Origin of the sequence: Halobacteriovorax sp. GB3 (assembly GCF_028649655.1) — a bacterium.
In the GTDB taxonomy this organism is placed as follows: domain Bacteria; phylum Bdellovibrionota; class Bacteriovoracia; order Bacteriovoracales; family Bacteriovoracaceae; genus BSW11-IV.
Window position 1 is genome coordinate 1 of record NZ_JAQSLN010000001.1, and the last position, 57,671, is coordinate 57,671.

Genomic DNA, 57,671 nt, shown 5'->3' on the forward strand with positions numbered 1-57,671 from the left:
TTTTTTAGTCGCTTTCTTTGCCGCTTTTTTAGCTACTTTCTTTTTTGCCACGATCTTAATCCTTGTTATGAATTATGTTTTTTTGATTATTTTTTTGAATCCATCCCAATCTACGGCAAGTATAGCGTTTAAGTTTAATAATTTTCAAGATTTTTTGTAGAACTTTTAGAAACTTAATTCACCAAACTCGCTCAATTGGCCAGGTTCTAGCATATTTTGCAGATTAGAAGAAGAATATTCAGGAATTGCTGGAAGGTTAGAGAAACCAGAACCCATCCCTTCAACGTACATATTCTGGTTTCTAAGAGAGAACTTAGAGCCATCGACCATTCCCGTACCTATGAATTTCGTGGAATAGAAGTTTCTTCTTGGTCCCACTGTAAGACTACCTCCGGTTAAGGCCGACTCCATCATTCCTGTGATTGGGGCATCGTTTCCTTGCCTTGGACCGGGATTATAACCTGTGGCAAGCTCTCCTGCACTTAGTCCAGAAGGTTTCTTGTAGCTTGAAACGAAGAAATTTGCCCAATCTGGATTGGCTGCTGCTTCGTCGTTAACCCACGTGGCAATGGAGTCTCTAAGAGCGATAATGTCACATTTTGAACCGACACCGAGAAAGAAATGCTTAAATTTTGCAGCGATACTAATTTTTGGATCTGTTGCAGCACAGCTATTCAGTTCATTGTCTAAATTGCCTGAGTGAATTGTTCCTGCTGCATCATCATAGCGATCAGGGCCTCCGGGACCGGCACTTGAGCCTTGGGACCTAATGCTATCTGCTACTTGTGAAAGTGAATCAAGAAAAGTCTCAATGGCCGTCGAATTATTGAGGATGTAATCATTGAGTGCTTGCGTAATATAGGAAACCTCTGGGTAGAGAGTATCCTGACCATAAAGAGGGCCGTAGAGTCGATAATTAAAGTTTCCAGCAGTGGTTGCTCCAACCGAGTCGACAGCTGGTAGGGAATCCATTGCTTCGGCATTGGATGGCATGTCATCTTGGTGAGGAACCATATAATTAGCAGCTTCATAACGAGTAGGTGCTCTTACATTTTCAAGGGCCTCATCAATCATTTCAGCTGTAAGAATGAGGCTTCCCGATGCCGTCGTTGGGAGATTAGCCAAGAGCGCCTTAAATTGATTACTATCGTAGAGACCTTGCCTTTCACTAGCGTTATTAGCCTGTAAAGAGTTTGCTGCTCTATTTAAGATTTCAATTGGATTAGTCATTGACGGTGCACCAGAGGCAGATGTCAGATCATAGAGTAGATTTGGAATGGCAAAGAGAGTATTTCCTGCTCCTGCCAGAGGTGAGCCCCCAATTGGATCTGTGTCATCGTCAACCCAAAATGGCGTAGCGGCCGTACTTCCAAGTGGAATCGGCATACCAGCGGCATAGCTAAGTCCTGTGGTTCTAAGGGCCGATAGATAGTTATTAGATCTTGCAAATGATGTTGGTTGTCTAGGGGTAACAGTTGTCCCTCCACTTCCTGGAGCAAAGAGCATTGGTCCAATTCTTCCACCAAATGGCTTTGCTGAAGCGTAGGCCTTGAGATTAATTCCATTTCGATCAGTAAATGGAAAGAACATTCCAATGAAATTAGCTTCTCCCTTTACAGAGTAATAAGTCATTACTTCAGGGTTTTTAACAAAACCGAAGAGGTAAGCAGGAACTGGAAGGGCCGTCTTTGTAACACCACAAGTCGCTTGAAAAGGTGCACTAATATCAGGGATCGTTTCGTTATCATTATCTGCCGCGATAAAAGCATGGAAGAAAGTAACGAGATTGATTGGAAAGGCCATAAGGTCTAGATAGTGTTTCGTAATGGCTCCAGAGGTCGGCATGAGAACACCACTTAGAGATGTTGGATTTATGTCGACAGGAGTAGGGCTTAGTTCAGTTAATTTAAATGAACTAGCAAACTCATCTTGTGAAGTAGGATCAATACTATCTGACTTAAAGGCTCCACCTGAAAGATTTCGATAGGCCGACATAAAGGCCTTTATAGGTCTTTCATTCATAGGAATATCGCTAGTGAATTCAGACTGTAGGTCTTGAACATTTGTACAGCTTCCAGCACTTCCTCCAAGACAAATTGGAGCGGGAACTGGTGGTCTGTTAACAATATTTTCAAGATTTCTAATTCGCATTCCTAGCTCAATAGACTGAGGCCATGCTCCAACTCGATGAGTTGCTAACATTGGTGCATCATTGAAAATTTGCCTTTTCGTTCCATAGGCCCAAGTCATTGCGGCGGCAAAATTCATATCTGATCGAGTTGAACAGGCGTTGGCCTTAAGTCTTACGAACGTGTTGAGGGCCGATTCAAAATACTCGCTGACTTGAGGAAGACCACTTGAAGCAAATCGTGGAAGACCTGGAATCTTATAGATACCGCAAATATTGTGAGAACTACCAAAGTGCAGACAAATGCTAGGGATATTAAAGGGATCATAACTAGAAGCTGAAGAACCGGTTAAAGTTCCTAGGCGGTAGTTCATATTTGAAGCTGAGATATTGCTGAGGTGAGTTTTAGTATTTCCTCTTTGGCCGATCACATAGTACTTAAACATCCACTCTTTATAAGTGTTTCTCATTTCCCAGTTCAGATAACCAATATTTGAAAGTTGGCGGGCTTGAGTGGCGGCTCCTGACCATGCAGCGGCATCAACAGCATTTTGCAAATTAATCTTGGCCTTTACAAAAAGTCCAACATTGATGACAAAGGCCATCATCGTAATCAGAACAACAAGAACAATTCCGAGAAAAATACTCAGTTGTCCGCGCTCACTATTTCGAGCTTTATTGTCTTTTTTGGTCGGGCTTTTGGCCATGTTTCATCCTTAAAACTTTAGTGTCTTAATGCTACTGGAGCCAATTTGGAGCGTCAACGAGAAGCTTTAAATCTTTGTAATGAAAGGGATGTGCTGTGCGTCTATTTGGTATGTTTCTTGAACAATAGGACATAGGCCATGGAAGGTTTATTCGGCGACCATGGAAAGTAGCACGTTGGCAGAGCCGGAGGTCCCCTCAAAGACTATCACATCTTTTTAATCGCACTCGCTCGAGTGCTCCCTCTCCGAGGGGTGAAATAGACCCTCGGAGCACTTTTTTACCTGCTTAAAGAGGGGCTAGCGGCCTGTTATAATAGAGTTTAAGGACTGATGGAGGTCGAGTAAAAATGAAGCACAATCCCCTAGAAAAGAGGACATTTAAGTATAAAAACCCGAGCATGGAGTTTTTTTGTCCCCTATGTGGAACACAAAGGGCCTTTACTTCAACTCCTAGGTTAAGCTTAAAAAACTACGCACAATGCGCACTGACAAGCATATTTCTAATGGTTTGTTTGTGGCCTTTAATGGGCGTGAAATCTTTTTTTGTTTTCTTTATTGTGTGGGGGATTTTTGAAGCGGCGCTAAGAGTTGTCTTTAAAAAAGAGATACCTTGTCCGCACTGTGGATTCGATGCAACTTGGTATAAAAAAGATGTTAAGGTTGCACGCGATAAGGTTAAAGTTTTTTGGGATTCGAAAAATGTTGCACCAGGTAACAATAATGAGAATGCCCCTCAAGAAGCTTAATTGAGCTTGTGAAATTTCTTAAATAATAATATCGGGTGCTTAAGAGCACCCTTTTTTATTATCTTCTTGCACCCTTTAAATTAGACTTTTAAATCGATGATCTTCATGTCATAAATTATCCAATTAACAACAGTCGTTATGGGATTCTCAAGTTTTGTTCCCGTAACCATTTTCAAGTGAGGACTCATATGAGTATCAACAAAGTAATCCTTATTGGTCGTCTAGGGCAAGATCCTGAACTTAAGTACACACCATCTGGAGCAGCAGTATGTAACTTTACTCTTGCTACAAGCGAGTCATGGGCAGACAAGTCAGGTCAAAAACAAGAAAGAACTGAATGGCACAGAGTTGTTGTTTGGGGAAAACTAGCTGAGCTATGTAACCAATACCTTGCAAAAGGTAGACAGTGTTTCGTTGAAGGGCAACTTCAAACTCGTTCATGGGACGATAAAGACGGAAACAAAAGATATACAACAGAAATTAACGCTAGAAATATTCAATTTCTAGGTGGAACAGCAAATGCTGGACAGTCTCAACAAGGTTCTTACCAAAGAGATAACTCTATGAACCAAGAGCAGCCAAGAGCAATGCAAGATACAGCAATGAATCAAGATTACGATATCTCAACTGATTCAAGCTTTACTGCTGACGATATTCCATTCTAGAATTTCATAAGCTCACGATTTAAAAGTCTACAAAAGGAGAGCTTTGGCCCTCCTTTTTTTTTGGAATTAGTTTATGAAAAAAACAACTTTCACTCTCTTGCTTATTACTTCTCTAACATTTTCAATTCTAGGTTACATGCTGGGAAATTTGAAAGATCCTCAGGAAGAGCAATTTCGTAATACTGTTGAAGATTTAGAGAGAAAGCTAACCCAAATAGAGAAGACTGACCTAAGGGAGCTTCAGGAGTTAAAGGATCAAAGAGAGAAATTTGAAAAGGCCAATGAGATTTATGGAAAGGTGATGCTTGTTCTTTTAGCGAATCTTTCATTAAAACTCGACTCAAATATTTGGGACAACCTTTCAAATGTTGAAGCTCCGCCTATGGAGAATAAGAGCAATACAGATGAGAATATTGCTTTAAAAAAGAAAGTTAGAGAATTAGAAGAGAAAGTAAAAAAGAGAGCTTCTTTAGAATTACAAAAAGAAGTACAGGAGAGTGATGAGGGCTTTGTCGATGATAGTTGGAGAGACGATGTTCCTGAAACATTAGATGCCAGTGAGAGAAGAAAGATTGCAAAGGAAAACATCATTGATCTTTACCGTGGGTCTTTTCGCTATGAAAAAAAGAGGCATCGAATTGAGTTCATCACAAAAATTGAACCACAGAAAAAAGATAAAACTTATGAAATTCAGTATCAAATAGGTAAAGAAGTCATCTCAAGTCTTGTTGGGGATGATCCCTTGAAAGCTGTCAAAGACAAATCGGAGCATTACATAAAAGTCTCAGACCATTCTTTTATTTCTTTAAAAAAGAAAAAGACAGGCAATCATTACACAGCAACTCTCTATGAAAGAGAGAGTTTAGAATATAAAAAAGTTCGTCGCTTTACTATGAAGAAGGTATTTCAAAGATAAAACCACTCGAATAGAGACCATCTTTTTCTTCTTTCCAAAGTTTCGCCTTATGGAGCTTTAAAATCTCTCGTACGATTTCAAGACCAAAGCCTATTGATTTATCAATTTGAGAATCATTGGCATCATTATCATCACATTTAACATTTCTAATGGTGAAGCGTAGACTCTGATCATCTTGTTTTTTAAGAGAAAGCTCTATCGTCGTATCTGGCATAGAATATTTGGTGGCATTAGAAATAAGATTAGAGAAAACTTGCTCCATTCTATAGTAATCAATTTCGACTTCTGGAATATCCTCAAAAATTTTTTTAATTTTAAGATTCTTCTTTTCTAGATGGCGATTAAATTGAGATAGGGAATGCTCTAGGACATTATCTAGACGATTGAGCTCTTTATTGAGTTCGATTTTTCCCGTTCCCATCGCTGCCATATCCAAAATTGTATAAATCATCTCAAGTGAATCATCAGCAGATTTTTTAATGAGTTCCAAAAACTCTTCACTGTCAGAATCTACTTCAATAAAATCAGCTAAACTCCTGATATTTCCAAGTGGAGTTCTTAGATCATGGGCAACGTAACCAACAAGCTTTTTCAATCGATCATTGGACTTAAGGATTTCTTGTTCTTTATCATTGAGAAAAAGAAAGTTACCTATTGAGTTGGCCATAAGTGAAATAAGGTCTCTCTCATTTTCAGAAAATCCAAAATCTCGAATATCTGTTGATGAGAAATTAAGAGTTCCATAGAGTTTGCCTCCAACGTATATTGGAGCAGATAAGTATGATTCTAATTTCATATTCTGATAAACGGGATGGTCTTTCATTGATTCTAAAGATCCAACGTGAGGTAAACCTATTACTTCTTGAGAATGATAAACTTCTCGACAGTAAGTTCCTTCAAGTGGAAAAATGTCGCCTTTACTCAAAGAGTTATCAGGAGAAATTGCATTACAAACGATATAGTCCTCATCTTCAATACGTGAGACGATTCCAATTCTCATTCCAAAGACTTCTAGTCCAACACTTAAATATTCGAAAATCAAATCATCGAAAGAAGAGTAGCTCTTAGTCGTAATAATATGAATACGTTTTAAGTTCTCTGAAAGAGCACTTAGTTGCTCTAGCTCTGAGATTTCATCGTGTAATTGAGAGTACTTTTTGTTGTCTAGAAATTTAGGATAATTCATAAAATAAATTTTAAATCAGGAGTAAGATATTTTCGAGAAGAACTGTAAAGAGGCAACTTAGGCCAGTGATAGGTATAAAAATTGGCATATTCAAATCTTTATTTAGACATGATTTCGATGGCTTATATAACTTAAAAAAATTTAGGAATCAACTCACAGTTTCCGATAAGATTGAGAGTAGGATAGTGAATAATAGGGATATGGGCCGTTTCATGAATGAACAGACTAAGACAGATAAACACAGCTTTTTTTCAGTATCATTTGATTTAATTCTATTAAATGACGATCTTCCTTACGATCTCTTTATTAATTCATCTGCTCTTGAAAATAGAGAAAGATTTGTCAAAGTACACTCATCTGGTAACCCTGTCTCAAATGATGATCTTACAAAGTTTAAAGGTAAATTTCATCAACTCTATGTCCTTGAGGAACAAAGAGACTTATATCTTAGAAGTCTAGCAAAACTACATAATGTACCTGATACCAAGAAGACTGAAGTCATTAAAGATTCGGCGATTGGCTATTTGAATAAATTATTTGATCCTTCTAAGGCCTTTACAACTGAAATTTTAAATGAAGTTGTTGAAGGTTGCAGAGACTCTGTTGAAGGGATGGTTGATGTTATTCAAGATTATGGTGTTGGAGAGGTTCGAAACCTCATTGCCGATCTTAGTTTTCACGACTTCTATACTTACGATCATTCAATCAACGTTTCGATGTATTGTATTTCTCTTTTAAAGGCACTTAAACCTAAAGTGACGAGAGAAGAAATGGTTTTAGCAGGTCTTGGTGGACTTTTACATGACCTTGGAAAGGTTCAAATCTCGACGACAATTCTTAACAGTGCAGATGGACTTACAGACGAAGAGTTTGCCATCATCAAAAGACACCCTGGATTTGGTAAAGACATGATTGAAAAGGGTGATGTAAATGTTGATGGAATAGACTTTAATGTTATTAGAAGAGTGGTGTTTGAGCATCACGAAAATTATAATGGTACAGGTTATCCAAATCGTTTAGAGGGTGAGCAGATTCATATTCTTGCTCGTATTTGTGCCATCGCAGATTTCTTTGATGCCATAACAACGAAGCGCTCTTACCATGAGGCGCTCTCTATGGAAGATGCTCTTGCTGTAATGGAAAGATCGAGTGGTAGAAAAATAGATCCAAATCTCTTTGAAGCTTTTAAAACGAAAGTGACAAATGTTGTCTATAAAGGAAAGTCTAATCATGAGCTTCCTGATAGTTTTGATCCATGCATGCCTCATAAAGTCTTGCCGCTTGAAAAAGTTCAGGCAAAGAAAATGAATCACGATTTATTTAAGAAAGATAAGAATGAATTTGGGGAAGTGAAAGTAGACAAGAAAGATGCTGCTTAAAATAAGATAAAAAAAATCCTCCTTTCGGAGGATTTTTTATTTGAATTATTTTGTCTCTGTTTTTGTTTCTGCTGGAGCCGCTTCTTTTGTCTCTGTTGCTTTCGCTTCAGGAGCTGCGTTGTTTGTATTCATCGCATCTGAGTTAAGTGGTCTCGCAACTGGAGCTTCATCATCAAGAAGAGACTTTTGCTCTTTACCAGTTTGTAGTTTCGTTAGTAGGATACAATTTCCAATGAAAATAATGACAAGAACAGTTGTGATCTTAGTCATGATATTTCCTTTCTGTGAACCACTGAAAACAGCATCACTTGCACCACCAGAAAGAAGACCTGCCTCTGCACCTTTACCAAATTGCATAAGAACAGTAACAATTAAAATAACTGAAATAAACGCGTGAAAAATCATCAACGAAGTAACCATTTATAACTTCCTAATCTAAGTTGAGTTATTAATTAATGCTCTAAGTTAGCAAAAAAATGTAGCCTTTGACAAGCGAGCACAAAGTTTTCTCTTTTGTTTTGTGCGCCGTGGTGTGATTCACATGAGCATTCAGGCGTATAATGCTGGAATGACAAAGATTTTAAACATAAAAACACGAGAAGAGCTAAAGTTTTCATCCCTAAAAAGAGGGGAGATACATAAGCTTCATATTCACATTTCTAATTCTGCACTGGGGACACCTTGGAAGGTTCCAATCATTGTGGCCAGAGGGGAGAAGCCTGGACCAACGCTCGGGATTACTGCAGCGGTTCACGGAAATGAGCTCAATGGTCTTTCAACCATTTTCAAGCTTTTTGAAGAAGTTAATCTAAAGAAATTAAGCGGTCAGATTGTTGCCGTTCCCGTTTCAAATATTCCTGGATACTTGAATAAGACGCGATATTTCTCTGATGGGCAAGACCTAAATAGGGTTATGCCTGGTAAAGAGAAGGGGAAACCGGCCGAGATTTACTCTCACTTTTTCACGTCTAAAATTGTAAAGCATTTTGATTACCATCTTGATCTACACACTGCTAGTTTTGGAAAGGTGAATAGTCTCTATATTCGTGCAGATCTAGACAATGAAAAAACACGCCAAATGGCAATGCTTCAAAATCCTCATATCATTGTCCAAAAATATGATGAAGAAGGTACCTTGAGGTCTTGGGCGAACTCGCAAGGCATTCCAAGTATTACAGTTGAGATTGGAAATCCAAATACATTTCAGCACAATTTAATTGATGACACTTTAGAGGGGATCTTCAACACAATGAGATCTTTAAAGATGTATCCTGGAAAAGTTCGTGACTTAACTGATGATGCAGTTATTTGTGATCGTTCATTTTGGATTTTTTCATATACAGGTGGTGTTGTAGATGTGCTTCCTAACTTAACCGATATGATTAAGAAGGGAGATCTTCTGGCCAAGGTTTATAATGTCTTTGGTGAGTTAAAAGAAGAGATTAGATCGACTCATGACGGTGTTGTTATTGGGAAAAATGTAAGTCCTTGCTGTGAGGCGGGCGATCGAATTGTTCACATTGGAATTGTTGGGGAACCTTGATTAGGTTCCCTCTGGGATTTTTTAAGATAGCTTAGAGGCTTCTTCGCATAAAGCGTTGAAGTCTTGCGCCTTGAGGCTTGCCCCTCCGACGAGAGCTCCATCAATATTTTCATTTGAAAGAAGGCCTTCGACATTTGATGGCTTAACTGATCCTCCATAGAGAATCGATGTTGTCGAAGCGTTAAATGCTGTATCACTGTCAAGAAATGAGCGAATCATAGCATGAGTTTCTTCTGCTTGCTCTGGAGTTGCTGTTACTCCTGTACCAATTGCCCATACCGGTTCATAAGCGATGACAACATTTTCTAAGTCTTTTGCTGTAAGTCCTTCAAGACCTTTTGTAATTTGCTCTTTTAAAACATCTTCAACTTTACCCGCTTCTCTTTGTTCAAGTGTTTCTCCAATACAGAAGACAACTTCAAGTCCAAGACTAAGAGCAAGTTTTGTTTTTTCATTGATCACTTCATGGGACTCTTTAAAGAAAGCTCTTCTTTCTGAGTGTCCAATAATAACGAAATCACAACCTAGTTCTTTGAGTGATACAGGAGAAATATCTCCAGTAAAGGCCCCAGACTCTTTATGAGAACAATTTTGAGCACCAACTTTAACATTCATATTTTGAGTAGAGTTAAGTACTTTTGAAAGGTGAAGAAATTGAGGCGCAATTCCAAAAACACATTTCCAGTCTTTTTGATTTTCACTTAGTTCTTCAAAGAAAGTTTCAATTTCTTTGAGACCTTGATTCATTTTCCAGTTTCCATATACATACTTAATTCTACTCATAATATTCTTCCTTAATAATTAGAGATCAATTCCAAATTTCAGGGCCTGAATCCCAGGGAGAGTTCCTTGCTCGATGTACTCGAGAGAAGCTCCACCACCAGTTGAAACGTGAGACATCTTCTCTGATAGTCCCGACTTTTTAACAGCACTTACTGAATCTCCACCACCAATAACAGTGAAGGCCTTGGATTCAGCTAAAATCTCAGCAATAGCGAATGTTCCCTTTGAGAAACTCTCGTTCTCAAATAGTCCCATTGGTCCATTCCAAAGAATTGTTTTTGCTCCGTGGAGAGTTTCTTTATAAAGTTGAATTGTCTTAGGTCCAATATCAAGTCCCATAAGATTTTCAGGAATATTTTCCTTTTCAACTTCAACAGCTTCACCATCAAGTGATTCTGCACAAAGGTGATCAATTGGAAGAATTAATTTTCTTCCGTTTGAGCTATTGAGAATTTTCTTTGCAAGAATGACATCTTCATCAGAACAAAGTGAAGTTCCAACATCATAGCCTTTCGCTTTTAAGAATGGATAGGCCATCGCTCCACCAATTAAAAGAGATTGAACACTTGTTAAAAGGCTGTCGATGATTTTGATTTTATCAGAAACTTTCGCTCCTCCAACAATGGCCACAAATGGTTGTGCTGGAGAGTTAACGACTTTTGAAAGAGCTTCGATTTCTTTCTTTAAAAGAAATCCACCGGCAGCTCTATTCTTAAAAAATGCATTGATTTGATAAGTTGAAGCATGCTTTCTATGGGCAGTTCCAAAAGCATCGTTTACATAAACATCACCGTAAGCAGCAAGTGCCTTAGCGAATTCATGATCGTTCTCAGTTTCTTCTTTGTGAAAGCGAACGTTTTGTAAAAGAATAATCTTTGTCTCGTTAAGACTCAAAAGAGTTTTAATTCCCGCATCTGTACAAGACTCAGTCAGGACAACATCTTCACCGAGCTTTTGAGCTAGGTAAGTCGCAACTGGCTCAAGTGTCATTTCTTCATTTGGTTTTCCTTTCGGGCGACCAAGGTGACTTATGAGGACAAGTTTCTTTGCTCCACTTTCAAGAATGTATTGAATTGTCTCAAGAGCGTTATCAATTCTCGTTGTATCAGTGATCTTTGATTTATCAGATTTATCGAGTGGCACGTTGAAGTCAAAACGCGCCACTACATTCTTATCTTGTAAATCAAGTTCATCTACAAATTTGAGGGCCATCTTAGAGAGCCTTTGCAATATGAATAGCTAGGTCAATAACTCTGTTAGAGAAACCTGCTTCATTGTCATACCATGCAACAACTTTAACGTTGTTTCCGTTCATAACATTTGTAAGGTCAGCATCAAGAGCCGATGACTCTCTCATTCCCATGAAGTCACAAGATACAAGTGGCTCATCAACATAAGCAAGAACACCTTCAAGTGAAGTTTCTGATGCTTCTTTAAGAGCAGCATTAACTTCTTCAATTGTTACTTGCTTCTTTACGATAACGTTAAGGTCAACAAGTGAAACGTTTGGTGTTGGAACTCTTACTGCGAAACCATCAAGTTTTCCTTGGAGTTCTGGAATAACAAGACCAACGGCCTTTGCTGCACCAGTTGTCGTAGGGATCATAGAAACAGCAGCTGCTCTCGCTCTTCTCATATCTTTGTGAGAAGAATCAAGGATTCTTTGATCACCAGTATAAGAGTGAACTGTTGTCATATAACCAGACTCAATTCCAAAAACGTCATTTAAAACTTTTGCTACTGGAGCAAGACAGTTTGTTGTACATGATGCATTTGAAACGATGTGGTGTTTTTCATTGCTGTACTCTTCGTGGTTGATTCCCATAACGAATGTACCGTCAAGGTCATTTCCTGGAGCACACATGATAACTTTTTTAACTGAATCTCTTAGGTGTTTTCCGAGACCCTTTTTGTCTTTAAAAATTCCTGTTGCATCGATAACGATATCAACTTTGTCATTTCCCCAAGGAATTTCTAGTGGGTCACGATATTTGTGGAAAGTAATTTTTCTGTCATTGATGTTTAGTATATGACCATCTTTGATTGTGATTTCACCATCAAATTTTCCGTGAACAGAATCATATTTTAGCAGGTGAACATATTGCTCAGGAAGTCCTGGGCTATTAACCGCAACAACTTCAATTTCTTCAACATTTCTGTTGATGATTTCTCTTAGAACCGTTCTACCGATTCTTCCCATACCATTGATTCCAACTCTAATTTTCGACATTGAACACTCCGAAATTAAGGATAATTTTATTAATAAGAACTTGCCCTGAATATTGCCACAGAATGCATGATAATGCCATTGATGAAAACGATGCCACTCGAGTGAATTCGAGTGTTTGATTAAGTGCAAAAGATTTACAAGGTTACTGCGAAAATATGGTTTGTTGAGGTAAATAGGTTGCAAAGGGAGATTCTATGAAATTATTTTTTCTTTCAGCTGCACTATTACTTACTTCAACTGTTTTTTCGTATGACGAGGGGCTTGATGCACCGAAAAAATGTCAACGTGAAGCATGTTTAGTTGTAGGTGATAATGAAATTGGTTTCTATAAAAGAGAGCACCAGGAGGGCGGCTATACTTTAGAGCTCAATCAATCGTCACTACTGACATCTCTGAGATCTGGAGAGGTTTGTTATAGAGGTCAATTCTTTGAATTAGCTTCTATTTTCAAGGCGCTTGCTGGCAATGTAAACTCTGACTATGCTCAAGGTGGACACCTTGAAATCAATGACTTACAGATTAAATTTTCTGGTTCTGATTACCGAGTGAAATATCTTCTAGACTCTGATTATCAAGATAAAGCGAACTGGGAAGAGCTTGTCGTCAATAAATGTAATTAAATGAAAAAGCGCGGATTGAAACCGCGCTTTTTTTATCTCGTTTTACAGCTTTCTGCTGCTTTTGCTGAACTTGGATACGGATATTCGCTTCTAGCTGTCTTTACGCATTTCATATCTACATACTGACATATTTTTGAAGCACTCTCTGTGTTTGGATAAGGGTACTCAGACCTAACTGCTTTTACGCACTCTTGGTTAATTCTTCCACGACAGCTGTTTGCTGCAGTCGCTGTATTTGGATAAGGATATTCACTTCTAACTGCTTTGACACAGATCATATCTACATTCTTACAGGACTTTGAGGCCACGGCTGTGTTTGGATAAGGGTACTCAGACCTAACTGCTTTTACGCACTCTTGGTTAATTCTTCCACGACAGCTGTTTGCTGCTGTTGCTGTATTAGGATAGGGGTAATCACTTCTTACGTCTTTAACACAATTCATGTCGACATTTCGGCAGGCCTTGGATGCTGTGACGGTGTTGGGATAAGGGTATTCAGATCTAACTGCTTTTACGCATTCTTGGTTAATTTTTGCCTGAAGCGAAGTTGAGCAAAGTAGAAGAATGAATACTTTTGTAAGTGTTTGTAATTTCATATTTCTCTCCTTGTGTTACTTCTTACCTATCGCAAAAATTACGAGTAAAAAACTCTTACTTTCTTACTTCGAGGACCTTTTTTCCGTTCGACTACTCGTGTTTACTGAATAAGGTATTCTAGAGAGATGAGAACCTCATCTGATGTCATTCATTATGCGACCAAACAAGACTACCTCAATAAAAGACTCGCCTCAAAGCAAGCGAGTAAAGTCGTGGCCAAGGAAGTCGCTGGGACAATGGCAGATAAAGTTGAAGTTTCAAAAAAAGCAAAGGGACTCTCTGAGAAAGCAGAGAGTGTAAAAGAAAATCTCAAACAAAATGGAAAAGAGATTACTCAAGCAGGGGAGCGACTTGTAAAAGACGCTGCAGGTGTTGCTGTAAAAGCACTTACAACCCCAGGCGTTGGATTAGTTTCAAATCTTGTTCCCAGTATTTCTCTTTCTTCTTCTAGTTCGAATCCAGTTGCAAGCACTGAAGAGACAGCTGAAGCTATCCAGAAACTCGATTCTATCGATAAGCCGGCCTTCTTTTTTATTACGGGGCTTCACCTAAATGGAATTAGTGATGATGGTGGACTCGATGAGCTTGCTGGTGCAGTTGAAGGTGGAACGCATTTCACTTGGAAAGAAGAAGATAAGATCGTTGAGGAAATTCTAAGAAGACCAGAACAAATGCCCGTCGTTCTTGTAGGGCATAGTCTAGGGGGCGATGCCGCCGTTTCTATTGCTAACCGGTTAAATACAATTAGCAATGGGTTTAGAAATGTCGACCTTCTTGTGACTTTAGATAGTGTTGGTTTTGATAACGACATCATTCCCTCTAATGTGAAAAAGAATCTTAACTTTATTGGAAATGAAGATGTTTTTTTTAATGACGGACCAAATATCGCAAGAAACTCTTTGAAGACGATTGTTCTCAATGAACTTCGCTCTGAATCGCATACTCAAATTGATCAATCAAAAGAAATCCACGAAAAGATCTTTAAAGAAATAAATGATATTCGAGATATTCATAAGAAAGATCTTCGACTTGATAAGCTTAATAAAATTCTCGCAACGATAACAAATATTTAAATACAGCTCTCATCGCTTTCTTTCACATCGTAAAGACGTCTAGAAAAATCGAGGTCAATACAGGCCATCTTATTTTCGCTTTGAATTGATTTGATTCGATGGTGGATATCTTCGCATTCTGCAATGTCCAGCATGAAAAGAGCGATCTGTTCGTTCTTATCATTTCTAAAGTCGAGGCCATTGATAAAGCTCTGACAATCCAGAGTGACTTTTTCAAAATTCTTATTTTGAATTTCGAACATATAGTCGAATTCTGTCGGTTGATATTTCTCTACATTAAAGCTCAATTCCTGCCCATATGATGAAATTGAAGCAAATAAGCAGAGTCCAAGAACAATGTTGGCAATGTTGATTCTTTTTCTCATGTATTGCTTGTCGGACTTATATAGTCAGGCTTTAGACAAAAGTTAATTTTTTTAGTCAGGAATTTTTCAAGTGTCGAATACCACTCTATTAACAAGGAATATTAATGGTTTAGACGAATTTTATTCGTTCTCACAGTGTTAAAATAAAGAAGATAGCAAGAGAAATCTCTAGGAGGATTTATGGAATCGAAGGATAAAAATAAATTGGCCTTGGTTGTTCAAACTCTATTTGGGGCCATTCTTGCGATAAAAGGTTTTGATGGTTTCATCAACTTTTTACCACAAGCTGAATCAACTACGGTTGGCGCTGGTTTTATTCAGGCCATGCAAGACACGGGATATTTGTACTTCTTAGTGAAGGGAACAGAAGTACTTTGTGGTTCACTTCTCGTTATGAATATTTTCGTCCCTCTCACGCTCATTGTACTTGCACCAGTTGTTATTAACATTGTTTTATTCGAAGTCTTTTTGAATTTTACATTCGCTAGTATGCTTCTCCCTATGTTGGTTGTGGCCTGTGAACTCTATCTCTTTTGGCACTATAAGAATTTATTCACTTGGCTTTTAAAATATCAAGTTCACATTGATTTGAATTCTTATGAAAGCCCTGATGTGATCATTTTAAACGAGGTAAGAGAGAAAAATCCTGAAACATATGAGAAGATAAAAAATATTAAAGGCATCAATGAAGTGATTACGCATTAAAAAGAAGCCCCTTTAATAGGGGCTTTTTTATAAATCAATATCAACTTCAACTTTTATCTTTTTTTGGTTTTCACTTTCAATGACGACAAAGAGATCAGTGACTTCTTTTACTTTACCATTAATTGTATAACTATCATTGCTACTTGTGATGAGTTTAAGAAGCAATGAATTCGTGTTCTCTTTCATGTATTCTTTAACTTTTTCGGCCTTGAGTATAACTTTGTCATCTTCAACGCTTTCAACCCATGACGCTTCAATCATTGTTTCGCCTTCATTGCCATTGATGAGAATGGCACCTCCAGCGACTTTAATGATTTGTGCTTCACCATCGATATCAACAAGATTTCCTAATTTGACTTTCTCATTCTTTCCATCAACAACAATCGTATCGCCAAAAATTTGAACCTTATCATTTTTGCCATCAACTTTAACCATTCCACCTAGAATAGATACTTTCTGACTTTCGGAATCGATATTGATTGCCGATTTGAAAAGGAAATAAAGTGAGACACCACAGATAATAAAAAAGGCCGCAATAATAGCTAGGATCTTCATTGAATAACTCCAAAGATATGTTTGAAGTAAATTATCTTCAAATTCTATTTAGGAAAAGCTCTTTGTAACCTTTTTACATCAAAGATCAGCTTTCTCTGTAGTCGAGAACCATTGAAATTTGTTTCATTCTGTATGTATAGAGATAACTTAGAACCAGAGAAGCAATTGTTAGCCCAATGGCCAGTCCTGCCCATAAACCTGCCGCTAGCATCCCTTGTTTATAAGCAAGATAGGCTCCAGTTGGAATGGCAATAAGCCAGTATCCAAAAAATGAAAAAATCATTGGAAGTTTACTCATTCCAAGCCCGCGAAGAACACCCCACATTGTAATTTGTAGTCCATCTGGAATTTGAAAGAGAGCAACATAGAAGAAGAGTCCTGCCCCATAGGCAATAACCTGAGGGTCTTGCGTGAAAAGAGCGACTAGATGTTCTGGTATTAAAAAATAGACACAGGCCATGAGGATCATATAGGCCTCAGTCATAAAAACACAACCAAGAGTATAGCTTCGAATAAGTTCTTTATCTCTTTTTCCAAAGGCGTAACTAACTTTAACTCCTGCCGTTCCATTGATTGCAAGAGGGACCATAAAAGTTAGACCAGCAATATTTAAAACGATATTGTGAGCAGCTGAAACAGTCACAGGCATCTTTCCAATGAGAACAGTTACCGTTGAGAACATGAGAACTTCAATCAAGGTTCCAAGACCAATGGGAACACCGAGTTTTAAAAGATCAAAGTAGCTCTCTTTCTTGAGATGGTGTTCAAGAGGGAGAACACGGTATGTGTAAATCATAAGAACAATGGCCATGATAAATCTTGTTATGATTGTAGCGATGGCGGCCCCTTTAATTCCTAGTTCTGGGAAAGGACCGATTCCAAACATCAGAACATAGTTCATGGCGAGGTTAACAATGTTCATGAAAATGATGAGTGCATTAGCAAAAATCGTTTTATCAAAGGCCTGTAGGTATTCCTTAGCAATTTGAAAAAAGTAAACTGGTATAAGTGAAACGTTCACAAAACGTAAATATGTTTGAACGTTTGCAACAATATTCTCATTGAGTCCAATCATTGGTACGAGTTCTGTGAAAATCGCAAGAAGTCCGCAAAGAACAACCATGAGAGTGAAACTTAAAAGAAGACTTGAACCCCATACTGGAGTTTCATGAGGGTTAACTCCTTCTCCACGAAGTCTCGCGGCCGTAGAAGAAACTGAAAAGATTGTCGAAACACCGACCATAACAAAAGGGGCAACCATAGCAGAGGCAACACCAATTGCACTGAGAGCTTCTGTTGAATAGCGTCCTGCAACGAAGGTATCTCCGATACTAAAGAGCATCTGACCAACCTGGCCGATAACAAGAGGTAAAGTAAATAAAATCAGTTCTTTAAGACGAGAGAAAGTAAGTTTAAACATGAGCACAGTTATACTCCAAGGAATCCGCTAGCAACAAGCACTCAATTGCCAATTGAATAAAAAAGTTACGTCAGGTTTTTTTATTGGGAAGTCTAAACCAATGAATTTACTAGTTTTAGACTGACAAAGAATAACGGCCGTCACAAATTTTGTGAACGATCCTGACATTGTCGGCCTTTTTCACATCTTTTGTGTACAACTTTGGCCATTTAATTTCGTGAAAACTACATTCCACACATCGAAAAAAACAACTGTTCGAAACAATATGAGGCTGAGATCCTCGGGAGGTATGAAATGAAAAAATTTATCGCACTTGCAGCAGCACTTCTTTCTGTTAGCTCTTTCGCTCTTTCTGAAGCGGATAGCTGGGACACAATTAAATCTGAAGTAAAGAACAACTGGAAACTTCAACTAAGCGGTTACGCAGTATTTGTTGGACAAGTTGTACACGCTTTTGATGTTTGTGTTGATGGAGATGAGTTCAAAACAACAAAGCAATACCCTGTATATGAAACAAAGTATGTTGGTAAGACAAGAGATAACGATGGTGACAATGACGGTTGGACATCAGTAGTTGTTGGTTACAGAACACTTTCTTTCCCAATTACTTATACAACTAAGCAAAGAGTTTGTAACAACAGAGACAAAAACTGTAAGTATGTTTCTAAAGTTGTAGAGCAAGAAACAGTTAAGAAAATGACTGTTAAGAAGTTTGTAAGATCTGTTGGAAGAAACAATGACAGAGACGTATACAAAACTCTTTTCACAAAAGAATACGAAATTCCAGCTTGTAACTAATCCATGCTGTAGCAGAGGTTAGATTAATCTCCTGTTGTGTAAAAAGAAAGCGGTCACTTGTATAAGTGGCCGTTTTTGTTTGAGTGTGTGTAGATCTTTCAGACGTTTGTGACCAACATTTGGTTCCTATGCTATAAGCCAATTTTATTGGGAGATTTATGGAGAAGGGCACTAATGCCAATACATCATTAAAAAATTGGGGTCTTAGGGTACAAGTTGCCATGGATCTCAAAAGAAAGCTCGAAGAGTATCGCGACCCAAAGGTTGGAGTGCGTCTTCTTGCCCAAAAGATGGAAATTAGTGAAAGAACTCTTCAAAGATTAATCAATCAAGAAAATAGACCTACCTATCAAACACTCTTTAAAATCTATCGGGTACTTTTTAATACAACCAATGATGCACTTCTTTTAGAAATCGTTCCTGAAGTTATTCAAGAAGAAATTAAAAAGCATAATCCGAACAAATTAAATAAGTCGGTTCAATACTTAACAGATATTGAAAGTGAAATTCTCTATGATCGCTGCTTTTGTGAGATCTACTTTATGGCCGCTTGTTCTCCTTTATCAAAAGAACTTGTTCAATACCGCTATGGACTTCATGGTGTTGAAACACTTGAAAAGATGATTGAATTACAGGCCTTAAAGCAAACAAAAGAAGGTCTTTATATTTTGGGTGCTAATCAAACAACTCTTAGTGCAAATACATTGAAAAGAGTTGGCCTGTCTTTAACGGAGAAGTTTTCTAAACCAACAAATACAGAAGTTGGAGGGGAGAACCTCATTGCATTTTTCGCAGAGGGCTTAAGTGAAGAAGCCTATGATGAATGGCTGCAAGTTGATGAGAGGGCCTTTCGTGAGAAAGTAAAGATAGCACAAAAAAGTAAGGCTAAAGGCGACATTAGGGCCTTCACTTATATGGTAACTGATACAATGAGCGACAAATGAGAAAAACAATGAAAATCATTTTATTATCAATCTTAACGTTAAGTTCAATTTCATCAAATGCTGGAATCGGTGGCATTTCTGGTGGAAGTAAGAATGGGAAGATTAGAGATACTATTATCGAAGCAACACAAAACTCTGACTGGAAAAAGTTAAGAGCGGTCATTGGGAAATCTTTCAAACATCAAATCAAAGGTGATTCGATTTTTGTAGGACAAAGAGTGTCGGCCTTTGACGTTTGTATTCAAGGTGACTCACTAAAGCACTTGAAGAAGACGCCAATTTATGAAAACCGCTATGTTGGAAAAAGTCTTGATAAGGACCATGAAAAAGATGGCTGGACTTTTGTAGAAGTTGGAAAGAGAAACTTAGTTTACCCGATTACTTATACTCGTTATCAAAGAGAGTGTAATAATCATGGGAAAAGATGTCGACGAGTTCTTGTAGAAGAGACTCAAGATCTGATGAAGAAAATCCAAGTTGAAGAGTACGTTAGAACAATTGGAGATCAATCAGAAAGAGATATCTATGAACCAATTGCTGAACAAGTTTTTGAAGTACCACATTGTAAATAAAGAAGGGCCCATTTTGTGGGCCTTTTTTTATGTCTCAGGAATTTGATTTCTAACCATTTTGATAAAAGGAATAAGAAAAACTAAGAAGCCTAGAATGAAAAAAGCTGCTAGGCTATTCATAGCAAAGCTCATTCCCTGTTTGTCTATGAGATAACCCGTCAGTGGACCAATTAGGCAAAATCCTAGTCTAAAGAATAAGCTAACAAGAGAGTTGGCGGTGGCCCTAAACTCTGATGGAGTTCTCCAGTTAAGAGCATCTTTTAAAATAACTTGAGTTATTCCTCTGCTCACTTGAAAGAGAAAACCTACGGCAACTCCAAACCACCCAGAAAGGGCACCTAGTCCAAAGTATCCACAAATTGGTAGAAGGCCCATTAGAACAAGTAAAAAGGGTGCCCCAAATCTTTTCTCAAAAAAGTGAACATTCTTACTCACAAGCCCATGTGTTAGATTATATGCGGCCCAAAGAATCCCGAAGTAGGCGAGGTCGATTGAGTGATCGCTCCAATGTTTTTGGTAAATCCAAACTGCCGTAAACGTTGAAAGTCCCCAAATTATTTGATTGAAAAAGACGAGGGTCAGAAGTTTGTCTGATTGAAAGATATGGCGAAGAACTTTTAATGTATTTTCTTTATGGCTCTTGTTATCCATCTTTTGATATGGCGGCTCTTTTAGTGTTAAGGCTATAAAAAAAGGAAAACAAGCAAAGAAAGCATGAGTAGTAATAACAGTAAAAAATGAGATCTTTACTAGTAATCCACCAACGACAGAGGCGATAGTTTCAGAAAGAGCTGAAGAAAATTGAAGATTAGATAAGGCGATAGAACTATTTTCTCTAGAGTGTTCATCTTGAATGAGGCTGTCGTAGAGAAGCGAGACATCTGATCCTGAAATCATACTAAGACCAATACCAATGATGATCTCATGAATTATTAAAAGCTCATATGTCGTGGCAAAAATAAGGTAGATAAATCCAATGGCCGTTAATGACGATCCTAGTAGCATCGTTTTCTTTCTTCCCCATAAATCACATAAATAACCTGAGGGGACCTCGAAGACTGCAACGGTAAAGCCCATAATCGCTTGCAGGATAAAGATTTGAGACATGCTGAGATTAAGTGAGAGATAGAAGGGAATAATCACCGGGATGATGATGAGGAACATAAAGAAAAAACGGAATGCGTAAATTTTTGGGATATTTCCCTTATAGTTGTGCATTCCGCTATTATTAACTAGGAATTAGAACTTGAAAACGTCAAAGGCATTTTTGTAAGTCTTTTTTAAGACTTCTTCGATAGTCTCATTTTTTACTTCTGCAATCTTTTCGATAACAAAAGGTAAATAGTAAGGTGCGTTTTCTCTTCCTCTATAGGGAACGGGAGTTAGAAAGGGGGCATCCGTTTCAACGAGTATTCTCTCAAGCGGTGTGATATCGAGAATATTGCGAACATTTTGAGCACTATTAAAAGTAATGATACCGTTAAAACCTAGATGAAAGCCTTCGTCTAAGCAAAATTTTGCTAAGTCCATTCCCGAAGTAAAACTATGAATAACGCCTTTTCTTTTTAGTGAAGACGAAAAGTTTTTTAAAATGGCGACAGTATCTTCATCGGCATCACGAGTGTGAATAACTACTGGATAGTCATGATCAACAGCTATCTGGAGTTGCTTTTCGAAGAACTCTCTCTGTTCTTGTCTAGGAGAGTTATCATAGTGATAGTCAAGGCCAATTTCTCCAACAGCTACGACTTTAGGAAGAGCTAAATTGGCGACAATCTTATCAAGAACAGTTTGGTCTATTTTCTTGGCCTCGTGGGGATGAATTCCTTGTGTGCAGTAGACATTGTCGAATTGATTGGAAATTGCAATGACGGCATCGAGATTGCCCGGCTCGACAGCGATTGTAACAACTTTTTCAATATTTGATTTTTTAGATTTTTCTAGGATCTCTTGCGTTGGAAGATCTTTTAGATAATCGAGATGGCAATGTGTTTCGATAATAGGGAGATCCCAAGTTGGAATCTCCCTTTTTTTATTTTTTCCCATAATTATTTACTATTTTTTACGATGTCATCCAAAATTCCGTAAAGTTGATTAAGTGGAAGAACACCTTCAATTTTAACACCATTTATAAGCATCGTCGGTGTAGAACGTACATTAAATGGGTTTGATTGTGCGATCAAGTCCATAACAGCTTTTTTTGTCTCTTCTTTTTTAAGACAATCGAGAACACCTTCTTTTTTCGCATAGTTATTGATCCAGTCGACGTCCATTGAAGCTTGATTGTGAAAAATGTCATCGTGTACTTTGACAAATTTTTCTGGTCCAGCACAAACCGTCAGGTAAGCAGCACGACAAGCAAGAGGGTGCATTGGGCGATTAATAGAAGGGTTACAGTCCATATCGAGTGGATAGAAAACATATTGGATGTTTATCTTTCCTTGGTATTTCTTTGCAATCTTTGGAGCTTGCTCACTTAGCATCTTGCAAGCAGGACATTGATAGTCTGAAAACATTGTTATTTGAATCGGAGCATCTTCAAACTTCTCTGAAGAACTTGCAATTCTAAACGGACTTTCTTCTTTAAGTGAACCAAGGTTTGGAAGTGCTTTAAATTGAGAAATAACACTTGCAACAACTTTATCGTTTCTTTCAAGCTTATTAGAAATATTGAACCAAAATCCACCAGCGACAACAAGAGTTACTACTGCAAATGAAGATGCTGGGATTGGACCAATAAGTCTTACGTTTGAATATTTAAAAAAGATAAAGAAAACTGCTGCTGAAAGAATATAGTACAGTGTACAAAATGGACAAAGACTTCCAAGAGCAATAAGAGAGTAGAGAAAAAGAACAACACAACCTACAAGGTTTAAAAGAAGAACTTGATAGATTGTTCCTTCCATTTCATCTGTTTTAAAAACAAACCCCATGAATGTGAAAATACCCATTAGCATTCCAAAAACAGAAATTGGAACACCTGCAATATTCGATAGTGGTGAATTTGTTGCTGTATCACAGTTAAAGAAGCTATTAATGTCACAAAGAGTAGCAGAGCCTGCTAAACCTGTTGGAAACTTAACTGCAAAATAGTGGTTAGTTAGATAAATCGAAACACCAATCATTGATGCCGCGAGAAGCATTAATAATGCATGGATTGATACAGAGCTCCCTCTGAAGAGCGACTTTGAAGTAATCATTACTTTTCTCCCATATTATTTTTTAAAAGAACATTCCAATTTCTTTTTGTTGTTTTGTTGAGTCTATAGCTATGAAATTTATCGTCTTTGAAAGTACATAAGGCACAATCAAAGATGAATGCATCTGGATAGCTCGTTAGTATTTGTTTGCTTATCTCTTTGAAGAGACTGAAGTATATTTTGCCATCTTTTTTTGAGAAACTGTCTGAGTTTTGAAAATTTTCTGTGAATTCTTCAGAAACTTCATATACGTCCTCTTGAATGTGAGGACCAATAATAAATAATTCTGGTTCAATATCTTTTATTCTTTGATTGAGGATGATTTTGGAGGCGACACCTCTCCATCCTGCATGAACCATCGAAACACCATTTTTGCCAAAGATTGCAATGGGGAGACAGTCAGCCGTTTTGATGGCAAGAGGCTTATTGAACTCTAGATTTGCTACGAGTCCGTCTGCGCTTTGAATGTCATCAGAAGCATCTACGACATCACATCCATGAACTTGATTAACTTCATGAACAGGAAAGTCTGGCCTGTCGTCAAAGACTGTAAAAGTATAGTTTTCAAATTGCTTTTCAAAAACTTTATTGGCCATTAGTCGTCCTTTAATTCACTCTTTGCATAGTTTAGAACTTTTTGAAAGAGCTCCGGTGGTTCAACTTCATAGCGAATTTTTTCTTTTGTAATTGGATGAACAAAGCCTAGAACCCTTGCATGCAAGAAGGGGTGAGGATAGTCTTTGATAATCGCTTTATAATCATTTCCAAGACGATTTAAGTGTTCTTTTGGATTCCCATAGAGAGGATCGCAAAGGATTGGCTTTTTCAAAAGTTCGCTTAAGTGGACTCTAATCTGATGAGTTCGCCCCGTCTCTAGAGTCATTTGCATATGAGAAAAAGAGTTGAAGTACTCGAGGACTTTATAATGAGTTAAGGCCCTTTTACCACCTTTAACATCACAAGCTTGCTTAAGCCTATTTTGTGGATGACGCCCAATTGTTGATTCAAGTGTTCCTTCACTTGGGATTTTTACACCCATGACTAAGCATTCATAACGTCTTTCAATATCGTGAGAAGAAAAAAGTCTTACGAGTCCTTCGTGAGTTTTTTGGTCCTTAGCTACGACCATGACACCACTTGTGCCTTTGTCTAATCGATGAACGATACCTGGTCTTTTTTGATCTCCAACCCCTTTAATGTCTTTGCAGTGGTGAAGGATGGCATTGACCAGTGTTCCTGTATAATTTCCTGGAGCTGGATGAACGACCATGCCTGCTGGCTTATTAATCAAGACGAGATGCTCGTCTTCGTAAACGATTTCAAGAGGAATGTCCTCTGGTTGCGCATCTGCAGGTCTTGGTGGAGGGATGATAATTTGAATTTTACATCCCTTTGGTGGGATCTTTTTTAATTCAAGTTTTTTAGTATGTGAAAAGCCTTCAACATAAGAGATAAGGCCCTTATCAAAAAGGGCCTTTATAAATGAACGACTTTGGTCTTTTAAATGTTTACTTAAAAATTGATCGAGTCTTTTGAATTCAAAAATATCTTCGTCTTTGATTTCTAAAATAATCTCTTGCGCATTTTCTCTTTCTTCACTTTGAAGAAAGTCATCTATTAAATCGGACATATTGTCTAAGATTCCCCTCTGGCTTGCTTTAAAAGATAGAGGTATGACGTTGCGACGAGTTCTGGATTAAGCTTTAAGCATTTTGCATATTGATAAACGAAACCACGAACATAAACAGTTGCAGGTAGATTATCAAATTGCTCTTCTTCAATATTTCTAAGATATGTTTTAGAAACTTTTGTCATTTCAGCAAGGCGATTCATATCAACATTCTTGTATTCACGAATCTCTTTTAAGAATTCACCAGGGAACTCATTCGCTTGCTCAATTCTTTCTTCAAAATCAGAATTCTTGTCGTATTCCAGAGAAAACTTTTTCGCTGCAACGATTTTAGTCATACTTGTTTCACGCTTTCTCTCGACAGCTTCGCGCATTTCATTTTCACGTCGCTCGAGTTCACGCTTTCTAATCTCTTCAATTCCAACAGTCTCTATACCACGAGCATCATTGTACTGTGAGCGTTTGGCAGGATCGCTGAGAATTGTATAAGCCTCTTCAATTAATCCAAGGATTTTCTCACATTCATCTTTCGACATGAGAGAATACAAGGCCAAGCTATCTTGCCCATAGGCTGATTTAGCCTGCATGTAACCTTGGTGAATTTCTTCTTGAGTTGCCGTCGTTGGAACCTCAAGAACTTCATAGTAGTTTTTGTTAGTACTTTCCATGTCTAACCCCAATTATATTTTTAGTTGTTTAACTTTAAAAGTTTATGAACAATTTGATCAAAGTTGTTCACTAGGGCAGAGTTTGGAAATTCCATAAGAAGAGGTCTTCTCTTTTTTACACTTTGCCAAACTGTTGCATCGTAGTTCAGATAACCTGCATAATCGAGATTGATTCCAAAGTACTTTTTGCAGATGATCTTCATAGAAAAACCAATATCAATATCAGCTTGAGTTCTAACTTGATTGATAATCAATCTCGGTTGTAGTTTTTGGATTTCCATTTGAAGTCTTCGACCCATATCTGGATTTTGCTCAATAACTCTTTGAATTAGGTCTGCAGGTGTCGCATTTTGCGATATTTTTGCATTCATGATTTGATCGATCATTGGACCAATTTCAAGGAGGTCCTCTGCCATGGCCAATTTTCTATGGAAGACAGACTTGATGAAACGATAAGTGTTCTCAATAGACGTTGGTTCAGGAAGGGCCACGAGAATTCCCTGATCAGCAGAGATAAAGAAATCAAGTGTGTTAAAAGTCGTTCCTGCTCCTAAATCGAGGAGAATATAATCAGCATCAAGTTCAGTTAGCTTAGAGAGGATCTTGTTTTTTTGCATCTGCTTGAGATTGGCAATTCCAACATCGTCTTGCGCTCCACTGATAATGGATAGGTTTTCAATTGGTGTTTGAGTTAAAAGTTCATTAAGGTTCTTAACTTTTTTAGTAAGATAATCGGACAATGTTTTTTCAGGAATTGGTACACCTAGAGTTGTATGGAGGTTTGCCCCACCAAGGTCTAGGTCGATCGTAACGACTTTGTAGCCAACGAGAGCCAGACAAATTGAAAGGTTTGCCGTGACTAAACTTTTTCCTACGCCACCTTTTCCTCCACCGATGGCCCAGATTTTTTGTCTGCGCTGACCATCTAGAAGGTGACTTCCTGATTCATTAAATGGTGATATATGTGTCAAAACGTTACGCCTTGTGTTGAAGTTCTTCTCAATATTACAGATATTATAGGAACAAAAACACGGAATGTAAGGGGCTTAGAGAGAATTTTTTGAACGACCTTGCGTGGTGCGCCATCCATCTAGACGACTCGCATCTCTAAGTGTAGACTCGGCCACCGGGAATCTTAAAAAAATCTTGAGACTTGGGAGAGAGAGATGTTCGCTGAGAGCACGCGTTTACATAAAAGGTCAGATCTTCATATTGTGAGAAAGCTCTGGCACATCACATCGGGACTAGCTGGACTTTATGCTTATTATTCTGTGGGTCATGAGGCCAAGCAAGTAGGCGTCTTTCTGATGGGATTTGCTATTTTCGCTTTTATTGTCGAATTGATTCGTATTAAGGCCCCTGCTTTAAACTCTTCGATTTTAAAAGTGATGGGACCTTTTATGAGAGAGTCCGAAAGAAATAGTCTCAGTGGTCTTCCGTTCTTTGTTTCTGGTGTTGGTCTTTCTCTCTATCTCTTTGATGAAGAGATTGCGATCCTTTCAATATTCTTTCTAACTTTTTCAGATCCTCTTTCTTCCCTTGTTGGAATCTTATATGGGAAAGATAAAATCTTACCGAACAAGTCATTACAGGGAAGCGTTGCAGGTTTTATCTGTTGCTACTTTTGTACATTGATTTATGGACTTAACTTTTTAGAACCAAATGTTGATCTCTTAATCTTTGCAACGTTTGCAGGAGTTATTGGATCTGTCTCTGAATTGTGCTCTGTTTTTATTGATGACAACTTTACCATTCCTGTTATTTCAGGACTTGGTTTAACGTTACTTAATAATTTTGTACCTATTTTTTAGTGGCCGACTTTTTCAAATTTTTCTAATTGCTCAAACTCTTTAATAGCAGAGACGACAATAAGGTCTTCATTAAAAGGGTTCTCATCTCTTAGGAGTATGTCGAGCATATAGATTCTTTCATTAAGAGAGTCATTTTCCAAAAGAAGTTGCCTTAGTTCCTTATCTTGAATGAGAAACATACAAATGTAATCGACGACATGATAAATAGAACTAAGAGTTCTTAGGAATGCCTCGCGCTCAATACTGTCTGGTATATTTTGGTGGAGCCATTCATCGAGAATCGTTTTGAGTCTTGCTATATGGCGACTTTGAGATGAAGCAACATTACTTCGATCGTAGTATCTTTCAACAGAGTAGACCGGATAGGGAAGATGTTGTTCCTGATGCATGAGTTGAACTCTTCCAACTCCTCGAATTAAAATTTTGAGACTACCATCGTCGAGCTCTTCTAGGATAATAGGTTTACCAATGCCACAAATATTTTTTGGTTTGAGCCTTCCCGTATTATAGAAAGTATCTGTATCGGCCATGGCGATGCCTAGTGGCGTGTTGTTTTCGATACAATCATAAATGAGCTGAACATAAAGTGGTTCAACGACAAAAAGTGGCAACGAAGTATTTGGAAAAAATACAACATTTGGGATTGGCAGAATGGGAATGTTTTCAAGTGCATCTTCCATATATATGATTGTAAAGGTGATTGATTGCCAGATGGAGAGAATCTTCTCATATTGCATAATAACCGTTATTTAAGAGTCTAAGCTTGAAAACGAGGTAATTAATTGAGAGAATTCAGCTGGTCGTTAATAAAGAGTTGTTTTTATAATGAGGATTTCTTTTATGTTGCGTAATATTCATAAGTTGAGACCAACATTCGTCTATAAAATTTGGGGTGGGGTTAAACTTGAGTCAAAACTCAAGGAATCTCAAAGCTTAAGTGCCTCAAATAATCCTCTTGGGGAGACTTGGGAAGTTTCGATTCACCCTGATGGACCATGTTTTTTAGAAGATGGTTCAATGCTAAGTGAGCATGTGGATCAAAAACAACTACCTTACCTGATAAAGTTTATCGATACCTCTGAGAATCTCTCTGTTCAAGTTCACCCTAATGACGACTATGCTAAACGTGTAGAAAAGGGGAGTGGAAAGACTGAGTGTTGGATTATTACTGAAGCACAGGCGGGGGCAGGGATCTATTTAGGTTTCAAAAAGGGCATTAACCCTAGTGACTTCAAAGATGCAGTTTTAAAAAGTGAAGATCTTTCGGCCTTTCTCCAGTTTCACGAAGTCTCCTCTGGTGATTTTTTCTATGTACCGGCTGGCTCTGTACATGCCATTGGTGAAGGCGTTACTTTGTTAGAAGTTCAACAAAGCTCTGGGATAACTTATCGTGTTTGGGATTGGAATCGTGTTGATAAAGAAGGTAAGGGAAGAGAGCTGCATATTGATAAGGCCATGGACGTCTTAAACTTCGATGAAAATGCCAATACTTTAGAATTCTTTAAAACAAAGAAAGAGCTTTTCAAAATGAGCGGATGTGAGTCGATTGTTGAACATAGAGATTTCAATGTCGATCTTCGCAACATGAACTCAGGTGAAAAGAGTTTCATCAAAAACAGTGGCAAGTATTTAACATCCTTAGTTTGTCTCAAGGGTGAGCTTACAATTAAGGTTGAGAACGAGGAAAAAACCCTAAAGGCCTATGAATCAATGATTATCAGTGATACAATAAAAGATATCGAGATTCTTGCTTCAGGGAGTTCTTCTTATGTGGTGGTTAATTAGAACCACATTCATTACCTTAGTTCTATTACTATCTTCGTGTTCAAAGCATTCTGATGTTGAGATTACAAAAGATTATATCAGAATTAAGCCAGATAAAGTTGATTTACATAAATTACTTATCGTCCCATGGAATGTTGGTCCAGAAAGAGAACAGCTTGTTTCTAAAGGCGTGAGAGTCAGCCTTAAATTTCCTGCACTAGATTTAGAATCTATGGAGGCCATCATATCTAGATTTGAGGCCGACTCATGGCTTGTTCGAGTGAGAAGGGCAAGTTTAGCCAGTTCTGTGGTTGTTGGCCAAGTCTATATTCCAATTGCAATTCCAGGCAGGCATTCTTCAAGCAAGTACAGAAGACTTCAGCTTGAAAATGGTGTGATATCAATTTATTTTTCTGCATCGGCCATTTCAAAGAGGTTTGCAAACTTCCCATGTCCAGCAATTGATCATAATCGTCTTATTGAGGATGTTGCTATTGATCGAATTTATGAACAGGACTCTTTCTTTGTAAGCGTCGCTGAGGTTCAGAGGATACAAGGTAAGGTCATTGATTTTGGTTATGATTCAACTATCTTAAATGGAGGAAACTCTCTCATCGGTGATTATACTTTTGAGCTCGCTCTCTATAACTCTAGAGATAAGAGAAAAGTAAGTAACTTTGTTAAGGTTCCAGAAGTTTTAAAAGTAAAGAACGAATCCCAAGTTAATATTCAAGGTTGTGAAGATTTTGAAATTCCTATTCAAAAAAATGAAGGGGATAAGTGGGATAGTTTTAAATGGAAGAGATAAAAGAAGCCTCGCTATTAGCGAGGCTTAATATTTGAAATCAAAATTTCGCAGTGTTTTTTATTTCCATGAACATGTGAGAGGGTAAGTCATCTCATGTCCTTGTTTAGAGCGCATTTGAATATAATCATCTAACTCTGAAAAAGAATTTGTATTATCAATATGAAGCTTGTGCTTCTTTCCTTGAAAACTAAAATAAGTCGTAAATCCCGTCGCAGTCTTTCTCATTCTCTGGGCCACTGTACTAGCAAGGTTTCTACCTTCAAGAACTAATCGATCGTTCTTAATTGTAAAAATATGATTCTCACGAGGTGTGTGACATTTAATTTGTTTAACACTCGCTTTAGAACCGATGGCCATAAGCATAACTGAAATAACTGCTAAAATTTTGATGATTTTCATATCCACTCCTAAGTTGGTCTCTCGCTATAGTAATAAGCAAGGAAGATGCCAAAATGGGGGATATAAAATTAAGGGGTTGAGGCTTTGCTAAAGAGAATACTGTTAGAATTATAGGGGCCGTCAAAAAATTAGACAAAAAAAAGGCCTACTCTCGTAGGCCTTTGTGTATTTATCCGACATCTTCGAATCGATCATCGTCTCTATCTGGTATAACAGAACTAGCAGAGATATTAATATCATCGTCCTGTTCTATTTTCTTTTTATCTTCCTGCACAACTTCTACTACTGGTTCACTTTCTTTTGAAACAACTTCTTCAAAGCGTTCTTCATTAGAGGCTACTTCAGTAGCTTCAGACTCAACCTCATCCATAAAGACGACGTTTTCAAAGTCATTAGAGCTGTCTTGTTCAATCTTTTCTTCTTTCTTTGGAGCTTCGATTTTTGAGAGCTCGATACTTTGAGCGTTAGCACCATGAATGATACCCATGAGATTATCAACCGTATGGTTGAGCTTCTTGGCCTGCTCATTTAGAGAGCTAGCATTGTCAGAAGTACTATTGGCCATCTCTGTATTTTCTTGAGTGGATTGATCAATATAACCCATGGCCTTATTGATTTCTGTAATACCCTCTGATTGTTCTCTCGAGGCTACAGCAACTTGAGAAGTCATTTCATTAACAGAAAGTACTTTTTCTAGCATTTCCTCAAGTGCTTTTGAACATTGATGTGCACTAGAAATAGAGTGGTCTACTTTCTCTTTTCCCCTTTGGATAAGAGTTTCAATTTGTTCTTTATTGCCTTCAACCATTGTTTGAACATTCTTAATCGACTCATTAAGCATGTCTGAAATTTCTGTTGCAGCATCACCACTTACTTGAGCAAGATTTCCAACCTCTTCGGCAACAACGGCAAAGCCTTTTCCATGTTCACCAGCTCTTGCTGCTTCAACTGAGGCGTTAAATGAAAGGAGTTTCGTTTGGAAAACGATATCATTAATGATTTTCGTTTTTTCACCAATCTCAGCGATAACTTTTGAAATGTTCTCCATTTCAGCATTGGTTTTATCCATCTGCTTCATGATATCGTCATTACTTTCACTAACATTTTGAATCGAATTAATCATTCCTTCAACAACTCGCTTACTATCTTCAGCAGTTGATTTCAGGTTATTTGTTAAATCTTTTGTTTTATCTGAAACGTCTACGTTCGAGCGGACCATAGCACTAATTTCATCAAGAGAAGAAACTGTTTCTTGAACGCTAGAGGCTTGTCTATTAGAAGACTCTGATAGAGTTTGACTTGCATCCATAAATTCTTCAGAACTTTTAAAGACGAGGTTAGCGAAGTCTCTTAAAGAATTTACAATTGTATTTAATTGTAAGTTCATTGGCTTAACAATGAGAAAAGAAACGATAGCTAGAATAATAATCATGATCGCAGCAAAGGCCATGGCCATTGTCTTATAAAGTTTTGCTTCTGTTTGAACAAAGGCCTTAAGAGAATCCTGTGTTGAAACAATCGCTCCATCAACTTCATATGAATGATCTTCAAATTCTTCTTTATAAGACTCATTATCTTGATAGAGATCAAGTGTTTTAGAAAACTCTGAAATAAGCTCTATATCAACCTTTAAGGCCTTATCAAAGAAATCGGTATACTTCTTCTCATTGATATTATTTACGACGAGGGAAGTATCTTTATTAAGTTGCTTAATTTCAGAAATAAGTTTGTCTGCACCTTCTTTAAAGCCATCGACTCTATCACCAAGAATAAGCCCATTAAATTTAAAGAGAATATCTCTTGTTTTGATCACTTTATCTTTTAATTGAAGATTAAGTTCTTCTTTATTGTAGTCGACCTCTCCGTCAAAGAGTCTCTTCTTTTCTTTATCTTTTCTAAGCTCAACGGCCATCTCATCAATGAGAGAACTCATCGCATAAACATCTTTAACGATGGCCTGCTCGTTCTTCTTAATTTTTAAAGATTGAGTTGAAAGGCGGCTAAAAATTTCATTTTTTGTTTTAAGGTGCTTTGCAAGAACTTTCAGGTTCTTATCAATTTCCTCATTCGTTTTAATGTCGACAATTTCATTTAGAATTTTGTCGGCCCTTTTTTGTTCTTCAGCAATTGATGTTAGGTAACTATCATCGTGATTGAGAAGAAATTGGATTCTCAGAATCTTTTCCTGGTCTAGCCTAGTGACGAGAGATTTTAACTTTCGATCAATTTCGAAAACTTGATCTGTTTTGTGACCAAGAAGTGTATTGATTCCACCGACTGCTAAAATACTAAAGACACCAATTGCTGCAAGGGCATAGACTTTGGCAGAAAGACTAATTTTCCTTGAAGATAAAAATCCCATCGAACAAATCCTTGTTTAAAAACTTTTCCCATTATAAGGCCATTTCATAGATCTATTCGGATAGTTTGGAGATAAATTTAGAGTAATTTCATTGATAAAGAACAAGGAATGTTAATGACTAAGCGGTCTAGAGAAATTCTTTGTCGATTTCCCCGTCATATATCTCGATTTCATCAGGAGCTGATGACCAGCGGTCACTAAGCTCTTGAGGAACCTCTGGGTTAGATGATTCGATACCAAAGGGGCAGTGAGTACAGCCACTTTTACAACAAAATCCACGTCTTAGGTGGTATTCTCGTGTAAAAACCATGAGGCCATCGCCATTGAAATAGTAGTCTTTACCTTCGGTAAGTTTGAGTTCTTTAGTCATGAATGGATCTTAGCAAAGAAGTTACAAAAAAAAAGGCCTTCAATTCTGAAGGCCCATTCTCGCGTGCGTGTATTCAATTTAATATTGAAATAATTCAGTTCCTGTCGAATTCCTATTCGAGAGTCTCAGGAAGTGGAGGGCAAACATACCCAGAGTGGCATTTACCGTAAAGGGGAAACCACCAAAAATGGTCATTTTTTAGGAATTCTTTAGGAAGGTGGAAATGACTGCGTCTTGTGAACTTAGTGACGCCTTAGTACAATTAAGGGGTTAACATCAATTCAAAGGAAACTATTTATGGAAAGAGTGTGGTTTGAGCACTATCAACAAGGTGTGGCAAAGGAAATTAATCCTGATCAGTATCAGTCCATTCCAGAGATTTTAGAGAAATGTTTTACAAAATTTAAAACGAAGCCAGCTTTTCATAATATGGGAAAAACTCTCACTTATGGTGAGCTCGATCTTTTATCAAAGAAATTTGCTTCATATCTACAAAATGATCTCGGCCTTAAGAAAGGTGATCGAGTGGCCATGATGATGCCAAATATTCTTCAATACCCAATTGCTCTTTTTGGAATTTTAAGAGCTGGTATGGTTGCGGTTAATGTTAACCCTCTCTACACAGCAAGAGAGCTAGAGCACCAACTTAAAGATGCTGGTGTTGATACAATTGTTATCTTTGAAAACTCTTGTCACACATTACAAGAGATTGTTGCAAATACTCCTGTTAAAAATGTTATTACGACAGGTATTGGCGACATGCTAGGTTTTCCAAAGTCACTTATTGTTAACTTTGTAATTAAGCATGTTAAAAAAATGGTCCCAAAATGGAATCTTCCTAACTCAACACCATTTTTACAAACTGTTTCTAAGGGTGATGAAAGTAAATTTACTCAGCATGAAATTAAAGGTGATGATACGGCCTTCCTTCAGTACACAGGTGGAACAACTGGTGTTGCTAAAGGAGCTGAGCTTATTCATAGAAATATCGTTGCAAATATGTTGCAAGCAAAGTCATGGATTGATCCTGTAACAGAAGAAGGGAAGGAAATTGTTATTACTGCTCTTCCGCTCTATCACATCTTCTCACTGACAGCGAATTGCTTCACATTTAGCTACATTGGTGGTCTCAATATTTTAATTACGAATCCAAGAGATATTCCTGGTTTTGTTAAAGAGCTTTCTAAGTGGAAATTCACAGCAATGACTGGTGTTAACACGCTTTTCAATGCTCTTTTAAATAATGATGAATTTAAAGCGCTGGACTTTTCTTCACTCAAATTAACTCTTGGTGGGGGAATGGCCGTACAAAAAGCAGTTGCAACGAAGTGGAAAGAAGTTACGAAAAAGCCTCTTATTGAAGCGTATGGACTAACGGAAACTTCCCCAGCTGCCTGTATCAATCCACTAAACCTACCTGAATACAATGGTTGCATTGGACTTCCTGTTCCTTCAACAGATGTTTGTGTAAAAGACGATGATGAGAAAACGTTAGGACAAGGAGAGATTGGAGAGATTTGCATTAAAGGTCCTCAAGTTATGCGTGGATACTGGAATAGACCAGAGGAAACGGCAAAGGTAATGACAAAAGATGGTTTCTTTAAGACTGGTGACATTGGTCTTATGGATGAGAAGGGATATTTCAAAATTGTCGATCGCAAGAAGGATATGATTCTTGTTTCTGGTTTCAATGTTTATCCTAATGAGATTGAAGAAGTCATCGTTGAGCACCCGAAGGTTTTTGAATGTGCCGCCGTTGGTGTTGCCGATGAAAAGTCTGGAGAAGTTGTAAAAATCTTTGTTGTTAAAAAAGACGAATCACTGACTCAGGAAGAACTCAAGGCCTTCTGCAAAGAGAACCTAACAGGTTATAAAGTTCCAAAACTTTATGAGTTTAGAGAAGAGCTTCCAAAATCAAATGTCGGAAAAATCCTAAGAAAAGAATTACGTTCATAATAAAGAAGCGCCCTTTCTGGGCGCTTTTTCCTCCTATCATTAATATATCTTGCCATTTACTCACGTTATTAAGGCCCTTTTATTAGATAATAGTTAGACGTCATATAGGACAATAATAAACGGGAAGAAGTTCATGATGAAAGTCTTGCTTCTGGTTCTCATAGTATTATCTCTTTCCTTTTCCTCTTCTTCTGATGAGGGCAAAAAAGATGTGATCATTTGGTATCAATATCACATGCCTCCATTTATGGTTTTAGAAGGACCTGATCAAAATAGAGGAATCTTTGATGGAGTTGTAACGACTCTTCAAAAGAAACTTAAATACTATGAGCATAGAAATTTAAGAATGAGTATCCAACGATTTTTCAGAACAATTTCTAATCACAATAATATTTGCTCGGCCTTAACTTTAAAAACACCCGATCGTGAGAAGTATATTTACTTTTCAAGGCCCTATTCAATCCTTCTACCAAATCGAATCATCATAAAGAAAAGCACGCACAGAATGCTTGGAAACCCAAAATCAATATCAATCAGAAGTCTTCTTCTCGATCCAACATTCTCAACGATTGTACAAGAGGGAAGAACTTATAAAATGCCTCTCAATAGAATACTGAGAAGACATGAGAGCGGCGGTAATTTCAAAAGAATGAATGTCGAAATGGAAATACTCTTTGATATGTTTGAAAGAGGAAGAATCAATTATTTAATAGAGTACGCTAGTGTTGCAAAATATTATCTGAAAAAGAAATTTGAAAAAGACTATGTCTTCTTACCAATTGAAGAAATGCCCAAGTATTACCAAGCAGTCATTGGATGTTCGAAAACAGAAAAAGGTAAGAGAATCATTGATCAGATCAATACAATTATAGAAAAAACTGAGACAGAGAAGGTTTTCAGAAACTCGATGAAGCGCTGGCTCAGTGAAAAAGAGAAAAAAGAAATTGAGCGAATAGCTGTTGATATCAAATTAAATAGCCCTTCGAAGTAGAACCATTTTTTCACATGTGTCTAAAGTCTAGACACCTCAATCTTTTAGACGATTTTAAAGGCCCACAGAGAATTAAACTCATCAAATTTTGAGGAGTTAACTGTGTAAATAACTCCTTTCTATGGCATAAGCTTTGCATTCTTTATAAGTACTTAAGTATTTTGGGGGAAATATGAAGGAGCTTATGAAAAAAGCAATTTCGGCATTTATTATTTATCTTTGTTCTTTTCAACTTGCCTTTGCAAGTGTTGTTGAGAACCAGAATCGTTTTGAAAACGATGCCGAATCTTATTTCGATACTTTCAAGAAGCAAAGTGAAAATTATAAAAAAGTAGTTAGTGGTTACGATAAAAAAGTTGATGAAAACTGCGAAGATCCTAAACCTGAAAGCAACTTTGATCTTTCATCTCTTCTTGGTGGACAGGATACCGTTTCATATGAAGGTGTAAATGATGAGTCTTTCTTTAAAGAATTAAAAGATAAGTCAATCCTCTCTTGTGATGAGAAGAAAGAAGTTAGTGAAGTTGTTCAAGAACAAGCTCTTTGTAAGAGAGAGCACATTCCTGGTTCTATTGGTCATTTTACAAAGAAAATGATGGATAAAAAGGACTTTGATCAAATCGATTACAATATCATTCGCTCTCAAACAAATGAGGCGATGAAGTATAAAAAAGATATTCAGAGATTGATGGATAGTGATCTCTCATTTGATATTAAAAGAGAAGCAGTTCTTCACTATATTCACAATGTACTCCTGCCTTATCGCGATCTCTTTGTTGTAACGAGAAAAGCTACAAATGGTTCAAAAGTTATTTTTGATTCCCTTTATCCTGTTTTTGATGCTGAACTCTTCGTAACAGAAGAAGAAGTTTCAAAAATTTCACTTGGAATCGACCAATATAATGATCCTGTTTTCAATAATCTTGTTGAATTAGAAGAGGGGATGTCGATCCGCTTTGATGAAGCAAAAATGGTAAAAAGAGATATTATTACACTTATGAAAGCACCAAGTGCTGATAACTATTTTCAAGTCTTAAGATGGTTTACTGTAAATATGCTTTTACAGCAAAAACGATATTTCTCATCAGTTCTTAATGCCCAAGACGATCTCGTTGATGTTCCACTCCAGTGTCAGGAGAAAATGGAGAACGGATCACTTCCTTCAAAAGTAGAATTTACGATTAATAAGAAATTTCAAGGAAAGCATGCTGAGATTCTCCTTTCTAATCTTGGATATGTTGATGGTGAGTATGGAGCATTTGCAAGAGAGTATTTCCTAGAAAATTCAGACTCTGATGCTCGTATTGATAGTTATTCAGGAATAGTTCCTTTTGAAGAATATTCACTAGCTAAAATCGCTCTCTATGAAAAGTCATCGAAATATTTTGAACCATCACTTGATGATACGAAACATTATGAACTAGTCATGAAGGCAAATAGAGGTGAACTTTACAATGTTTTTGAAAATGATGAAGAGATGAAAACATTTCTTTCCATTATTGATAGAGCAAAGAAAAATAGAGAGTTTGAAGTTCTTGAAGATGGAGAAGTTAGCTCATTTATTGCTTATGATGATAATCTCTCTCCCTATCTTGCGAATTATCTTCAAAGAAAAGGACTAAGCTATATTGATAATGCTCTTCCTGAGGGAATTGTAAGAAAGCTAAAAAGAAATAAAATTAAAATTGAATTTCCTAGTTTCAACTCATCTTCATTTTGGAGAATGTGGGCCCTGAGGTCACTTTCAAGTGTCTTAAAGGGGATGGATAAGAAGTCAAAAGAATACTCTCGTATCATGAGAATCATTACAAATGACTGTGGAACAGGTATGAGAATTAATCTTAGAAATCCTATTTGTTTCAACACAAGTGGTAAGTTCAACGGAGTAGTTAAAGCACTAGATGAATTTGCCGTTTCTGATTCATATGTACCTGTAAGAAGAATGAAAGAAGCTAAAGTTGATAAGCTATACCCAATGTTAGCAAAAATTTGGAATTATCTTCGCGATAAAACAGATCTTCTTTCAGATGCAACTATTGATGAATATACATTTATTCTTAATCAGATCTACGCTGGGAATGAGTTTGCAAGAGCGCGTCTTGGGTATGTTCTTGCTGAATATGAAATGATGAACTTTATCTTTGAAGAGGCTCCAATCCATGGGAGAAAAATTTCATGCGAAGCGAGAGCGTCAAGATTAGATCTTTTTAAACTCAGAAAAGCTGCCAAGAAATTTGGTTTAAATAAGCCATTAACTCCATTTTATGCTGATTCTATTTTAGATGATTCTAAAAAAGAATATGTTTGGGGCGAAATCTATAAGAAAAAGAATTCTGAATCAGAGCAACTTCTTACAGCTAAGCTAAGTGGAGGAGACGACGTCTTCAAGATTATGGAGTCATTAAGCTCTGAGACTATTCTCGATAGAAATGCTATTGAAAAATTTAACTCAAAGAATCTTTCTAATCTTTCTGAAAAAAGATGGGACGATATAAACTACGCATTGTCTTCAGTTGATGGAGAAAGAATTCAACTTCTTGGAGACCTATATAAAGAGAGAGGGAATCTTGAAAAACAACAAAAGATTCTTGCTCAATATTCTAAGTACTACTCTCTTGATGATGATTTTCAAGTTAAGGATGACTTCTTTAGTTTAGAAAATGCACTTAAAAAGCCTGTTTTTTTAGAACTTATTGAAAGAGCTGCTAAGAGTAAGTTGAAGAGTTTGGACAAGCAACTTGAGAAACTATGTATGACAAATATGGATGATCACGAGCAAATTAAGAAGATCTTCCATGGAACAAGTAATGTTCAAAATAATTTAAATCAGATCTTAGGACTTCAATCTGTTCCAGTAGAAGTACAAGAGAAATTAGATGAATGGACGAAAGACGAATACTTAGAAATTGGTGTTGGTTTTGGTGCACCAATTATTTCTATTGCCGCATATTTTATGGCCGGAACTTGTATAGTCGCAACAGGTGGACTTTGTGGGGCGCTCGTACTAGGTCTTAGTGGCTTAGGTCTTGCCGGACAATCTTATCTAGCTGTTCATGAATATAATAAGCATGTTCGTTCTAAAGATCACGTTAACTTTGTTAAGGGAATGGAAGATCTAGGTGTTGCAAACGCTGGTTCTAATGATGAAATGTCACACTCGCTTGGATGGGCAGCTTTTGAAGCTGCAGGAGCATTTGCACTTCTTTCAGTGGTTGGAAGATCATATAAGGTTGGAACAAACGTTTGGAAAACTAGTTCAAAGGCCATTGCTAGAAATAGCTCTCTTTCTAAAGAGGCCCAAAAAAGTGCTCTTCGTGAATCTGGAGAATCAATTGGAGAAGATGCTCAAACAGAATTTGCGAGACACGTACTTGGAATGGATGGAAAACAAATGATTCCCGAGCTCGAAAGAGTGGCCAAGGAAAGAGACTTAAAAGAGATTCTCGTAAGAATTCAAAGAGTCAAAGACTTACAAGCTCAAGGACTTATGACGAAGTCGGAGCTTAAGGAATCTGTGAAAAGAATTACAAATGATCTTGCAAAGCATACAGCTAAAGATGATCATGTTTATAAGTTTGTATCTAATGAAGTCGCTTACTACTCTAAAGAAGCTGTTGATCAAAGAACAGCTGAAGTTGTGTCCGCTTACTTTCATAATAATGATAAAATGATGCTCGATTATCTTAAATCATTGGACTCTCTTCTTTTGTCTAAGCACTCAAAGCTTGCTAAAGCGAGAAAGATTAATATGAATGTTAAAAACGGAACATATACGAGCAAATTTTTAAACTTCTTTAGAAAGTTACGTTACCGTTCGACGGCAGAGAATGCGACTAAGATGAAAAAGATGATCTCTAAACTTGAAAAGGGAGCACCTGATCTGACATTTTTTGTAAAAGAAAATATGGAAGACTTTACTGACTTCTTCTTTGATGGAGCAGTTAAGAAGAGAGGATTCTTACACGAAGTTTTCACAAAAGGTGGGCCACACATTGGTGGTGCAATGAGTGGAGGAAGGAGAATTCGCTACGTTCAAACATTTTCTGATGATGTTATTATGAGAAAGTTTTTTAATGCACGTGCTCGTCTTGTTTTAGAAAGCTCTAAAAGAGAGGCGAGAGAACTACTAGGACTAAGTGAAAATGTTAAGGCCGATAGAGTGGTTGATGCAATTAAAGCATTTAATGATTCGGTAGGTGAGGTTGTTTTAAAGTCTGAAGCTAAAGAAGCACAGAGTATTGCAAAGATGTATCTCAACTTTCAAGAAAGTGTTGCCAAAGATGTTGTTAAAAAAGTTGGTGCAAAGAAAATTGGAAATACCGGAAGTCGTGAATTAACAACTGTCTTTAATCAAGAACTTGGTATTAAGCAGGTGAGAGAATTAATGTTTCACCCTAAGACAATTCAAGAAAAAGCTGTAGGTGATTCTCTTTGGAGAAAAATTGATATTAATAAATTTCTTGGAGAGCAAACTGATGATTTCGCACACGTTGTTGTGAGAAAGTTATCGGGATATAGTAAAGTTTCTGAGTTTGAATCTTATTTAAATGCTTTACGTTTATTAGTGATGAAAAATCAAAAAGGTGTCGTTGAGATATTCTAAAAAAAAGCCCCGATAAAATCGGGGCCTTTTTATATCTATTTAAAAAAACAATTTTCTACTTCCATATCATCATAAGCTTTTTGCATGGCCTCTTTTCTACTACCTTGAGCTTTATCGATATCTTCTCTAAGTGTCTTTTTGAATGCCTCTTCAAAACTTGTGTTATCACTTTTTCTAAGTGCTGTAACTCTGTCGAATCTAGCGGCCCATTCTAAAAGTTGCTCTGGATTTTGCTCTTCTAAAAGAAGTTTTGTTGCAAAGTTATGTCCTGCTCCTAAAAGGTCTGTTCCATTTTTCGAATAACTTGCTCTTTTGAGAGATGACATAACTGTTTTCATTTCACTTGATCCATTGGCCATCAGGTCAATGTGCGTTGCTAGAGCGAGAAGATCACCCTTGTCGATCTCTTTAGAAGAGTATTTTCCAAGCTTCATTTTTCTCATGCTCTTTTTGATATAGCTTTCAAGTTGTTTGTCTGTTTTAAAACGTTTTTTCATTCTATTAATTGAGTCGTTAACAGTTTTGTTAGAAACTTCAATGATCGTTGCACCTTCTCCACAAGCAGTACAAGCGATTCTATTAATTGAACGAAGGCTATGTCTGTCTGCGATATATGTGAATTGTGTGAATGAATCAACGAGTTGATCTTTTGAAACTTTGTCAGCATCTTGATTTAGAACTGCAAGAATCTTCTTCGCTTCAGCTTTATCTGCAGCATCTGGAATTTGCTCAATGGCAGACTCTAGCTCTTGAAGAGTTGGCAGTCTGTTTTCATCTGGTGAAAGGTTTTTAAGTGAAACCACAATATTCTTTGCTTGCATTTGAGCAGCTTGAGGGTCAAAACCTTTTTTATAAAGTACCTCTTCAACTCCTGAAGCTGAAAGTAGGTAATCAAGAACTTTAGATGCAGCTAGCGTCTGAGTTGTCAGCGCAGAGCAAAGGGCCATGGCCAGTAGAGATTTTTTAAATAGATGTCTCATTTCTCACTAATCCTTTTTGGTGGTCTATAATTGATCAAAATGCTTATCGTCCAATTGGATGATAACTTTAAATTTGTTTGCATCTCTTTATATGATGGAGCTTTGTCTAAGTACCAGAAATAACATTAGACCTTGAAAAAAATAACAGGAAATTAATAAAGGGGAGTACGTGAAATCAAGGGGTTATGTGTTCACAGAATTTGCTAATGAGTTTTTCTAAGGGTAAATTGGCCATTCCACGAAACCTTGGGGGAACTTATCAGGTTTTTAATTGGATCGATACTTTTGGTGCTTTCTTATCAATCTTCTTGGGCCATTCCTACAGACGATTATATGGAAAGGATTTTGTTTCAAGAAGAATGTGAGAATAATATCTCTTATCTTCCGTCTGTAGACGAATATAGCGTTGACTGTGGAATGGAATTTCACCATTACAATAGTGAAGCAGCTGAAGATTATTACTCTTCTTTTGATGATGATCCTGTGAAGCTTGGAACTTGGAATGTCTTTCATCCTGGGATTGGAAAGTCTCAATTTAAAGACTATTCTCTCGTCGCTGAAATCATGAATCGTTGGGATATCGTGACGGCCGTTGAGTTACTTCCTCTCATTGGTGCTGACTCCCGACATAATGAATCAGTGATTTCTTATTTACGAGAAACTCCTCGAAAAATTAATGATCTTAAAAAAGAATTAAATGCTACGAATCCTTCCACTAAAGCTTATGAAAAATTAAAAGCAGAGCTTAAAGAAGCTCAAGATGGATTAAAAAAGGCGAAAGGCCTCTATCGTAGTCCTGGTTACTTAAAAATACTGAAAGAATTAAGGAAAATAGATCCTTCATGGGCGCTTATCTTATCTCCAAGAGGTGAGGGAAGTGATGGTTCTTGGATTAACGAGCTTGTTGGTTTCTACTATAGAGGTAGAAAAGTTAAGCCAATTGAGAATGAGCATTGTGAGGCTTTTCAATCGACGTTAACAGCAAGTGATGCTTATGCATGTTTTCCTGATATCACGGGGAAATTTCTCTATCGTAATTATGAAGGCCTTTTCTCTAGAAGACCTTTTATGGGAAGTTTTAAAAGTGGTGAATTTGACTTCACTCTTATTGGTAGTCACATCATTCATAACTCACCAGATGACAGTGATCTGATGAAGACACTTTTGAATAAAACATTTGGAGTTGATCATTATGATGATTTAGGTGAAGGTGTTGATAGCGGTAATTACGCACGTTTTGCCGAAATTAAAATGACATTCGAGATTATTAAAAACTTGAAGCGTAAGTATAAAGAGCAAGATGTCATTTATACAGGAGATTTCAACGTCGAAGCAGATGAGCCTCTATTGAAAAAGATGATGAGTGAGTACGAGGGAATGAAGGTACTTGTGAGATCGGAAACAAGTCTTTCAAATCAGCGCTTTGACTCAAGTGGGGAAGGAAATGGTTACTCAAATAACTATGATCACTTCTTCGTGGACTCCAATAAACTTGGTGAATGTAAAATGGGAAGTCTTTTCACTTCGAGGCGAGTAGATTTTTACAAAGGATTTATTAACGATCTTATGCAGAAGTACTTGATTCGTGACATTGACGGTGTTTCTCATTTAAAGACGCTTTATCCAATGTCTGACTCTGGAAAAAAGAAAATGAACCGAGAGGTTACTCGTTTTAAGAATTATCTAGATTCTCAATTAACGATTAAGAGAAATAAAATTGTTCCTGTCTATACTGATTCTGCTACGAGAGTTGATGCCTTTAGAAGGCGCGTTTTTGAAAGCCAATTAGATGATGATTTCTTTTATGGAGTTTATAAAGAGATTTTAAGTGATCACGCTCCAATTGAAATCACTTGCTCAACTGAAGAAGATGATGATTAAAAAATAAAAAAAGCGGGATTTAAATCCCGCTTTTTTATTTGTCAATTTTTGGAAAGAGTGGCTCTGGCATAAGGAGATTATACTCAACCTCACCAAACTTAATATCTTCAAAGCTTTGAACTTCAACACTTAGAGGAACAAGGGCATTCTTAGACGTTTCTGGAAGAAAGGCACTAAGAAGTGAAGATGTCGCATGAATCCCATAAAGACAGTTATAGATCACAGGAGTAAGTGCTACTGGATCTTCTTTAAGTTTCCATGGTTCTTTGTCATTAACATATTGGTTAATGCTATTAACAGACTCCCAAAGAACATCGAGGGCCTTGTTGTGTTCACAAGCTTCCATTAGCTCTTTCATCTTAGAGTAAGTTTCATCAAAGTTGAGTTCTTGAGTAACTCCAGTTCCTGAGATCTTAGGATCGATGGCCTTAAGAGAAAGCTTCACTACTCTCATAATAAGGTTACCAAAGTCATTTCCAAGCTCACTATTGTGCTTTTGAATAAGGTCTTTCTCAGAGAAGGCTCCATCTGAGAGAGCAGAAATTGAGCGAAGAAGATAATAACGGAAGCTATCAACAGGATATTTTGCAATCATATCCATTGGATCAACTCCATTTCCAAGAGACTTTGACATCTTTTTTCCATCTTCAGCAAGAATCATTCCGTGAACGTAAACTTTCTTTGGAAGAGGGATATCAAGGGCCTTAAGCATACAAGGCCAGATGACGGCATGAAACCATAAAATATCTTTTCCGATAACATGCATATCGGCAGGCCAAAATTCTTTTTGCTCTGGAGATAGGGCAGAGTAGTAATTGATAAGAGCGTCGAACCATGTGTACATAACAAAGTTATTATCACCTGGAACTTCAACTCCCCATCCTTGATTTGGTCTAGAAATAGCGAGATCTCTTAGAGGCTCAGATTCTAAACGGCTAAGGATTTCATTATACTTTCCTCTTGGAGTAACAAATGTAGGATTTGCTTTAAGGTGCTCAATGATCCAGTCACTATATTCAGAAAGCTTGAAGAAGTACCCTTCCTCTTCCTTCTTTTGCAGTGGTTTATGGTGTTCTGGACAATTCCCATCTGGAGCTTGAAGCTCAGTGTAGAATGACTCACAACCCATACAGTACATACCAGAGTACTTCCCAGCATAGACTTGACCTTTATCTTGGAGTCTCGTCCAGAAGTCTTGGCAAACATCTGCGTGTCTCTTTTCTGTTGTTCTAATGAAGTCAGTATTACTGATTTCAAGTTTTGAAATCAGTTCCTTAAACTTCAAAACTTGCTCATCAACAAAGGCAGCTGTTTCTTTACCTGCCGCTTGTGCTGATTCAATAAGTTTTTGTCCATTTTCATCAGTACCTGTTAGGTAGTGCGTTTCATTTTTTAATAAACGATTCCAACGAGCATAGGCATCAGCGACGATCTTTTCGTAGGCGTGACCCATGTGTGGAGTTCCGTTTGGATAATCAATTGCAGTCGTTACATAAAAGCGATTTGTCATTTTCTACCTATCTTACTTCGCTACGATGTTACAGATTTTACCTGGAACGTAGATTTCTTTAACAATATTTTTTCCTTCAAGTTGACGAGCAACTTTCTCATCAGCTTTTGCCTTTGCAAGGAAATCATCTTTTGAAATATCTGCTGGAACTTCAATCGTCGCTCTTGTCTTACCATTAACCTGGACGGCCATTGTAATAAGATCATCTTTTGCAAGTTCTTCGTTATATGAAGGCCAAGCTTCGTGAGCTAGCGTTTGAGTGTGACCAAGAGTTGCCCAAATCTCTTCAGCAACGTGAGGCGCCATCGGAGCGAGAAGGAGTGAGAATGCTTCAGCCGTTTTCTTTGTTACTTTCTTTTTCTTCGTAGAAAGGTTGTTAAAAACCATGAGAGCAGAGATCGCTGTGTTAAATCTCATATTCTCAATATCATCAGTTACTTTCTTAATTGTCTTATGAAGAAGTTTTGTCACTTCTGTATCTTCTTCGCCTTCTTTTACGATATTTGATTGATCAGCGTAGAATTTATAAGACTTTTGAAGGAAGTTATAGACACCTTTAACTCCAGTTGTTTGCCATGGCTTAACTTTTTCAAGTGGCCCCATGAACATCTCATATAGTCTAAGAGAGTCAGCTCCAAAATTATGAACGATATCGTCTGGGTTAATCACGTTTCCACGTGACTTACTCATTTTTTCACCGTCTTCACCAAGAATCATTCCTTGGTTAACAAGTTTTTGGAATGGCTCTTTTGTTGAAACGTAACCGAGATCAAAAAGAACTTTGTGCCAGAAACGAGCATAGAGAAGGTGTAGAACAGCGTGCTCAACTCCACCTACATAAAGATCTACTGGCATCCAATATTTTTCTAGCTCTTCATCCCAAGGTTTATCTTTATTCGTTGGGTCAATGAATCTTAGGTAGTACCAACAAGAACCGGCCCATTGAGGCATTGTGTTTGTTTCACGTCTTGCTTTCTTTCCTGTTTTTGGATCTGTAATCCATAGCCATTCATCAATTGTCGCTAAAGGAGATTCTCCTGTACCAGATGGCTCATATTTCTCAACATCTGGAAGAGCAACTGGAAGTTCATCAGCTTCTAAGCAGCGAACAGTTCCATCTTCAAATTTAAGAATTGGGAATGGTTCTCCCCAATATCTTTGACGAGAAAAGAGCCAGTCACGAAGTTTGTAATTGATCTTCTTTGTTCCAAGTTTCTTTTCTTCAAGCCATGTGATCGCTTTTGTGATCGCTTCTTCTTTGTTAAGTCCATCAAGGAAATCAGAGTTAACGTGAACTCCATCACCTGTATAAGCTGCTTCCTGTACGTCTCCACCATTAAGGACTTCAACAATAGGAAGATCATATTTCTTAGCAAATTCCCAATCTCTTTCATCGTGACCTGGTACGGCCATGATTGCACCTGTTCCATATGAAATAAGAACATAGTCAGCTACATAAATTGGAACTTCTTTTCCGTTAACTGGATTAAGGGCATAGGCACCTGTAAAGACTCCACTTTTATCTTTGTTAAGGTCTGTTCTTTCTAGGTCAGATTTAAGGGCGGCCTTTTCAAGGTAAGCTTCTACATCAGCTTTTTGTTCAGCTGTTGTAATTTTAGAAAGAAGTTCGTGCTCAGGCGCCACAACCATATAGGTTGCACCAAAGAGAGTGTCTGGTCTTGTCGTGAAAACTTCGAGTTCTCCTTGAGCATCTTTAACTTCAAATTTAACCGTTGCACCTTCTGATTTTCCGATCCAATTTCTTTGAAGTTCTTTAATACTCTCTGGCCAATCAACATCATCAAGATCTTCAAGAAGCCTGTCAGCGTATTCCGTAATTTTTAAAACCCATTGTTTCATTGGTTTTCTGATTACTGGGTGACCACCAACTTCAGACTTTCCATCAATGACTTCTTCGTTCGCTAGAACCGTTTTAAGTTCTGGACACCAATTAACAGAGATTTCGTCTTCATAGGCAAGACCTTTGTTGTAGAGCTGAGTGAAGATCCATTGAGTCCACTTATAATAGTCAACATTTGACGTAGCAATCTCTCTATCCCAGTCATATGAGAAACCAAGAAATTTAAGCTGACGCTTGAATGTTTGAATATTTTTCGTCGTCGTAATATCTGGGTGTGTACCCGTTTTAATTGCATAGTTTTCAGCTGGAAGACCAAATGAGTCCCACCCCATAGGGTGAAGTACATTGAAACCTTTCATTCTTTTATAGCGGGCCATAATATCAGTGGCCGTGTAACCTTCTGGGTGACCTACGTGAAGACCAGCTCCTGAAGGATATGGGAACATGTCGAGCACATAGTACTTTGGTTTCGTTTTATCTGAGGCATCTGTTTTGAACGTCTTATTTTCGTCCCAATATTGCTGCCATTTCTTTTCAATGTCCTGAAAATTGTAATCCATAAAAATCCTCTATTAATGCATTAAAACTGAATGAAAAGTGCACCTGGAATAGTAGCAAAGTCGGCTCCATTTAAAAAGGTGGAAAGGGGCATAAGATAAAGAAAATACGTATATTTTCCGATGAGTTAGACGATTGAAAAGACAAAATCCTATGGAGAAAGAATGACCAAGAGAAATCAATGGCTTAGGGGCTTTTTTACGACTGTTTTTTTATTTATTTTCACGAGTATAACGCCCTTTGCTAGCGAGCAAGTTCAACTTCCCATAGTGAAATCGATTGGTGGTCTGATCATCACTAAAATAGAATTGGCCGGAAAAGATCATTTATTTCTCTTGGATACGGGCTCAAATGCGAACTTTATTAATCCCGCTCTAAAAAGTGAACTCTTAAAATCTGGTCATATCACTACAGATACGAAACTTGATACTGTCGTGAATACTTTCTCTAAAAAAATTGCTCTTAAGGGACATCGTCTGAATTTGAAGTTGAAGAATTTAACATACAATAAAATGCCAACATACTTTATGGATAACAACCGCTTTACAAAAGCAAAAGATGGGATTGACTGCTGTAGCGGAATTCTTGGAATCGATTTTTTAAAAAAGTATCCAATAGAATTTGATCTTAAAAATAAAGTTGTAAAAATTAAGACAAAATTTAATGCTCCAAAACAATGGGAGCGACTATCCTTTGATGTCATTGGAAAAAATGTATTAAAGATTTCCTGTATGATTGGAAAGAGAAATGTAGACTTTCGCTTTGACTCAGGTTCTGAAGCGCCTTTAATTTTTCATACAAACTTTTCAAACACACACAGAATAGCGCAAAAAGCCTATTTAGCAGGGCATGAACTAGGTCCTCTCTTTGTTAACCTTGGTGAAATTCGTTGCGGAAATATTAAATTTACAGCAGATAGTTATGCTTATCTTGGTTCCTCCGGAGCCTTGAGCCATTCCTTTATTGATGGAAATATGGGACCGTCACTTCTTGGAGAACATTACGTTTTTGATTTTAATAAAAAAGCGTTCTTTATCGCTAAACCAGTTCTTGAAAATAAAGTACCCTATAAATCGTATGAGATCGATCTTAAAGCAATGCAGAGAAACTCTATTGGTGAGTTAAAGCAAGCGGAAGCCTTAATTCTCAACTCTTGTATACAGGTTTCAGGAGAAAAAGACTGCATTAATAAGTGGTGTAGAATTTATGGTAAGAAGTGTTCGTATAACGAAAAGGAAAAGGGGATAGGGCAGATTCTTAAGGCCATGTATCCAAAGACTTCGCTAGATTGTTCTCACTTTAAAATGGGAGCTAATTTGATGAAGGCTCCTCTTAAAGAAGATTATTGTTGGTGGAAAGAAACAATGAGACTCAAAGAGAAAGAGGGTGAACAACTTGAGTATTCTGTTGTAACGCAAAAGAAAGACTACTTTATGAAAGGTGAGTTTCAACTCTATCTTCCTCGGAATCAAGTAGAGCTAACAAAGAAGCTTTATTGTTATGCCATTTACTCGAATCTTATTACTACTGAGTCCGTTGAGCCTCTCTTATTTGCCTTATCGATTAAAGGAATGAGTCTTTCAAACAAGAGATTAAAACAATATTACTCGTGGCTAGCTCAAGGAGAAGGTCAAAAGTGTCAAGCTTGGATGAATGAGCTTTTTCCTTACGAAAAAGACCAGGAGAAATTAGAGTCTCTCTTTTTTGGGCGTGATCATTTAGTCATCGTGAATCCATTAACTATTCTAGGGGATGGTGTTACAGGATTTGAGAAGGGGCTAACGACAACTCTATCTCATGAAGCGCTACACGTCTTATATGACAAGAATAAGAAAATCAAAAAGTATGTGAAGGATAAGTGGTCAAAGCTTTCTGATAAGAAAAAAGAAGAATTCAAAAAAGCTCATCCTTCTTATCAATTCGATAAAGAAGATGTTCTATTAAAAGAGTACTTTTCTTACACTTTTCAAGATAAGGTAGATTTAATAAAAAAAGAGTTTATGGATTAATTGCTAGTATTTGATTCTTTAGTTTTTGATCAACTGGATTGGGACCAATCCAGGGTAAAAGTATAATCTTTGCCAATAAATTGTCTTTTTTTGAAGCAATCATTTTGTTATTTAAATCTAATGTGACGAGGTCGCCTTTTATTTCAATAGAGAAACGATCTCCCTTTTTTATTGTCGTTGTATGTCGATTGATCCAACTTATTTGATCTTGGTATTTCGCTAGATCTTTAATATTGTTCTCTAAACCTACTTTCCATCCTTCTAGAGAATATTCTTTTTTTACATCGATTTTATAATCAAGTGATAGCTTCGTATGATTATTGGAGTTTTTATAGTAGGACACTTCATAGATATCGATCTTGAATATAGAGTATTCCAAGAGTCCTTTTCCAACCAATTTCAATTCGGTTGCAAAGATGAAGTTTGTCATCAACAGAAACAAAAAGAAAAACTTCATAAGCACGACCTCTTTATTTTTATGACGCGAGTAAATGACATAAATTTGATAATTAAATAAGTCGGATCGAATTCGTACCATTTATGAGCAAAGTTAATCTTTTGGCAGCTGTAGTGATGATTATTTTGATAGAGCTCTCCCATAAGAGGAATATCCCACAAAAGTGTATTTCTACTTTGATCTTTTATATCGTAATTGCGATGACCATAATTATGCCCACACCAATTCACAATTGCACCTTGTATTGGTCCAATGAACAGATGAATAGGGATGAGAAGATAGTATAGAGGTTCTACCTGAAACCAAAGATAGAGGAAGATATAAATAGCGGTCCATAGAATAATATTCCAATGGCCAGCTGCAAATTTATCTAGCCATGGCCATGTCGGATAGTGATGAATAATGGAATCATCTTTAAACTCTTTTTTAAATTCTTCAAAATCACTTTGAGCTAATAATTTTTTATACTCGTAATAAGTTGCAATCATCATAGAAACAACATTACCGTGATTGGTTGGGGAGTGTGGGTCTTTATGTGTATCACTATGAGCGTGATGTCTTTGGTGCATGACTGAATAAGATCTAGGGTTTAAAAAGCTTGCTCCCTGAGCGATGTATGTGAGGAAATAGAAAAATTTTTCCCAGAAAGGATTCATTTGAAACATCTTATGGGCACAATATCTATGAAGAAAGAACGACTGTAGAAAGAGCGATAGAAACCAATGAAATATTAAGAAAAGAACTGGCAACATAGAAAAACCCCTTTTCCATAATCTAGCACAAAATTAGACAGGCTAACTTAAGAAAACCTTTTGTCTATGCATTGTCTATTTATGAGATTCGCTCTAAAGCGCTTCTTGGTTGTATGATTATAAAAATATTGCTGATAACAAAGGGGCGGCATTGAGTATATACATAATCGATTTCATTACTATGGCATTGATGTTTCATCTCTTTTACGCCGTGGCTGTATTTAAAAAAGACTTTGGGGTGATCGATATCGCATGGGGAATAGGACATCTTGTCCCTCTATGTGTTGGACTTGTTTTCAATCCTGTGTTGAGCTTACGTCAAGTTTTTGTCTCATTAGTTTTACTTCTGTGGGCCTTTCGCTTGTCTGGTTATATTTTTCTTCGATCTCAAAAAAAACCTGAAGACTTTCGATATAACGAGATGAGAAAGTCCTATGGCGATCGGGCAAATTTTCTCGCCTATATTAGAATATTTTGGTTTCAAACGATCATTCTTTATGTTCTCTCTCTCCCCGTTTTATGGATCGTATCAACTGAACAAAGTGAACTTGTATTAAGTGATTATTTTGCTTTAGGAGTTTGTTTCATCGGTCTATTAATAGAGACCATCGCAGATTCTCAAAAAAATCAATTCAAAAAAAATAAGAACAATAATGGCAAATTTATTCAATCAGGCCTTTGGAAATATAGTCGTCATCCAAATTACTTTGGGGAATCTCTCTATTGGTGGGGGTTCTTCTTTTTTTCATTTAATTTGAGCTTAGGAGCACTTCCTCTTTGGAGCATTGCTTGGTTTGCACCATTAGTCCTTACATTATTTCTTCTCTTTTTTAGTGGAATTCCTATGCTAGAGAAAAAACGTGAAAACGATGAAACATTCATTGAGTATAAGAAGAAAACATCGGCCTTTATACCCCTTCCTCCAAGGGAGAATATATGAAAAAAATAATTATCATATTTATCGGTCTCTTTACTTTGATGTTAGGGACAACCGTTTGGGCATCGTTGCAAGAAAATCTCTTTGATCATTTGTCTCATTATGTAGCAATGCCTTGGTTTAAAGCAACGTTAATTGATTTTTACATAAACCAAATCATTCTTTGGTTTGGAGTCGTTTTTATTGAAAGAAAAATTATGACAAATCTCATATGGCTCATTCTCTTCATTTGCTTTGGAAGTATGGGGACAACAATCTATCTAATATATTTTTTAACTTCTAAAAAATATAAACTATTAAAGGAATACGTATGATTGATTCAATAGTAGCAAAAGGTTTTTTACCAGACTTCGCTTTAAGGAGAGGTATTCGCCACCTAATTGATAAACGACTTGATGAAATTCTTTTTGGTAAAGCAGATCAATTGGATCAAAGAAGAAGGGATCTCGTCAATGAACTTAGTGAATCGCCAATTGCACTTGAGACTGATCTTGCAAACGATCAACACTATCAAGTACCTTCAGCATTCTTTGAAAAGGTCTTAGGAGAAAACTTAAAATATAGCTGTGCCTATTGGCCAGAGGGAACGTCTTCTCTTGTAGATGCCGAAAATCGAATGCTCGAACTTACTTGCGAAAGAGCTGAAATTGTTGATGGTATGTCTATTTTAGAACTAGGATGTGGATGGGGAGCGATTACTCTTTTTATGGCCAAGAAGTATCCAAACTCAAAAATTGTGGCCATTTCTAATAGTAAAACTCAAAAGATCCATATTGAGTCTCGCTGTGAAAAAGAGGGGGTTACAAATGTTGAAGTTCGAACTTGTAATGTTGCCGAGCTCGAGTTGAGTGAGACATTTGATCGTGTCGTATCAGTCGAAATGTTCGAACATATGAGAAATTATAAAAAATTACTGAGTAATATCTCCCGCTGGCTTAATGAAAATGGAAAGCTCTTTGTCCATGTTTTTGTTCATTCAAAGATGCCCTATAAGTTTGAAGTAAAAGATGAAAGTGACTGGATGTCTAGGTACTTCTTCTCTGGAGGAATTATGCCAAGCGAACACCTTTTTTACTATTTTCAGGATGACTTAAAGATCTCTAGGCATTGGAGTTTTTCAGGTGAACACTATGCAAAAACGGCGCGTGCTTGGCTTAATAAAATGGATGAAAATAAAGAAGAGATTTATCAAATCTTTAATGAGCACTACGGAAAGAAAGAAGCTACTAAATGGTTTAATTATTGGAGAGTCTTTTTTATGTCATGTGAGGAACTCTGGGCCTTTAACCGCGGGCGTGAATGGTTAATCGGTCACTATCTTTTTGAGAAGTAGGGAAGTCTATGAAAAAGAGATTGGCAATCGTTGGAACGGGTATTGCTGGCATGGCCAGCGCCTATTTTCTAAAAGACGAATTCGATATTACTGTTTTTGAAAAAGATGCACGAATTGGTGGTCATACCAATACAGTTAGCTTCGATTATAGAGGTGATGAAATTTCTTTTGATACTGGTTTTATGGTATTCAATGAAGTGACTTACCCTAATCTTATAAAACTCTTTAAAAAATTAGAGGTAGATTATTATGATACTTCAATGAGCTTTTCTGTCTTTAATGAACCTATGGGTATTGAGTATAATGGTTCTAGCTTGAATGGATTATTTTCACAACGAAAAAATCTCGTGAGACCTTCACACTACAAAATGATTCTCAATATTAATAAATTTAATCAAAAAGCACCTTCAATCTTAGCAGATAGTAAGTACGATGGAATGACTGTTGCAGAGTTTGTAGAGGACTGGAAGTTAGGGGAAGAGTTTCTTCATCTTTTTTTGATACCTATGTCTTCTGCTGTTTGGTCAACTCCTGCAGAGAAAATGCTAAAATTTCCTATCCAATCGTTGGTTCGATTCTTCTTTAATCATGGCTTCATGGGACTTAATACTCAACATCAATGGAAGACAATTACAGGTGGTTCCAAGAGTTATCGAGATAAGTTAATTAATTCTTTTATTGATCAGATTAAAGTCGAAGATGAAGTTCTTGAAGTGCTATTAAAAGATGATCAAGTGGAAATCACTTCTCGCTCAGGTCATTCTACATTTGATTATGTGATTATGGCATCCCATGCCGATCAAAGTTTAAAGATGAGAAAGAATCCAACAGTCGATGAACTTCGTATTTTATCTGCCTTTAAATATCAAAAAAATATGGCAACAATTCATACTGATCATTCCATCATGCCAAAGTTAAAAGAAAATTGGTCTTCATGGAATTATGTAACTAAGGAGAAGGGATCTGCTTTTACTGTTTACTATATGAATTCTCTTCAAAAAATAAACCATCCTGATTCGTTCTTTATTAATATAAATGGTGAGCAGTATGTCGATCCATCGATGATCATTAGTCAGATTGCCTATGAACATCCTGTTTTTGATATCGAAGCCGTTCGTTCGCAAGAAGATGTTTTCAAAATTCTCAATCAAGAAAAGAACAGAATAAAATATTGTGGAGCCTGGACTCGCTATGGTTTCCATGAAGATGGGATTTTATCTGCTGTTCGGTTATGCTCATCAATCCTTGGGCGAGAGGTTCTATGAAATCTTGCTTGGTTAGAAGTACAGTTATTCATAAACGTTTTATTCCTAAAAAATATGAATTTAAGGCATCGTATTTTTGGTTCAAGTTGGACTTGGACGAGTTGGAGTTAATAGAAAAAGAAATTCCATTAATTAGAATCAATCGATTCTCTCTCTATAGCTTTTTTGAGAGCGAACATCTCAAATTTCACGGCCATACTCTTAAGAACAAAGTAGAAAATTACATAAAAAGTAAGGGGTTTGGTGATGTCTGCTCGATCTCTCTTATTACGAATCTATCTTTTCTAGGCTACGTATTTAATCCCGTATCTTTTTTTCTGATTGATCTTCAAAGTGGGGAGCAATTGGCCATCATTCAAGTGGGAAATACATTTAATGAGATTAAGCCTTTTATTGTCCCACCAGAAAACTTTAATGATAAAGGTTTCGATGTCTCAACAAAGAAACTCTTTTATGTGTCTCCTTTTATACAAATGGATAGTGATTTTGTCTTTTCATATAAAGAAACAGAAGAAGATATTTTAATCAATATTGATGACTTTTGTGAAAAAAAACTTGTTTTAAAGGCCATGATGAGAGGGCAAAAATTTGAACTAACATTTTTAAATTTGTTGAAATTCACTCTCATTTATCCCTTTAATACGTTGAAAATTATCTTTCTCATTCATTTTCATGCTTTAGTCCTTTTTTTAAAGGGCATTAAATATTTTAAAAAGACAGATCATCAGGATCTGCAACAAGGTGCTCAGATATGGAAAAACTGAATCAAAATAAATTAGAAATGATTAAACATAAAAGCTCTTTCTCGAAGAAAATAGTTATTTCTTTATTAGAAAGGCTTGATAAAGGTCAACTAAGACTTACATTTTCTAATGGAACAACTCTCTTTATTGGTGATGGCGATGGTGTTCACTGTGATATTACCATTCATAATGACAGCTTCTTTAAAAAGTGTTTTCTTTCTGGAGATATTGGTTTTGGTGAGTCATATGTCGATGGAGATTGGTCTACGAGTGATCTGACAAAGGTTGTGGAGTGGTTGATTCTCAATATTGAAAAACTAGGTCTTGCATCTGGTTCGAAAGTTAGTGCAGGAATGATGAACCTTCTCCAAGCAACAAATAAAATAACTCACTTTTTAAATCGTAACTCAAAGAAGGGGAGTCAGGAGAATATTTCATATCACTATGATCTAAGTAATTCCTTTTACGAATTGATGCTTGATGAAACAATGACATACTCTTGTGGTATATTTGAAGGAGCATCATCTCTTAAGGATTCTCAGTTACTTAAGTATGAGAAGCTTTGCCAAGATCTCGATTTAAAGGATGGAGATCATGTTCTTGAAATTGGCTGCGGTTGGGGCGGGTTTGCAAGCTACGCTGCAAAAAGAAACAATATTACACTTCATGGTGTGACGATTTCAAATGAACAATTGAAGTATGCCCAGGAAAGAATGGTAAGAGAGGGGCTCGAATCTAGAGTGAAACTAGAGTTCTGTGACTATAGAGATCTGAAGGGAAAGTACGATAAAATTGTATCTATAGAAATGCTAGAAGCCGTTGGCGATGAGTTTTTACCGGCTTTTTTTGAAAAGTGTGATGATCTACTCGCTCCAGATGGACTTCTGTCTATACAAGTCATCACAAGCCCTGACTCACGTTATGACTCATTTGTAAAAGGAGTCGACTGGATACAAAAGCATATTTTTCCTGGGTCTTTATTACCTTCAATAGGTGCGATGAATAAAGCATTCTCTAAGACGAATTTTCATATGTATTCGCTTCGAGATATTGGCCTCGATTATGGAAAGACTCTTAAGTTATGGAGAGGAGACTTTTTAAAAAATTGGACGCAAATTAAAGATCTCGGTTTTGATGAGACATTTAAGCGTAAATGGATTTATTATCTTTGTTATTGCGAAGCTGCTTTTAATACTCGAAATATTTCAGATGTCCAGATGACATTAATTAAGCCAAACAACTCAAAGGTCTTTAAAGGAAGTGTGAATTAAAATGAAAGATGTCTTAGATAGGAATAAACCGACAATTTTAGTGAGTTCTTGCTTGATGGGTGATGCTGTTAGGTGGAATAGTACAGGGGCCAGTTGTAAGTGGCTTGTACATAGCCTCTCCAAGCATGTTAATATCCAAAAAGTTTGCCCAGAAATGATGATGGGACTTGGCGTACCAAGAAAAACAATTCGATTAGTTCATTCTGGAACTGATGAAATTCGTGTTGTTGAATCTAAAGGGAGCGGCGAACATACAAAGTCCGCATTTGATACTATTCCTGAGGTTGTTAAGCACGGAAAATCTGTCGATGGTTTTATTTTGAAATCTAAATCTCCAAGTTGTGGTCTTGAGAGAGTAAAGGTCTATAATACTAAGACAGGTCATCCAGATAAGTCTTCAGTAGGTCTTTTTGCAAAGGCCCTTAGAGAAGAGTATTCAGATTGTGCTTTCATTGATGAGGGAAGGTTGAATGATTATCGACTTAGAGAACACTTTGTTACTCATCTCTTTGCTCTTCATCGATTGAAAACGATTGAGCCGAAAATAAGTGCACTTCAAGAGTTTCATGCAAAAAATAAGTATCTTATTATGTGCTATAAACATTCACGTGTTAGTGAATTAGGTCGAATTTGTTCAAAAGGAGGCAAGGAAGACTTCTCTAAGCTTTACTTAGAATATTTTGAACTTTTTTCTAGAACTCTTAGTGAACCCGCTCCTCAAGGTCAGATCTATAGTACTCTTCAGCATATTTATGGCTATTTTAAGAAAGTCTTAGATCCTAAGGAAAAGAAGCACATTTTAAATGTTGTTGATGACTATAAGAGAGGAAGGGTTCCAATGACGATTCCTCTTGAGATTCTAAGATTTTTAACGACGAAATATGATATGAGTTATCTCAGCGACCAATGTTTATTTGATCCATATCCTGAGTCATTGTCACTGAGACGCTTTATTTAATAGACTTATAAAAAATGAGACACTCTTCTCTTTTAGATTTGTAATCAACGATTGGAGAAGGGTAGTCTCTCCCTATTAGGCAGCCTTTCATTTCCTGTTCAAGAGCGGGAACTTCATCTGGTCTATGTATTTCTTTCTTTTCGTAGTTCTTAAGCTCTGGACAGAAGCTTTTAATATAAGCTCCATCAGGATCAAATTTCTTTGATTGGTTGTATGGATTAAAAATTCTAAAATAAGGTGCGGCATCACAACCTGTAGAGGATGACCACTGCCAACCGCCATTATTTGCAGCAAGATCGAAGTCCATTAGTTTTTGTGCAAAATACTCTTCTCCAATTCTCCAGTCTTGCATTAAGATTTTACAAAAATAACTCGCGGTAACCATTCTTAGTCGATTTGGCATTGTTCCAAATTGATTGAGCTCTCTCATCGCTGCATCAACAATAGGGACACCTGTATTTCCTTCTTTCCAACTTTTGATAAGCTTATTATCTTTTTTCCAATCGAGCTTTTCATAATCTAACTTGAATGGTCGTTTTTCAACGTGTGGAAAATTGAAGAGAATCATTTGGTAAAACTCTCTCCATATGAGCTCGTTTTCCCAACTAGCATGACCGGCACTGGATCCCGATCGTGCTTCTTTGAGAGCTTCTCGAATGGAT

54 protein-coding genes (1 of these 54 running past the window's edge) are annotated in these 57,671 nt (G+C 37.0%); 27 read left to right on the forward strand and 27 right to left on the reverse strand.

What is annotated here, in order from left to right:
* Positions 1–165 precede the first annotated feature (165 nt).
* Complete coding sequence (locus HBN50_RS00005; RefSeq protein WP_273866926.1) at positions 166–2,835, reverse strand: Tad domain-containing protein; 2,670 nt, start codon at positions 2,833–2,835, stop codon at positions 166–168.
* A 530-nt stretch (positions 2,836–3,365) separates the two neighbouring features.
* Here HBN50_RS00005 and HBN50_RS00010 point away from each other — a divergent pair.
* From HBN50_RS00010 to HBN50_RS00020, 3 genes are all read left to right on the forward strand, one after another.
* Positions 3,366–3,581, forward strand: coding sequence for a hypothetical protein (locus tag HBN50_RS00010; protein WP_273866927.1), 216 nt, complete (start codon positions 3,366–3,368; stop codon positions 3,579–3,581).
* A 188-nt stretch (positions 3,582–3,769) separates the two neighbouring features.
* Positions 3,770–4,246 carry a single-stranded DNA-binding protein gene (locus HBN50_RS00015; protein WP_273866929.1) on the forward strand — a complete coding sequence of 159 codons (477 nt, stop codon included), beginning with the start codon at positions 3,770–3,772 and terminating at the stop codon, positions 4,244–4,246.
* Between the two features lie 73 nt (positions 4,247–4,319).
* Positions 4,320–5,162 carry a hypothetical protein gene (locus HBN50_RS00020; protein WP_273866930.1) on the forward strand — a complete coding sequence of 281 codons (843 nt, stop codon included), beginning with the start codon at positions 4,320–4,322 and terminating at the stop codon, positions 5,160–5,162.
* Here the strand turns inward: HBN50_RS00020 and HBN50_RS00025 are convergent.
* Entirely contained in the window at positions 5,137–6,348 is a 1,212-nt protein-coding gene (locus tag HBN50_RS00025; protein WP_273866931.1) for a GAF domain-containing sensor histidine kinase, read from the reverse strand. The two genes, HBN50_RS00020 and HBN50_RS00025, sit on opposite strands and share 26 nt — an antisense overlap.
* A gap of 212 nt (positions 6,349–6,560) precedes the next feature.
* On the opposite strand from HBN50_RS00025, the gene HBN50_RS00030 reads away from it, so the two are divergent.
* Positions 6,561–7,727, forward strand: a complete 1,167-nt coding sequence (locus tag HBN50_RS00030) for an HD-GYP domain-containing protein (protein ID WP_273866932.1) — start codon at positions 6,561–6,563, stop codon at positions 7,725–7,727.
* Between the two features lie 45 nt (positions 7,728–7,772).
* Here the strand turns inward: HBN50_RS00030 and secG are convergent, their stop codons facing one another.
* Entirely contained in the window at positions 7,773–8,147 is a 375-nt protein-coding gene (gene secG / locus HBN50_RS00035; RefSeq protein WP_273866933.1) for a preprotein translocase subunit SecG, read from the reverse strand.
* Positions 8,148–8,295: 148 nt separating this feature from the next.
* On the opposite strand from secG, the gene HBN50_RS00040 reads away from it, so the two are divergent.
* Positions 8,296–9,270 (forward strand): succinylglutamate desuccinylase/aspartoacylase family protein, encoded by a 975-nt coding sequence (locus tag HBN50_RS00040; protein WP_273866935.1) that lies wholly within the window; start codon positions 8,296–8,298, stop codon positions 9,268–9,270.
* A gap of 21 nt (positions 9,271–9,291) precedes the next feature.
* On the opposite strand, the gene tpiA is transcribed toward HBN50_RS00040, so the two are convergent.
* Genes tpiA through gap form a run of 3 tightly spaced genes read right to left on the reverse strand, consistent with a single transcriptional unit; the run spans position 9,292 to position 12,283 of the window.
* A complete protein-coding gene (tpiA, locus tag HBN50_RS00045; protein WP_273866936.1) occupies positions 9,292–10,053 on the reverse strand; it encodes a triose-phosphate isomerase in 762 nt (253 codons plus the stop codon).
* An 18-nt stretch (positions 10,054–10,071) separates the two neighbouring features.
* Positions 10,072–11,265: a phosphoglycerate kinase gene (locus HBN50_RS00050; RefSeq protein ID WP_273866937.1), complete on the reverse strand. Its 1,194-nt coding sequence runs from the start codon at positions 11,263–11,265 to the stop codon at positions 10,072–10,074.
* A 1-nt stretch (position 11,266) separates the two neighbouring features.
* Positions 11,267–12,283, reverse strand: coding sequence for a type I glyceraldehyde-3-phosphate dehydrogenase (gene gap, locus HBN50_RS00055; protein WP_273866938.1), 1,017 nt, complete (start codon positions 12,281–12,283; stop codon positions 11,267–11,269).
* Positions 12,284–12,477: 194 nt separating this feature from the next.
* On the opposite strand from gap, the gene HBN50_RS00060 reads away from it, so the two are divergent.
* Positions 12,478–12,903: a hypothetical protein gene (locus tag HBN50_RS00060; protein ID WP_273866940.1), complete on the forward strand. Its 426-nt coding sequence runs from the start codon at positions 12,478–12,480 to the stop codon at positions 12,901–12,903.
* A gap of 32 nt (positions 12,904–12,935) precedes the next feature.
* On the opposite strand, the gene HBN50_RS00065 is transcribed toward HBN50_RS00060, so the two are convergent.
* Positions 12,936–13,499, reverse strand: coding sequence for a hypothetical protein (locus HBN50_RS00065; RefSeq protein ID WP_273866941.1), 564 nt, complete (start codon positions 13,497–13,499; stop codon positions 12,936–12,938).
* Between the two features lie 126 nt (positions 13,500–13,625).
* On the opposite strand from HBN50_RS00065, the gene HBN50_RS00070 reads away from it, so the two are divergent.
* Positions 13,626–14,573: a hypothetical protein gene (locus HBN50_RS00070; protein ID WP_273866942.1), complete on the forward strand. Its 948-nt coding sequence runs from the start codon at positions 13,626–13,628 to the stop codon at positions 14,571–14,573.
* Here HBN50_RS00070 and HBN50_RS00075 read toward each other — a convergent pair.
* Positions 14,570–14,938: a hypothetical protein gene (locus HBN50_RS00075; RefSeq protein ID WP_273866944.1), complete on the reverse strand. Its 369-nt coding sequence runs from the start codon at positions 14,936–14,938 to the stop codon at positions 14,570–14,572. The genes HBN50_RS00070 and HBN50_RS00075 overlap by 4 nt on opposite strands.
* 180 nt (positions 14,939–15,118) lie before the next feature.
* On the opposite strand from HBN50_RS00075, the gene HBN50_RS00080 reads away from it, so the two are divergent.
* On the forward strand, positions 15,119–15,643 hold the full coding sequence (locus HBN50_RS00080; protein ID WP_273866945.1) for a hypothetical protein: 525 nt from the start codon (positions 15,119–15,121) through the stop codon (positions 15,641–15,643).
* 27 nt (positions 15,644–15,670) lie between these two features.
* On the opposite strand, the gene HBN50_RS00085 is transcribed toward HBN50_RS00080, so the two are convergent.
* The gene (locus HBN50_RS00085; RefSeq protein ID WP_273866946.1) at positions 15,671–16,198 is read right to left on the reverse strand and encodes a hypothetical protein; all 528 of its coding nucleotides are present in this window, start codon (positions 16,196–16,198) and stop codon (positions 15,671–15,673) included.
* An 85-nt stretch (positions 16,199–16,283) separates the two neighbouring features.
* Positions 16,284–17,618 carry an MATE family efflux transporter gene (locus tag HBN50_RS00090; protein ID WP_273866947.1) on the reverse strand — a complete coding sequence of 445 codons (1,335 nt, stop codon included), beginning with the start codon at positions 17,616–17,618 and terminating at the stop codon, positions 16,284–16,286.
* A 294-nt stretch (positions 17,619–17,912) separates the two neighbouring features.
* Here HBN50_RS00090 and HBN50_RS00095 point away from each other — a divergent pair, with 294 nt between their 5' ends.
* The 3 genes from HBN50_RS00095 (at position 17,913) to HBN50_RS00105 (ending at position 19,932) form a co-directional block, all read left to right on the forward strand.
* Positions 17,913–18,416, forward strand: coding sequence for a hypothetical protein (locus HBN50_RS00095; RefSeq protein ID WP_273866948.1), 504 nt, complete (start codon positions 17,913–17,915; stop codon positions 18,414–18,416).
* 158 nt (positions 18,417–18,574) lie between these two features.
* Positions 18,575–19,360: a hypothetical protein gene (locus HBN50_RS00100; protein ID WP_273866950.1), complete on the forward strand. Its 786-nt coding sequence runs from the start codon at positions 18,575–18,577 to the stop codon at positions 19,358–19,360.
* An 8-nt stretch (positions 19,361–19,368) separates the two neighbouring features.
* The gene (locus HBN50_RS00105) at positions 19,369–19,932 is read left to right on the forward strand and encodes a hypothetical protein (RefSeq protein WP_273866951.1); all 564 of its coding nucleotides are present in this window, start codon (positions 19,369–19,371) and stop codon (positions 19,930–19,932) included.
* 27 nt (positions 19,933–19,959) lie between these two features.
* On the opposite strand, the gene HBN50_RS00110 is transcribed toward HBN50_RS00105, so the two are convergent.
* Genes HBN50_RS00110 through HBN50_RS00140 form a run of 7 tightly spaced genes read right to left on the reverse strand, consistent with a single transcriptional unit; the run spans position 19,960 to position 26,401 of the window.
* Entirely contained in the window at positions 19,960–21,150 is a 1,191-nt protein-coding gene (locus HBN50_RS00110; protein WP_337961793.1) for an MFS transporter, read from the reverse strand.
* A gap of 21 nt (positions 21,151–21,171) precedes the next feature.
* The gene (locus HBN50_RS00115; protein ID WP_273866953.1) at positions 21,172–21,978 is read right to left on the reverse strand and encodes a TatD family hydrolase; all 807 of its coding nucleotides are present in this window, start codon (positions 21,976–21,978) and stop codon (positions 21,172–21,174) included.
* Positions 21,979–21,980: 2 nt separating this feature from the next.
* Positions 21,981–23,132 carry a vitamin K epoxide reductase/DsbA family protein gene (locus tag HBN50_RS00120; RefSeq protein ID WP_273866954.1) on the reverse strand — a complete coding sequence of 384 codons (1,152 nt, stop codon included), beginning with the start codon at positions 23,130–23,132 and terminating at the stop codon, positions 21,981–21,983.
* A complete protein-coding gene (locus HBN50_RS00125) occupies positions 23,132–23,728 on the reverse strand; it encodes a polyphenol oxidase family protein (RefSeq protein WP_273866955.1) in 597 nt (198 codons plus the stop codon). Before HBN50_RS00125 ends, HBN50_RS00120 begins: the two co-directional genes overlap by 1 nt.
* Positions 23,728–24,762: an RluA family pseudouridine synthase gene (locus HBN50_RS00130; RefSeq protein ID WP_273866956.1), complete on the reverse strand. Its 1,035-nt coding sequence runs from the start codon at positions 24,760–24,762 to the stop codon at positions 23,728–23,730. The genes HBN50_RS00125 and HBN50_RS00130 overlap by 1 nt, the downstream gene beginning before the upstream one ends.
* 5 nt (positions 24,763–24,767) lie before the next feature.
* Positions 24,768–25,430 (reverse strand): helix-turn-helix domain-containing protein, encoded by a 663-nt coding sequence (locus HBN50_RS00135; RefSeq protein WP_273866958.1) that lies wholly within the window; start codon positions 25,428–25,430, stop codon positions 24,768–24,770.
* Positions 25,431–25,450: 20 nt separating this feature from the next.
* Positions 25,451–26,401, reverse strand: a complete 951-nt coding sequence (locus HBN50_RS00140) for an AAA family ATPase (RefSeq protein ID WP_273866959.1) — start codon at positions 26,399–26,401, stop codon at positions 25,451–25,453.
* Positions 26,402–26,596: 195 nt separating this feature from the next.
* Between HBN50_RS00140 and HBN50_RS00145 the strand changes: the two genes are divergently transcribed.
* The gene (locus HBN50_RS00145) at positions 26,597–27,241 is read left to right on the forward strand and encodes a diacylglycerol/polyprenol kinase family protein (RefSeq protein WP_273866960.1); all 645 of its coding nucleotides are present in this window, start codon (positions 26,597–26,599) and stop codon (positions 27,239–27,241) included.
* Here HBN50_RS00145 and HBN50_RS00150 read toward each other — a convergent pair.
* Entirely contained in the window at positions 27,238–27,921 is a 684-nt protein-coding gene (locus tag HBN50_RS00150; protein ID WP_273866961.1) for an LON peptidase substrate-binding domain-containing protein, read from the reverse strand. The two genes, HBN50_RS00145 and HBN50_RS00150, sit on opposite strands and share 4 nt — an antisense overlap.
* 160 nt (positions 27,922–28,081) lie before the next feature.
* Here HBN50_RS00150 and HBN50_RS00155 point away from each other — a divergent pair, with 160 nt between their 5' ends.
* Entirely contained in the window at positions 28,082–29,026 is a 945-nt protein-coding gene (locus HBN50_RS00155; RefSeq protein WP_273866962.1) for a type I phosphomannose isomerase catalytic subunit, read from the forward strand.
* Positions 29,010–29,813 (forward strand): hypothetical protein, encoded by an 804-nt coding sequence (locus tag HBN50_RS00160; protein WP_273866963.1) that lies wholly within the window; start codon positions 29,010–29,012, stop codon positions 29,811–29,813. The genes HBN50_RS00155 and HBN50_RS00160 overlap by 17 nt, the downstream gene beginning before the upstream one ends.
* Positions 29,814–29,870: 57 nt before the next feature.
* Here the strand turns inward: HBN50_RS00160 and HBN50_RS00165 are convergent, their stop codons facing one another.
* The 3 genes from HBN50_RS00165 to HBN50_RS00175 form a co-directional block, all read right to left on the reverse strand.
* On the reverse strand, positions 29,871–30,212 hold the full coding sequence (locus tag HBN50_RS00165; protein ID WP_273866964.1) for a hypothetical protein: 342 nt from the start codon (positions 30,210–30,212) through the stop codon (positions 29,871–29,873).
* 169 nt (positions 30,213–30,381) lie between these two features.
* Positions 30,382–32,574 carry a methyl-accepting chemotaxis protein gene (locus tag HBN50_RS00170; RefSeq protein ID WP_273866965.1) on the reverse strand — a complete coding sequence of 731 codons (2,193 nt, stop codon included), beginning with the start codon at positions 32,572–32,574 and terminating at the stop codon, positions 30,382–30,384.
* Between the two features lie 127 nt (positions 32,575–32,701).
* Positions 32,702–32,944 carry a DUF5522 domain-containing protein gene (locus HBN50_RS00175; RefSeq protein ID WP_273866966.1) on the reverse strand — a complete coding sequence of 81 codons (243 nt, stop codon included), beginning with the start codon at positions 32,942–32,944 and terminating at the stop codon, positions 32,702–32,704.
* Between the two features lie 297 nt (positions 32,945–33,241).
* Between HBN50_RS00175 and HBN50_RS00180 the strand changes: the two genes are divergently transcribed.
* The 3 genes from HBN50_RS00180 to HBN50_RS00190 all read left to right on the forward strand — a co-directional run bounded on the left by HBN50_RS00180 (position 33,242) and on the right by HBN50_RS00190 (position 40,494).
* Positions 33,242–34,900: a long-chain-fatty-acid--CoA ligase gene (locus tag HBN50_RS00180; protein WP_273866967.1), complete on the forward strand. Its 1,659-nt coding sequence runs from the start codon at positions 33,242–33,244 to the stop codon at positions 34,898–34,900.
* A gap of 133 nt (positions 34,901–35,033) precedes the next feature.
* Positions 35,034–35,891 (forward strand): TIGR02285 family protein, encoded by an 858-nt coding sequence (locus HBN50_RS00185; protein ID WP_273866969.1) that lies wholly within the window; start codon positions 35,034–35,036, stop codon positions 35,889–35,891.
* Positions 35,892–36,075: 184 nt separating this feature from the next.
* A complete protein-coding gene (locus HBN50_RS00190) occupies positions 36,076–40,494 on the forward strand; it encodes a hypothetical protein (RefSeq protein ID WP_273866970.1) in 4,419 nt (1,472 codons plus the stop codon).
* A 35-nt stretch (positions 40,495–40,529) separates the two neighbouring features.
* Here the strand turns inward: HBN50_RS00190 and HBN50_RS00195 are convergent, their stop codons facing one another.
* Entirely contained in the window at positions 40,530–41,474 is a 945-nt protein-coding gene (locus HBN50_RS00195) for a hypothetical protein (RefSeq protein WP_273866971.1), read from the reverse strand.
* Between the two features lie 206 nt (positions 41,475–41,680).
* Here HBN50_RS00195 and HBN50_RS00200 point away from each other — a divergent pair, with 206 nt between their 5' ends.
* Both HBN50_RS00200 and HBN50_RS00205 read left to right on the forward strand, forming a co-directional pair.
* A complete protein-coding gene (locus tag HBN50_RS00200; protein WP_273866972.1) occupies positions 41,681–41,839 on the forward strand; it encodes a hypothetical protein in 159 nt (52 codons plus the stop codon).
* Complete coding sequence (locus HBN50_RS00205; protein ID WP_273866973.1) at positions 41,820–43,355, forward strand: hypothetical protein; 1,536 nt, start codon at positions 41,820–41,822, stop codon at positions 43,353–43,355. Before HBN50_RS00200 ends, HBN50_RS00205 begins: the two co-directional genes overlap by 20 nt.
* A 34-nt stretch (positions 43,356–43,389) precedes the next feature.
* On the opposite strand, the gene HBN50_RS00210 is transcribed toward HBN50_RS00205, so the two are convergent.
* Together HBN50_RS00210 and leuS are read right to left on the reverse strand one after the other, a co-directional pair.
* A complete protein-coding gene (locus HBN50_RS00210; protein ID WP_273866974.1) occupies positions 43,390–44,865 on the reverse strand; it encodes a class I tRNA ligase family protein in 1,476 nt (491 codons plus the stop codon).
* Positions 44,866–44,877: 12 nt separating this feature from the next.
* Positions 44,878–47,286 (reverse strand): leucine--tRNA ligase, encoded by a 2,409-nt coding sequence (leuS, locus tag HBN50_RS00215; protein WP_273866975.1) that lies wholly within the window; start codon positions 47,284–47,286, stop codon positions 44,878–44,880.
* A 162-nt stretch (positions 47,287–47,448) separates the two neighbouring features.
* On the opposite strand from leuS, the gene HBN50_RS00220 reads away from it, so the two are divergent.
* A complete protein-coding gene (locus HBN50_RS00220) occupies positions 47,449–49,293 on the forward strand; it encodes a retropepsin-like aspartic protease (protein WP_273866976.1) in 1,845 nt (614 codons plus the stop codon).
* Here HBN50_RS00220 and HBN50_RS00225 read toward each other — a convergent pair.
* Together HBN50_RS00225 and HBN50_RS00230 are read right to left on the reverse strand one after the other, a co-directional pair.
* Positions 49,283–49,750 (reverse strand): chalcone isomerase family protein, encoded by a 468-nt coding sequence (locus HBN50_RS00225; RefSeq protein WP_273866978.1) that lies wholly within the window; start codon positions 49,748–49,750, stop codon positions 49,283–49,285. The two genes, HBN50_RS00220 and HBN50_RS00225, sit on opposite strands and share 11 nt — an antisense overlap.
* A complete protein-coding gene (locus HBN50_RS00230; protein ID WP_273866981.1) occupies positions 49,747–50,502 on the reverse strand; it encodes an acyl-CoA desaturase in 756 nt (251 codons plus the stop codon). Before HBN50_RS00230 ends, HBN50_RS00225 begins: the two co-directional genes overlap by 4 nt.
* A 151-nt stretch (positions 50,503–50,653) precedes the next feature.
* Between HBN50_RS00230 and HBN50_RS00235 the strand changes: the two genes are divergently transcribed.
* The 7 genes from HBN50_RS00235 to HBN50_RS00265 are packed head-to-tail and all read left to right on the forward strand — an operon-like array spanning position 50,654 to position 57,009.
* The gene (locus HBN50_RS00235; RefSeq protein ID WP_273866982.1) at positions 50,654–51,442 is read left to right on the forward strand and encodes a DUF1295 domain-containing protein; all 789 of its coding nucleotides are present in this window, start codon (positions 50,654–50,656) and stop codon (positions 51,440–51,442) included.
* A complete protein-coding gene (locus HBN50_RS00240; protein ID WP_273866984.1) occupies positions 51,439–51,753 on the forward strand; it encodes a DUF1475 family protein in 315 nt (104 codons plus the stop codon). The genes HBN50_RS00235 and HBN50_RS00240 overlap by 4 nt, the downstream gene beginning before the upstream one ends.
* Entirely contained in the window at positions 51,750–52,772 is a 1,023-nt protein-coding gene (locus tag HBN50_RS00245; protein WP_273866985.1) for an SAM-dependent methyltransferase, read from the forward strand. The genes HBN50_RS00240 and HBN50_RS00245 overlap by 4 nt, the downstream gene beginning before the upstream one ends.
* Positions 52,773–52,780: 8 nt before the next feature.
* Positions 52,781–54,037 (forward strand): NAD(P)/FAD-dependent oxidoreductase, encoded by a 1,257-nt coding sequence (locus tag HBN50_RS00250; RefSeq protein ID WP_273866986.1) that lies wholly within the window; start codon positions 52,781–52,783, stop codon positions 54,035–54,037.
* Positions 54,034–54,801 (forward strand): DUF1365 domain-containing protein, encoded by a 768-nt coding sequence (locus HBN50_RS00255; RefSeq protein ID WP_273866989.1) that lies wholly within the window; start codon positions 54,034–54,036, stop codon positions 54,799–54,801. Before HBN50_RS00250 ends, HBN50_RS00255 begins: the two co-directional genes overlap by 4 nt.
* Positions 54,789–56,051, forward strand: coding sequence for a class I SAM-dependent methyltransferase (locus tag HBN50_RS00260; RefSeq protein ID WP_273866991.1), 1,263 nt, complete (start codon positions 54,789–54,791; stop codon positions 56,049–56,051). The genes HBN50_RS00255 and HBN50_RS00260 overlap by 13 nt, the downstream gene beginning before the upstream one ends.
* A 1-nt stretch (position 56,052) precedes the next feature.
* The gene (locus tag HBN50_RS00265) at positions 56,053–57,009 is read left to right on the forward strand and encodes a DUF523 and DUF1722 domain-containing protein (RefSeq protein ID WP_273866993.1); all 957 of its coding nucleotides are present in this window, start codon (positions 56,053–56,055) and stop codon (positions 57,007–57,009) included.
* On the opposite strand, the gene HBN50_RS00270 is transcribed toward HBN50_RS00265, so the two are convergent.
* A protein-coding gene (locus tag HBN50_RS00270; RefSeq protein WP_273866995.1) for a cryptochrome/photolyase family protein crosses the window boundary here: on the reverse strand, positions 57,002–57,671 show its final stretch. It continues 755 nt past the right edge of the window; 670 of the gene's 1,425 nt are visible here — the last part of the coding sequence; the start codon falls outside the window, past its right edge; the stop codon is at positions 57,002–57,004. The genes HBN50_RS00265 and HBN50_RS00270 overlap by 8 nt on opposite strands.

Bases quoted from the DNA above. Each gene is read 5' to 3' on its own strand.
- HBN50_RS00005 (WP_273866926.1), bottom strand. From the start codon at position 2,835: ATGGCCAAAAGCCCGACCAAAAAAGACAATAAAGCTCGAAATAGTGAG.
- HBN50_RS00015 (WP_273866929.1), top strand. From the start codon at position 3,770: ATGAGTATCAACAAAGTAATCCTTATTGGTCGTCTAGGGCAAGATCCT.
- HBN50_RS00020 (WP_273866930.1), top strand. From the start codon at position 4,320: ATGAAAAAAACAACTTTCACTCTCTTGCTTATTACTTCTCTAACATTT.
- HBN50_RS00025 (WP_273866931.1), bottom strand. From the start codon at position 6,348: ATGAATTATCCTAAATTTCTAGACAACAAAAAGTACTCTCAATTACAC.
- HBN50_RS00030 (WP_273866932.1), top strand. From the start codon at position 6,561: ATGAATGAACAGACTAAGACAGATAAACACAGCTTTTTTTCAGTATCA.
- secG (WP_273866933.1), bottom strand. From the start codon at position 8,147: ATGGTTACTTCGTTGATGATTTTTCACGCGTTTATTTCAGTTATTTTA.
- HBN50_RS00040 (WP_273866935.1), top strand. From the start codon at position 8,296: ATGACAAAGATTTTAAACATAAAAACACGAGAAGAGCTAAAGTTTTCA.
- tpiA (WP_273866936.1), bottom strand. From the start codon at position 10,053: ATGAGTAGAATTAAGTATGTATATGGAAACTGGAAAATGAATCAAGGT.
- HBN50_RS00050 (WP_273866937.1), bottom strand. From the start codon at position 11,265: ATGGCCCTCAAATTTGTAGATGAACTTGATTTACAAGATAAGAATGTA.
- gap (WP_273866938.1), bottom strand. From the start codon at position 12,283: ATGTCGAAAATTAGAGTTGGAATCAATGGTATGGGAAGAATCGGTAGA.
- HBN50_RS00060 (WP_273866940.1), top strand. From the start codon at position 12,478: ATGAAATTATTTTTTCTTTCAGCTGCACTATTACTTACTTCAACTGTT.
- HBN50_RS00065 (WP_273866941.1), bottom strand. From the start codon at position 13,499: ATGAAATTACAAACACTTACAAAAGTATTCATTCTTCTACTTTGCTCA.
- HBN50_RS00070 (WP_273866942.1), top strand. From the start codon at position 13,626: ATGAGAACCTCATCTGATGTCATTCATTATGCGACCAAACAAGACTAC.
- HBN50_RS00075 (WP_273866944.1), bottom strand. From the start codon at position 14,938: ATGAGAAAAAGAATCAACATTGCCAACATTGTTCTTGGACTCTGCTTA.
- HBN50_RS00080 (WP_273866945.1), top strand. From the start codon at position 15,119: ATGGAATCGAAGGATAAAAATAAATTGGCCTTGGTTGTTCAAACTCTA.
- HBN50_RS00085 (WP_273866946.1), bottom strand. From the start codon at position 16,198: ATGAAGATCCTAGCTATTATTGCGGCCTTTTTTATTATCTGTGGTGTC.
- HBN50_RS00090 (WP_273866947.1), bottom strand. From the start codon at position 17,618: ATGTTTAAACTTACTTTCTCTCGTCTTAAAGAACTGATTTTATTTACT.
- HBN50_RS00095 (WP_273866948.1), top strand. From the start codon at position 17,913: ATGAAAAAATTTATCGCACTTGCAGCAGCACTTCTTTCTGTTAGCTCT.
- HBN50_RS00100 (WP_273866950.1), top strand. From the start codon at position 18,575: ATGGAGAAGGGCACTAATGCCAATACATCATTAAAAAATTGGGGTCTT.
- HBN50_RS00105 (WP_273866951.1), top strand. From the start codon at position 19,369: ATGAAAATCATTTTATTATCAATCTTAACGTTAAGTTCAATTTCATCA.
- HBN50_RS00110 (WP_337961793.1), bottom strand. From the start codon at position 21,150: ATGCACAACTATAAGGGAAATATCCCAAAAATTTACGCATTCCGTTTT.
- HBN50_RS00115 (WP_273866953.1), bottom strand. From the start codon at position 21,978: ATGGGAAAAAATAAAAAAAGGGAGATTCCAACTTGGGATCTCCCTATT.
- HBN50_RS00120 (WP_273866954.1), bottom strand. From the start codon at position 23,132: ATGATTACTTCAAAGTCGCTCTTCAGAGGGAGCTCTGTATCAATCCAT.
- HBN50_RS00125 (WP_273866955.1), bottom strand. From the start codon at position 23,728: ATGGCCAATAAAGTTTTTGAAAAGCAATTTGAAAACTATACTTTTACA.
- HBN50_RS00130 (WP_273866956.1), bottom strand. From the start codon at position 24,762: ATGTCCGATTTAATAGATGACTTTCTTCAAAGTGAAGAAAGAGAAAAT.
- HBN50_RS00135 (WP_273866958.1), bottom strand. From the start codon at position 25,430: ATGGAAAGTACTAACAAAAACTACTATGAAGTTCTTGAGGTTCCAACG.
- HBN50_RS00145 (WP_273866960.1), top strand. From the start codon at position 26,597: ATGTTCGCTGAGAGCACGCGTTTACATAAAAGGTCAGATCTTCATATT.
- HBN50_RS00150 (WP_273866961.1), bottom strand. From the start codon at position 27,921: ATGGAAGATGCACTTGAAAACATTCCCATTCTGCCAATCCCAAATGTT.
- HBN50_RS00155 (WP_273866962.1), top strand. From the start codon at position 28,082: ATGTTGCGTAATATTCATAAGTTGAGACCAACATTCGTCTATAAAATT.
- HBN50_RS00160 (WP_273866963.1), top strand. From the start codon at position 29,010: ATGTGGTGGTTAATTAGAACCACATTCATTACCTTAGTTCTATTACTA.
- HBN50_RS00165 (WP_273866964.1), bottom strand. From the start codon at position 30,212: ATGAAAATCATCAAAATTTTAGCAGTTATTTCAGTTATGCTTATGGCC.
- HBN50_RS00170 (WP_273866965.1), bottom strand. From the start codon at position 32,574: ATGGGATTTTTATCTTCAAGGAAAATTAGTCTTTCTGCCAAAGTCTAT.
- HBN50_RS00175 (WP_273866966.1), bottom strand. From the start codon at position 32,944: ATGACTAAAGAACTCAAACTTACCGAAGGTAAAGACTACTATTTCAAT.
- HBN50_RS00180 (WP_273866967.1), top strand. From the start codon at position 33,242: ATGGAAAGAGTGTGGTTTGAGCACTATCAACAAGGTGTGGCAAAGGAA.
- HBN50_RS00185 (WP_273866969.1), top strand. From the start codon at position 35,034: ATGATGAAAGTCTTGCTTCTGGTTCTCATAGTATTATCTCTTTCCTTT.
- HBN50_RS00190 (WP_273866970.1), top strand. From the start codon at position 36,076: ATGAAAAAAGCAATTTCGGCATTTATTATTTATCTTTGTTCTTTTCAA.
- HBN50_RS00195 (WP_273866971.1), bottom strand. From the start codon at position 41,474: ATGAGACATCTATTTAAAAAATCTCTACTGGCCATGGCCCTTTGCTCT.
- HBN50_RS00200 (WP_273866972.1), top strand. From the start codon at position 41,681: ATGAGTTTTTCTAAGGGTAAATTGGCCATTCCACGAAACCTTGGGGGA.
- HBN50_RS00210 (WP_273866974.1), bottom strand. From the start codon at position 44,865: ATGACAAATCGCTTTTATGTAACGACTGCAATTGATTATCCAAACGGA.
- leuS (WP_273866975.1), bottom strand. From the start codon at position 47,286: ATGGATTACAATTTTCAGGACATTGAAAAGAAATGGCAGCAATATTGG.
- HBN50_RS00220 (WP_273866976.1), top strand. From the start codon at position 47,449: ATGACCAAGAGAAATCAATGGCTTAGGGGCTTTTTTACGACTGTTTTT.
- HBN50_RS00225 (WP_273866978.1), bottom strand. From the start codon at position 49,750: ATGAAGTTTTTCTTTTTGTTTCTGTTGATGACAAACTTCATCTTTGCA.
- HBN50_RS00230 (WP_273866981.1), bottom strand. From the start codon at position 50,502: ATGTTGCCAGTTCTTTTCTTAATATTTCATTGGTTTCTATCGCTCTTT.
- HBN50_RS00240 (WP_273866984.1), top strand. From the start codon at position 51,439: ATGAAAAAAATAATTATCATATTTATCGGTCTCTTTACTTTGATGTTA.
- HBN50_RS00245 (WP_273866985.1), top strand. From the start codon at position 51,750: ATGATTGATTCAATAGTAGCAAAAGGTTTTTTACCAGACTTCGCTTTA.
- HBN50_RS00250 (WP_273866986.1), top strand. From the start codon at position 52,781: ATGAAAAAGAGATTGGCAATCGTTGGAACGGGTATTGCTGGCATGGCC.
- HBN50_RS00255 (WP_273866989.1), top strand. From the start codon at position 54,034: ATGAAATCTTGCTTGGTTAGAAGTACAGTTATTCATAAACGTTTTATT.
- HBN50_RS00260 (WP_273866991.1), top strand. From the start codon at position 54,789: ATGGAAAAACTGAATCAAAATAAATTAGAAATGATTAAACATAAAAGC.
- HBN50_RS00265 (WP_273866993.1), top strand. From the start codon at position 56,053: ATGAAAGATGTCTTAGATAGGAATAAACCGACAATTTTAGTGAGTTCT.